The 55,797-nt window shown below is 71.0% G+C and carries 56 protein-coding genes and 1 tRNA gene (1 of these 57 only partly in view); 28 read left to right on the forward strand and 29 right to left on the reverse strand.

The genetic code is table 11. The annotated features are described in order from the left end of the window. Positions 1–461 precede the first annotated feature (461 nt). From nadB to CKY28_RS07220, 3 genes are all read left to right on the forward strand, one after another. Positions 462–2,060, forward strand: coding sequence for an L-aspartate oxidase (gene nadB, locus CKY28_RS07210; protein ID WP_095997693.1), 1,599 nt, complete (start codon positions 462–464; stop codon positions 2,058–2,060). A gap of 112 nt (positions 2,061–2,172) precedes the next feature. After that, positions 2,173–3,351, forward strand: a complete 1,179-nt coding sequence (locus tag CKY28_RS07215) for a serine hydrolase (RefSeq protein ID WP_245841704.1) — start codon at positions 2,173–2,175, stop codon at positions 3,349–3,351. A 66-nt stretch (positions 3,352–3,417) separates the two neighbouring features. Then, entirely contained in the window at positions 3,418–3,939 is a 522-nt protein-coding gene (locus tag CKY28_RS07220) for a DUF1993 domain-containing protein (protein WP_095997694.1), read from the forward strand. Between the two features lie 16 nt (positions 3,940–3,955). On the opposite strand, the gene CKY28_RS07225 is transcribed toward CKY28_RS07220, so the two are convergent. After that, positions 3,956–6,004, reverse strand: coding sequence for a M13 family metallopeptidase (locus CKY28_RS07225; RefSeq protein ID WP_095998538.1), 2,049 nt, complete (start codon positions 6,002–6,004; stop codon positions 3,956–3,958). Positions 6,005–6,136: 132 nt separating this feature from the next. Here CKY28_RS07225 and polA point away from each other — a divergent pair, with 132 nt between their 5' ends. Further along, positions 6,137–8,917 (forward strand): DNA polymerase I, encoded by a 2,781-nt coding sequence (gene polA / locus CKY28_RS07230; RefSeq protein ID WP_095997695.1) that lies wholly within the window; start codon positions 6,137–6,139, stop codon positions 8,915–8,917. 123 nt (positions 8,918–9,040) lie between these two features. Then, positions 9,041–10,588: a lipopolysaccharide biosynthesis protein gene (locus CKY28_RS07235; RefSeq protein WP_095997696.1), complete on the forward strand. Its 1,548-nt coding sequence runs from the start codon at positions 9,041–9,043 to the stop codon at positions 10,586–10,588. A gap of 250 nt (positions 10,589–10,838) precedes the next feature. Here CKY28_RS07235 and purH read toward each other — a convergent pair whose 3' ends face one another. The 4 genes from purH to CKY28_RS07255 form a co-directional block, all read right to left on the reverse strand. Further along, on the reverse strand, positions 10,839–12,410 hold the full coding sequence (purH, locus tag CKY28_RS07240; protein ID WP_095997697.1) for a bifunctional phosphoribosylaminoimidazolecarboxamide formyltransferase/IMP cyclohydrolase: 1,572 nt from the start codon (positions 12,408–12,410) through the stop codon (positions 10,839–10,841). A 132-nt stretch (positions 12,411–12,542) separates the two neighbouring features. Continuing rightward, positions 12,543–14,300, reverse strand: coding sequence for a heparinase II/III family protein (locus CKY28_RS07245; RefSeq protein WP_095997698.1), 1,758 nt, complete (start codon positions 14,298–14,300; stop codon positions 12,543–12,545). Then, positions 14,297–14,956: a ribulose-phosphate 3-epimerase gene (gene rpe, locus CKY28_RS07250; protein WP_095997699.1), complete on the reverse strand. Its 660-nt coding sequence runs from the start codon at positions 14,954–14,956 to the stop codon at positions 14,297–14,299. Before rpe ends, CKY28_RS07245 begins: the two co-directional genes overlap by 4 nt. 36 nt (positions 14,957–14,992) lie before the next feature. Beyond that, positions 14,993–16,231, reverse strand: coding sequence for an RsmB/NOP family class I SAM-dependent RNA methyltransferase (locus CKY28_RS07255; protein WP_095997700.1), 1,239 nt, complete (start codon positions 16,229–16,231; stop codon positions 14,993–14,995). Between the two features lie 50 nt (positions 16,232–16,281). Here CKY28_RS07255 and CKY28_RS07260 point away from each other — a divergent pair, with 50 nt between their 5' ends. Next, entirely contained in the window at positions 16,282–16,446 is a 165-nt protein-coding gene (locus tag CKY28_RS07260) for a DUF1674 domain-containing protein (RefSeq protein ID WP_095997701.1), read from the forward strand. Positions 16,447–16,659: 213 nt separating this feature from the next. On the opposite strand, the gene CKY28_RS07265 is transcribed toward CKY28_RS07260, so the two are convergent. Together CKY28_RS07265 and tsaD are read right to left on the reverse strand one after the other, a co-directional pair. Beyond that, on the reverse strand, positions 16,660–17,640 hold the full coding sequence (locus CKY28_RS07265) for an NAD(P)H-dependent glycerol-3-phosphate dehydrogenase (protein WP_095997702.1): 981 nt from the start codon (positions 17,638–17,640) through the stop codon (positions 16,660–16,662). Then, positions 17,637–18,662 carry a tRNA (adenosine(37)-N6)-threonylcarbamoyltransferase complex transferase subunit TsaD gene (gene tsaD, locus CKY28_RS07270; protein WP_095997703.1) on the reverse strand — a complete coding sequence of 342 codons (1,026 nt, stop codon included), beginning with the start codon at positions 18,660–18,662 and terminating at the stop codon, positions 17,637–17,639. The genes CKY28_RS07265 and tsaD overlap by 4 nt, the downstream gene beginning before the upstream one ends. 65 nt (positions 18,663–18,727) lie before the next feature. Here tsaD and hemC point away from each other — a divergent pair, with 65 nt between their 5' ends. Genes hemC through CKY28_RS18625 form a run of 3 tightly spaced genes read left to right on the forward strand, consistent with a single transcriptional unit; the run spans position 18,728 to position 21,167 of the window. Beyond that, positions 18,728–19,636 (forward strand): hydroxymethylbilane synthase, encoded by a 909-nt coding sequence (gene hemC, locus CKY28_RS07275; RefSeq protein ID WP_095997704.1) that lies wholly within the window; start codon positions 18,728–18,730, stop codon positions 19,634–19,636. After that, a complete protein-coding gene (locus CKY28_RS07280; RefSeq protein ID WP_095997705.1) occupies positions 19,633–20,292 on the forward strand; it encodes a uroporphyrinogen-III synthase in 660 nt (219 codons plus the stop codon). The genes hemC and CKY28_RS07280 overlap by 4 nt, the downstream gene beginning before the upstream one ends. Before the next feature lie 32 nt (positions 20,293–20,324). Then, positions 20,325–21,167, forward strand: coding sequence for a hypothetical protein (locus tag CKY28_RS18625; protein WP_095997706.1), 843 nt, complete (start codon positions 20,325–20,327; stop codon positions 21,165–21,167). A 235-nt stretch (positions 21,168–21,402) separates the two neighbouring features. Here CKY28_RS18625 and CKY28_RS07290 read toward each other — a convergent pair. Beyond that, a tRNA-Gly gene (locus CKY28_RS07290) sits at positions 21,403–21,477 on the reverse strand. A gap of 153 nt (positions 21,478–21,630) precedes the next feature. On the opposite strand from CKY28_RS07290, the gene CKY28_RS07295 reads away from it, so the two are divergent. The 4 genes from CKY28_RS07295 to CKY28_RS07310 all read left to right on the forward strand — a co-directional run bounded on the left by CKY28_RS07295 (position 21,631) and on the right by CKY28_RS07310 (position 23,828). Further along, positions 21,631–22,527 (forward strand): tetratricopeptide repeat protein, encoded by an 897-nt coding sequence (locus CKY28_RS07295; RefSeq protein WP_095997707.1) that lies wholly within the window; start codon positions 21,631–21,633, stop codon positions 22,525–22,527. Next, positions 22,524–23,162, forward strand: coding sequence for an LON peptidase substrate-binding domain-containing protein (locus CKY28_RS07300; protein WP_095997708.1), 639 nt, complete (start codon positions 22,524–22,526; stop codon positions 23,160–23,162). The genes CKY28_RS07295 and CKY28_RS07300 overlap by 4 nt, the downstream gene beginning before the upstream one ends. A 106-nt stretch (positions 23,163–23,268) precedes the next feature. Further along, positions 23,269–23,439 carry a Trm112 family protein gene (locus CKY28_RS07305; RefSeq protein ID WP_095997709.1) on the forward strand — a complete coding sequence of 57 codons (171 nt, stop codon included), beginning with the start codon at positions 23,269–23,271 and terminating at the stop codon, positions 23,437–23,439. Next, positions 23,436–23,828 (forward strand): hypothetical protein, encoded by a 393-nt coding sequence (locus tag CKY28_RS07310; protein ID WP_095997710.1) that lies wholly within the window; start codon positions 23,436–23,438, stop codon positions 23,826–23,828. The genes CKY28_RS07305 and CKY28_RS07310 overlap by 4 nt, the downstream gene beginning before the upstream one ends. Positions 23,829–23,936: 108 nt before the next feature. Here CKY28_RS07310 and CKY28_RS18210 read toward each other — a convergent pair whose 3' ends face one another. Then, the gene (locus CKY28_RS18210; RefSeq protein ID WP_141243876.1) at positions 23,937–24,437 is read right to left on the reverse strand and encodes a hypothetical protein; all 501 of its coding nucleotides are present in this window, start codon (positions 24,435–24,437) and stop codon (positions 23,937–23,939) included. A 170-nt stretch (positions 24,438–24,607) separates the two neighbouring features. Beyond that, the gene (locus CKY28_RS07315; RefSeq protein WP_095997711.1) at positions 24,608–25,843 is read right to left on the reverse strand and encodes a UbiH/UbiF/VisC/COQ6 family ubiquinone biosynthesis hydroxylase; all 1,236 of its coding nucleotides are present in this window, start codon (positions 25,841–25,843) and stop codon (positions 24,608–24,610) included. Between the two features lie 106 nt (positions 25,844–25,949). Between CKY28_RS07315 and CKY28_RS07320 the strand changes: the two genes are divergently transcribed. After that, complete coding sequence (locus tag CKY28_RS07320) at positions 25,950–28,256, forward strand: FtsK/SpoIIIE family DNA translocase (RefSeq protein ID WP_095997712.1); 2,307 nt, start codon at positions 25,950–25,952, stop codon at positions 28,254–28,256. Positions 28,257–28,286: 30 nt separating this feature from the next. Here the strand turns inward: CKY28_RS07320 and CKY28_RS07325 are convergent, their stop codons facing one another. Next, the gene (locus CKY28_RS07325; protein WP_095997713.1) at positions 28,287–28,778 is read right to left on the reverse strand and encodes a hypothetical protein; all 492 of its coding nucleotides are present in this window, start codon (positions 28,776–28,778) and stop codon (positions 28,287–28,289) included. Positions 28,779–28,791: 13 nt separating this feature from the next. Next, a complete protein-coding gene (locus tag CKY28_RS07330; protein WP_176473006.1) occupies positions 28,792–30,129 on the reverse strand; it encodes a LysM peptidoglycan-binding domain-containing protein in 1,338 nt (445 codons plus the stop codon). Positions 30,130–30,393: 264 nt separating this feature from the next. Between CKY28_RS07330 and CKY28_RS07335 the strand changes: the two genes are divergently transcribed. The 5 genes from CKY28_RS07335 to ribA all read left to right on the forward strand — a co-directional run bounded on the left by CKY28_RS07335 (position 30,394) and on the right by ribA (position 35,159). Beyond that, on the forward strand, positions 30,394–31,878 hold the full coding sequence (locus tag CKY28_RS07335; protein WP_176473007.1) for a L,D-transpeptidase family protein: 1,485 nt from the start codon (positions 30,394–30,396) through the stop codon (positions 31,876–31,878). An 11-nt stretch (positions 31,879–31,889) separates the two neighbouring features. After that, entirely contained in the window at positions 31,890–32,219 is a 330-nt protein-coding gene (locus CKY28_RS07340) for a hypothetical protein (protein WP_095997715.1), read from the forward strand. 265 nt (positions 32,220–32,484) lie between these two features. Then, positions 32,485–32,982, forward strand: coding sequence for a LolA family protein (locus CKY28_RS07345; RefSeq protein ID WP_095998540.1), 498 nt, complete (start codon positions 32,485–32,487; stop codon positions 32,980–32,982). Between the two features lie 288 nt (positions 32,983–33,270). Continuing rightward, positions 33,271–34,053 (forward strand): exodeoxyribonuclease III, encoded by a 783-nt coding sequence (locus tag CKY28_RS07350; RefSeq protein WP_095997716.1) that lies wholly within the window; start codon positions 33,271–33,273, stop codon positions 34,051–34,053. 98 nt (positions 34,054–34,151) lie between these two features. Beyond that, positions 34,152–35,159: a GTP cyclohydrolase II gene (gene ribA / locus CKY28_RS07355; protein ID WP_245841808.1), complete on the forward strand. Its 1,008-nt coding sequence runs from the start codon at positions 34,152–34,154 to the stop codon at positions 35,157–35,159. On the opposite strand, the gene CKY28_RS07360 is transcribed toward ribA, so the two are convergent. Together CKY28_RS07360 and CKY28_RS07365 are read right to left on the reverse strand one after the other, a co-directional pair. Continuing rightward, positions 35,156–35,818, reverse strand: coding sequence for an HAD family hydrolase (locus CKY28_RS07360; protein ID WP_095997718.1), 663 nt, complete (start codon positions 35,816–35,818; stop codon positions 35,156–35,158). The two genes, ribA and CKY28_RS07360, sit on opposite strands and share 4 nt — an antisense overlap. Beyond that, positions 35,815–36,471 carry a YggS family pyridoxal phosphate-dependent enzyme gene (locus CKY28_RS07365; RefSeq protein WP_095997719.1) on the reverse strand — a complete coding sequence of 219 codons (657 nt, stop codon included), beginning with the start codon at positions 36,469–36,471 and terminating at the stop codon, positions 35,815–35,817. The genes CKY28_RS07360 and CKY28_RS07365 overlap by 4 nt, the downstream gene beginning before the upstream one ends. Before the next feature lie 22 nt (positions 36,472–36,493). On the opposite strand from CKY28_RS07365, the gene CKY28_RS07370 reads away from it, so the two are divergent. Beyond that, entirely contained in the window at positions 36,494–37,006 is a 513-nt protein-coding gene (locus CKY28_RS07370) for a thiamine phosphate synthase (RefSeq protein WP_342747151.1), read from the forward strand. On the opposite strand, the gene CKY28_RS07375 is transcribed toward CKY28_RS07370, so the two are convergent. Together CKY28_RS07375 and CKY28_RS07380 are read right to left on the reverse strand one after the other, a co-directional pair. Next, entirely contained in the window at positions 36,999–37,385 is a 387-nt protein-coding gene (locus CKY28_RS07375; protein ID WP_095997721.1) for a VOC family protein, read from the reverse strand. The genes CKY28_RS07370 and CKY28_RS07375 overlap by 8 nt on opposite strands. A 180-nt stretch (positions 37,386–37,565) precedes the next feature. After that, positions 37,566–38,282 carry a porin gene (locus tag CKY28_RS07380; protein WP_245841706.1) on the reverse strand — a complete coding sequence of 239 codons (717 nt, stop codon included), beginning with the start codon at positions 38,280–38,282 and terminating at the stop codon, positions 37,566–37,568. A gap of 300 nt (positions 38,283–38,582) precedes the next feature. Between CKY28_RS07380 and CKY28_RS07385 the strand changes: the two genes are divergently transcribed. The 5 genes from CKY28_RS07385 to CKY28_RS07405 are packed head-to-tail and all read left to right on the forward strand — an operon-like array spanning position 38,583 to position 43,848. After that, a complete protein-coding gene (locus CKY28_RS07385) occupies positions 38,583–39,014 on the forward strand; it encodes a DUF3576 domain-containing protein (protein ID WP_095997722.1) in 432 nt (143 codons plus the stop codon). Between the two features lie 10 nt (positions 39,015–39,024). Beyond that, positions 39,025–41,763, forward strand: coding sequence for a leucine--tRNA ligase (leuS, locus tag CKY28_RS07390; protein WP_095997723.1), 2,739 nt, complete (start codon positions 39,025–39,027; stop codon positions 41,761–41,763). After that, positions 41,760–42,242 carry an LPS assembly lipoprotein LptE gene (gene lptE, locus CKY28_RS07395; RefSeq protein WP_095997724.1) on the forward strand — a complete coding sequence of 161 codons (483 nt, stop codon included), beginning with the start codon at positions 41,760–41,762 and terminating at the stop codon, positions 42,240–42,242. Before leuS ends, lptE begins: the two co-directional genes overlap by 4 nt. Continuing rightward, positions 42,239–43,252, forward strand: a complete 1,014-nt coding sequence (gene holA, locus CKY28_RS07400; protein WP_095997725.1) for a DNA polymerase III subunit delta — start codon at positions 42,239–42,241, stop codon at positions 43,250–43,252. The genes lptE and holA overlap by 4 nt, the downstream gene beginning before the upstream one ends. 8 nt (positions 43,253–43,260) lie before the next feature. Further along, positions 43,261–43,848: an SOS response-associated peptidase gene (locus CKY28_RS07405; protein WP_095997726.1), complete on the forward strand. Its 588-nt coding sequence runs from the start codon at positions 43,261–43,263 to the stop codon at positions 43,846–43,848. Here the strand turns inward: CKY28_RS07405 and CKY28_RS07410 are convergent. Next, complete coding sequence (locus CKY28_RS07410; protein ID WP_141243877.1) at positions 43,845–44,144, reverse strand: putative quinol monooxygenase; 300 nt, start codon at positions 44,142–44,144, stop codon at positions 43,845–43,847. The two genes, CKY28_RS07405 and CKY28_RS07410, sit on opposite strands and share 4 nt — an antisense overlap. A gap of 69 nt (positions 44,145–44,213) precedes the next feature. On the opposite strand from CKY28_RS07410, the gene CKY28_RS07415 reads away from it, so the two are divergent. Beyond that, on the forward strand, positions 44,214–44,573 hold the full coding sequence (locus tag CKY28_RS07415) for a winged helix-turn-helix transcriptional regulator (RefSeq protein WP_217989570.1): 360 nt from the start codon (positions 44,214–44,216) through the stop codon (positions 44,571–44,573). Here the strand turns inward: CKY28_RS07415 and CKY28_RS07420 are convergent. From CKY28_RS07420 to CKY28_RS07450, 7 genes are all read right to left on the reverse strand, one after another. Further along, a complete protein-coding gene (locus tag CKY28_RS07420) occupies positions 44,570–45,163 on the reverse strand; it encodes an HD domain-containing protein (protein WP_095997729.1) in 594 nt (197 codons plus the stop codon). The two genes, CKY28_RS07415 and CKY28_RS07420, sit on opposite strands and share 4 nt — an antisense overlap. Positions 45,164–45,171: 8 nt before the next feature. Further along, the gene (locus tag CKY28_RS07425) at positions 45,172–46,071 is read right to left on the reverse strand and encodes a ParB/RepB/Spo0J family partition protein (RefSeq protein WP_095997730.1); all 900 of its coding nucleotides are present in this window, start codon (positions 46,069–46,071) and stop codon (positions 45,172–45,174) included. Further along, positions 46,068–46,853, reverse strand: coding sequence for a ParA family protein (locus CKY28_RS07430; protein ID WP_141243878.1), 786 nt, complete (start codon positions 46,851–46,853; stop codon positions 46,068–46,070). Before CKY28_RS07430 ends, CKY28_RS07425 begins: the two co-directional genes overlap by 4 nt. Further along, positions 46,850–47,455 (reverse strand): 16S rRNA (guanine(527)-N(7))-methyltransferase RsmG, encoded by a 606-nt coding sequence (gene rsmG / locus CKY28_RS07435; RefSeq protein WP_095997731.1) that lies wholly within the window; start codon positions 47,453–47,455, stop codon positions 46,850–46,852. Before rsmG ends, CKY28_RS07430 begins: the two co-directional genes overlap by 4 nt. Next, positions 47,452–49,287: a tRNA uridine-5-carboxymethylaminomethyl(34) synthesis enzyme MnmG gene (gene mnmG / locus CKY28_RS07440; protein WP_095997732.1), complete on the reverse strand. Its 1,836-nt coding sequence runs from the start codon at positions 49,285–49,287 to the stop codon at positions 47,452–47,454. The genes rsmG and mnmG overlap by 4 nt, the downstream gene beginning before the upstream one ends. A gap of 169 nt (positions 49,288–49,456) precedes the next feature. Further along, the gene (gene mnmE / locus CKY28_RS07445; protein WP_095997733.1) at positions 49,457–50,722 is read right to left on the reverse strand and encodes a tRNA uridine-5-carboxymethylaminomethyl(34) synthesis GTPase MnmE; all 1,266 of its coding nucleotides are present in this window, start codon (positions 50,720–50,722) and stop codon (positions 49,457–49,459) included. After that, positions 50,719–50,952, reverse strand: a complete 234-nt coding sequence (locus tag CKY28_RS07450) for a DUF6489 family protein (protein ID WP_095997734.1) — start codon at positions 50,950–50,952, stop codon at positions 50,719–50,721. Before CKY28_RS07450 ends, mnmE begins: the two co-directional genes overlap by 4 nt. A gap of 49 nt (positions 50,953–51,001) precedes the next feature. On the opposite strand from CKY28_RS07450, the gene CKY28_RS07455 reads away from it, so the two are divergent. After that, positions 51,002–51,469, forward strand: coding sequence for a methylated-DNA--[protein]-cysteine S-methyltransferase (locus CKY28_RS07455; RefSeq protein ID WP_095997735.1), 468 nt, complete (start codon positions 51,002–51,004; stop codon positions 51,467–51,469). Beyond that, entirely contained in the window at positions 51,470–52,162 is a 693-nt protein-coding gene (locus CKY28_RS07460) for a dienelactone hydrolase family protein (RefSeq protein ID WP_095997736.1), read from the forward strand. A 97-nt stretch (positions 52,163–52,259) separates the two neighbouring features. Here the strand turns inward: CKY28_RS07460 and CKY28_RS07465 are convergent, their stop codons facing one another. From CKY28_RS07465 to hemE, 5 genes are all read right to left on the reverse strand, one after another. Then, on the reverse strand, positions 52,260–52,928 hold the full coding sequence (locus CKY28_RS07465; RefSeq protein WP_095997737.1) for a TerC family protein: 669 nt from the start codon (positions 52,926–52,928) through the stop codon (positions 52,260–52,262). Between the two features lie 248 nt (positions 52,929–53,176). Beyond that, entirely contained in the window at positions 53,177–54,433 is a 1,257-nt protein-coding gene (gene rho, locus CKY28_RS07470) for a transcription termination factor Rho (RefSeq protein ID WP_095997738.1), read from the reverse strand. Between the two features lie 164 nt (positions 54,434–54,597). Next, positions 54,598–54,957: a G protein-coupled receptor family protein gene (locus tag CKY28_RS07475; RefSeq protein WP_095997739.1), complete on the reverse strand. Its 360-nt coding sequence runs from the start codon at positions 54,955–54,957 to the stop codon at positions 54,598–54,600. Positions 54,958–54,972: 15 nt separating this feature from the next. Beyond that, entirely contained in the window at positions 54,973–55,416 is a 444-nt protein-coding gene (locus CKY28_RS07480; protein WP_095997740.1) for a CopD family protein, read from the reverse strand. A gap of 1 nt (position 55,417) precedes the next feature. Beyond that, positions 55,418–55,797 carry the final stretch of a uroporphyrinogen decarboxylase gene (hemE, locus tag CKY28_RS07485; protein ID WP_095997741.1) on the reverse strand. 646 nt of this gene lie beyond the right edge of the window, so only the last 380 of its 1,026 coding nucleotides appear in the window; its start codon lies beyond the right edge, outside the window; it ends in the stop codon at positions 55,418–55,420.

Here is a 55,797-nt window from a genome sequence, read left to right on the forward strand (position 1 = left end):
TCGTAAAGGTATATAGCTGCTGCGAGGCAGGCGACGCCGCCCAGCACCACCGCAAGGTTTCGCCGTCCGAAGACTTGCCACGCGCTCATTGGCCCCAGATGATCACAACGAGCGTCCGCTTTCCACCTATCGCCAATATTCGCGTCTAGGTGCCATGACCGAGCGGTTGTGACACTAGGAACGGCGTCCTTGAATTGGGCCGCAGGCGATAGCTGACCTGCTGCCTCCCCACCGGCCGCCGATCTCCTCCCTCGCCCGCGACCGATCACGCCCTCTGTCCTACAGCCGAACGATCGGGCAGAAGCCGGAGCCATGTCGCCGTCGTTCCAGTCCTTCCCCGCCCGCTTCCGCTCCGTGCGGACCTCGACCGAAACCACGGTTGGGCGAACAGGACGTGTGCGTAGGCTGAAGTTCATGAACTTTGGAAAGTTCGGTATGCTCCCGCCGCCGAGCATCGCCGCGTGACCGAATCGGCCCGCATCTCCGACGTCCTCGTCATCGGCTCCGGCGCGGCAGGCCTGACCGCCGCGCTCAACCTCGCCGAGCGGTTCCGGGTGACGGTGCTCGCGAAAGGGGCGCTGGACGAAGGGTCGACCGCCTGGGCGCAGGGTGGGATCGCCGCGGTGCTCGAGCCGGGCGACACGTTCGAGAACCACGTCGAGGACACCATGGTCGCGGGCGCGGGGCTGAACGACCGCGACGTGGTGGAGTTCGTCGTCGAACGCGCGCCCGCTGCGATCGAGCGGCTGCGCCGGCTGGGCGTGCCGTTCGCGATGGAGGGCGACGCGCTGCACCTCACGCGCGAGGGCGGCCACTCGCACCGGCGGATCGTCCACGTGGCGGATGCGACGGGCTGGGCGGTGCAGGAGGCGCTGCTCCGCGCGGCGCGGGCGCACCCCAACATCACGCTCGTGCCCGACCAGGTCGCGATCGACCTCGCAACCTCGCGGCACGAGCAGCGCTATTCGGGCGCGGGGCGGGTGTGGGGCGTGTACGCGGTCGACCGCAACACGGGCGTGGTCAACCTATACACCGCGCGCGCGACGGTGCTGGCGACGGGCGGGGCCGGCCGGACCTACCTCTTCTCCACCGCGCCGCGCGGGGCGACGGGGGACGGCATCGCCATGGCGTGGCGCGCGGGCGCGCGCGTCTCGAACATGGAGTTCATGCAGTTCCACCCCACCTGCCTCTACAATCTGGAGGTCAAGAATTTCCTGATCACGGAGGCGGTGCGCGGCGAGGGCGGGCGGCTGATCAACCCGTCCACGGGCCGGCGTTTCATGCCCGACTATGACGAGCGGCTGGAGCTCGCGCCGCGCGACGTGGTGGCGCGCGCGATCGACGCGGAGATCAAGCGCTACGGCCTCGACTATGTCCATCTCGACATCAGCCACCAGCCGGCCGAGTTCGTCCGGAGCCACTTCCCCAACATCCACGACAAGCTCGCGCAGCTCGGCATCGACATGACGCGCGAGCCGATCCCCGTCGTGCCCGCGCAGCACTACACCTGCGGCGGCGTCGTCGTGGACCGGGACGGGCGCACCGACCTGCCCGGCCTCTACGCCGCGGGCGAGTGCACCGAATCGGGGCTGCACGGCGCGAACCGGCTGGCGTCCAACTCGCTCCTCGAATGCTTCGTCTTCGGCGAGGCGGCGGCGGCGCACATCGCGCGGTGCTGGGACGAGCTCGCCCCGCCCCCGCCCGTGCGTCCCTGGGACGAGAGCCGCGTCACCGATTCGGACGAGGAGGTCGTCATCAAGCAGAACTGGACGGAGATCCGCCGGTTCATGTGGAACTATGTCGGCATCGTGCGCACCACCAAGCGCCTGGAGCGCGCGCGCCGCCGCATCGAGATGATGAAGGAGGAGGTGGCCGAGCATTACGGCCATTTCCGCGTCACGCCCGACCTGATCGAGCTCCGCAACCTGCTCCAGACCGCCGACCTGATCGTGCGCTCGGCGCTCCACCGGCAGGAGAGCCGCGGGCTCCACTACACGCTCGACCATCCGGAGACGCTGCCGGACGCGGTCGACACGGTGCTCACCCCTTCGCACTTCTGATCTCGGTCCGCCGCGCGGGGGCCGCGTTTCGTCGCTTGAAGGGGCAAGCGCCTGTTCCGCGTTGAGATTTCCTGAAGCACAACCCATCTACAGGGGTAGGGTGAGGTTTAGCGTGACGTATCCGAGCGGCGGGGGCCGCCTTTCCATCATTGCCGCGTGCGCGGCGCTGGCTTCCTGCGTACCGGAGGCGCGGCCGAGCGGCACCGCCAACGCGCAGCCGGGCCCGCGGCCCACGGCGACCGCCGCGGTGCCGGCCGTCGTGCCGGTGATGCCGCCGGCGGTCGTGTCCATGCCCGTGCCGCCGCCCACGCCGCGCGCGATCCGCCCGGCCCCGCAAGCGCTGATCGCCGCGGTGGAGGAGGCGGTGCGCGGCTTCGACGGGCTGGCGGGCGCGGCCGTGCGCGCGGTCGACGACGGCTGGACCGTAGAGGCAAACGGCCGCCGGCCCATGCCGCAGCAGTCCGTCTCCAAGCTGTGGGTCGCGCTGACCCTGATGGAGCAGCGCGACCAGGGCCGCGTGCGCCTCGACGATCCGATTACGATCACGCGCGGCGACCTGACGCTGTTTCACCAGCCCATCGCCTATCTCGTGGCGAAGAACGGCGCCTACACGACCACGGTCGGCGACCTCCTGAACCGCGCGCTGACGCAGAGCGACAACACCGCCAACGACCGCCTGCTGACGCTGGTCGGGGGTCCCGGCGCGGTGCGCGACTTCATCGCCAACAAGCGGCTGGGCGAGATCCGCTTCGGACCCGGCGAGCGCCTGCTCCAGGCGGGCACCGCGGGGCTGACCTGGCGGCAGGAATATTCACTGGGCGGCTTCTCGGCGGCGCGCGCCAAGCTCGACCCGGCGGTGCGCAAGGCCGCGCTCGACCGCTACGTCGACAACCCGCCCGACGGCGCGGCCCCGCTCGCCATCGCCGACGCGCTGGCGCGGCTGGCGCGCGGCGAGCTCCTGTCGGAGAGCTCCACGCGCATCATGCTGGACACGATGGGCCGCACGGTCACCGGCCGCGCCCGCCTGCGCGCCGCCATGCCCGTCGGCTGGAAGCTTGCGCACAAGACGGGCACGGGCCAGGACCTGGGCGGCCGTAACGCGGGGTTCAACGACGTCGGGCTGCTGACCGCGCCCGACGGTCGCCGCTATGCGATCGCGGTGATGATCGGCGATACGCGTGCGTCCACGACCGCCCGCCAGCAGCTGATCCAGACGGTCGCGCGCGCGGTGACGCTGTACGGCCCGACATCGCCCGCCACGGCCGGCGGCCTGGGCATCGCCGCCAACTAGGCGGGGTTCCCCGGCGACGGACGGGCCGGTAGGAGGGCGCGGTCCCTCCACGGTCGGAGTTCCGCCATGCCGCTCTCGCTACACCAAGCGCTGATCCCCTCCTTCCGCCAGGTCGTCGGCGCGATGGAGGGGCTGGTCGACAAGGCGGAGGCCTTCGCCGCCGAGCGGGGCCGCGACCCGGCCGAGCTCGCGGGCGCGCGGCTCGCGCCCGACATGCTGCCCTTCTCCTGGCAGATTAAATTCGTCCACGGCCACTCGCTGGGCGCGATCGAGGGCGTGCGCCGGGGCACGTTCAGCCCCGACCGCTCGCCGCCGCCCGCCGACCTCCAGGCCTTGCGCGCGCTGATGCGCGACACCGCCGCCGGCCTGGACGCGCTCGACCCCGCGGAGCTGGACGCGCTGGCCGACCGGCCGATGCGCTTCGAAATGGGCGAGATGCGGCTGCCCTTCACCGGGGAGGGCTTCCTCCTCTCCTTCTCGCAACCGAACTTCTATTTCCACGCCGCCACCGCCTACGACATCCTGCGCGCGGAGGGCGTGAAGCTGGAGAAGCGCGATTTCCTGGGGAGGCTCAGGCTGGCGGCCTGAGCCTTCCGGGCTGCGCCTACCAGATGCGGACGCGCTGCTCGGGCGGCAGGTAGAGCGCGTCGCCCGGCTTGACGTCGAACGCCTTGTACCAGGCGTCGATGTTGCGGACGACGCCGTTGACCCGATACTTGGGCGGGCTGTGCGGGTCGGTGAGCAGCGCCTGCCGCTCCAGGCCCTCGCGCCGCTTCGACTGCCACGCCTGTCCCCAGGCCATGAAGAAGCGCTGATCGCCAGTCAGCCCGCCGATCACGGGCGCCGGCCCGTGCTTCTTCTGGTAACGCTGATAGGCGGCGTAAGCCATTTCGAGCCCGCCCAGGTCGCCGATATTCTCGCCCAGCGTGAGCTGGCCGTTGATCTTGGTGCCCGGGATCGCCTCGTACGCGCCGTACTGCTCGACGAGCTTCTTGCCGCGCTCCTCGAACGCGGCGCGGGCGGCGGGCGTCCACCAATTTTCGAATTTGCCGCTCGCGCCGAACTTCGACCCCTGGTCGTCGAAGCCGTGGCCGATCTCGTGCCCGATCACCGCGCCGATCGCGCCGTAGTTCACCGCCGGGTCGGCCGACGCGTCGAACATCGGGGGCTGGAGGATCGCCGCCGGGAAGGTGATCTGGTTCATGAGCGGGTTGTAGTAGGCGTTCACCGTCTGCGGCGTCATCGCCCACAGCGACCGGTCGACCGGCTTGCCCAGGCGCGAGAGCTGGAGGTCGTACTCGAACTGCGCCGCGCGTTGCGCGTTGCCGAGCAGGTCCGCCCGGTCCACGCGCATGGACGAATAGTCGATATACTTGTCCGGATGGCCGATCCGCGGCTCGAAGGCGGCGAGCTTGGCCAGCGCCTTCTCCTTGGTGGCGGCGTCCATCCAGCTGTTCGCCTTGAGACGCTCGTCGAGCGCGGCGCGCAGGTCTGCGATCAGCTCGCCCATCTCCGCCTTGCTCTGGGCCGGGAAGTGGCGCTGGACGTAGATGTCGCCCACCGCCTCGCCCAGCGAGTTGTTGACGAGCTGCACGCCGCGCTTCCAGCGGTCGCGCTGCTGTTGCGTGCCGCTGAGCGTACGCGAGTAGAAGTCGAACTTGGCGTCGTCGAACGCCTTGGGCAGATACTGCGCGTTGTCGCTGACGAAATGGAAGGCCAGATAGTCCTTCCAGGTGTCGACCGGCGTGGCGGCGAACAGCTTGCCCATCGCCTGGATCGCGGTGTCGCCCGCCATGATGACCGTCGGCATGCGGTCGAGCTTGGCGGTGCGCAGCATCAGCCCCCAGTCGAACTCGGGGGCCAGCGCTTCCATCTGGGCGGGCGTCATCGGCTTGTTGAGCGCGGCGACGTCGCGCATCTTCGCGGGCTCCCAATGTCCCTTGGCCATCTCCGTCTCGAGCGCGACGATGCGGTCGGCCTTGGCGGCCGCGTCCGGGATGCCGGCCAGCTCCTGCACCCGCTGCACATAGGCGCGGTACGCCTTGCGGAACGCGTCGTACTTCTCGCCGGGCAGCAGGTAATAGTCGCGCGGCATGCCGAGGCCGGACTGGCCGGCGATCGCGGTGTAGCGCGTCGGGTCGGCGAGGTCGGGCAGGATGCCGATCGACACCGGCGTTTGATAGCCGACGCTGGCGAACAGCGTCTGCAGCCCCGCCTGGTCCTTCACCGCGGCGATGCGCGAAAGGTAGGGCTTGAGCGGCGCGGTCCCGCGCGCCTCGACTCCCGCCTCGTCCATCCAGCTCGCGTAGAAGTCGCCGACCTGGCGGCCGGTCGCGCCGTAGCGGGCGGGATCGGCGGCCATGTCGTCGAGGATGCGGCGCACGTCGAGCTCGGCTTGATCGGACAGCTTCACGCCCAGCCCGGCCGAGCTGCGGTCCGGCGCGATCGGCGTGCGCCGGTCCCAGCCGCCGTTGACGTAGGTCCAGAAATCGTCGCCCGGCTTCACGCCCGTGTCGCGCGCCGACAGGTCGACGCCCCACTCGCCGTAAGCCGCCTTGCCGCCCGCCGGAGCGCCCGCCGTCTGGGCCACGCCCGCTGCCGCCAGGGCCAGCGCGGCCGCGCCGAACGCATACTTCATCCCGTTGAAACGCATGGTCATCTCCCTCCCGTGTCTTGCGACCATAACACGGTTGGGCGGGCAGGAAAGGCGTAAAACGACGCGCGGCGCCGGCCGGGGAGCTTGGCTGTTGGTGGCGTCACACGGTTACGCTAAGCCGGGCGCGACATGCCCCATCTCTACCTCGTCGACGGCTCCGGCTACATCTTCCGCGCCTATCATCGCCTGCCGCCGCTCACCAACAAGCATGGCGAGCCGGTGGGCGCGGTATACGGCTATACCGCCATGCTGTGGAAGCTCGCGGACGCGCTCCACAAGGCGGACGGGCCGACGCATATGGCGGTCGTGCTCGACAAGGCGTCGCACACGTTCCGGAACGAGCTGTACGGCGACTACAAGGCGCACCGGCCGCCGCCGCCGGAGGACCTGGTCCCGCAGTTCCCCATGATCCGCGACGCCACGCGCGCTTTCTCCTTGCCGTGCATCGAGGAGGAGGGGCTGGAGGCGGACGACATCATCGCCTCCTACGCCAAGGCGGCGTGCGCGCTGGGATGGGAGGTGACGATCGTCTCGTCCGACAAGGATTTGATGCAGCTCTTCACCGAGGGCTGCGTCGACATGCTCGACACGATGAACAACCGGCGGCTGGGGCCCGACTACGTCGTCGAGAAGTTCGGCGTCGGGCCGGACAAGCTGGGCGACGTGCTCGCGCTGATGGGCGACGCGGTGGACAATGTGCCGGGCGTGCCGAACGTCGGGCCCAAGACCGCGGCCAAGCTGATTCAGGAGCATGGCGACCTGGAAGGCGTGCTCGCCGCGGCGCCGGGGATGAAGCCGGGGCGGTTGCGCGACAACCTGATCGCGCACGCGGACGACGCGCGCATGAGCCGGGTGCTCGTCACCCTCAAGGACGACGCGCCGCTCGCCGAGCCGCTGGACGCGCTGGCGCTGCCCGCCGACGGCATACCGCCCGAGCCGCTACGCGCGTTCCTGGAGCATCACGGGTTCAAGTCGCTTCTCGCGAAGCTGGGCGAGGTCGCCTCGTCCGGCGAAGCGACGGCCGGCGGCTCGCCCGAAGCCGAGCCGTCCGACGACGCGGAGGCCGATCCCCCCTGCAACCTCGACGCCTACGAGACGATCGTCGACGAAGCCGCGCTCGACCGCTGGATCGAGGCGGCGCGGCACCAGGGCCATCTCGCGATCGACACGGAGACGACCGGCCTCGACGCGACGCGCGCCGAGCTGGTGGGCGTCAGCCTCGCGCTCGAGCCGAACCGCGCGGCGTACGTGCCCGTCGCGCACAAGGGCTCTGACCTGCTGACCGAGACGCCAATCCAGCTCGACCGCGACCTCGTGCTCGCCAAGCTCAAGCCGCTGCTCGAGGACGAATCCGTCCTGAAGATCGGGCACAACCTGAAGTACGACATGATCGTGCTGGGGCGGCTCGGCATCGACGTGGCGCCCTTCGACGACACGATCCTGATGAGCTTCGACCTCGACGCAGGCCTTCGCGGCCACGGCATGGACGAGCTCGCGACCGTGCACCTCCAGCACACGTGCGTCGCGTTCAAGGAGGTGGTCGGCACGGGCCGCAACCAGCGCACCTTCGACCAGATCGACCTGCCCACCGCCACGCGCTACGCCGCCGAGGACGCGGATGTGACGCTCCGGCTGTGGCGCAAGTTCAAGGCGCGGCTGCCGCGCGAAGCCGCGACGCGCGTCTACGAGATGGTCGACCGCCCGCTCGTGCCCGTGGTGGCGCGCATGGAGCAGCGCGGCGTGTTCGTCGACCGCGCGCAGCTGGCGCGACTGTCGACCGAGTTCGAAGGCCAGATCGCCGCCGCCGAGAAGCGCGTGCACGAGATGGCGGGCGGCCCCTTCGCGATCGGCTCGCCGAAGCAGCTGGGCGAGGTGCTGTTCGAGCGGCTCAAGCTGAAGGGCGGGCGCAAGGGCAAGTCGGGCGTCTATTCGACCGACGTGATCGAGCTCGAACGCATCGCGCGCGAGCAGGGCGAGGGCGCGGAGGTCGTGCGCGGCGTGCTGGAATGGCGTCAGCTCACCAAGCTCAAGAACACCTATACCGACGCGCTGCAGGAGCAGATCAACCCGGCCACCAACCGCGTCCATACCAGCTACTCGCTCACCGGCGCGCAAACGGGGCGGTTGTCGTCGACCGACCCCAACCTCCAGAACATCCCCATCCGCACGGAGATCGGCCGCCAGCTCCGCGAGGCGTTCGTGGCCGAGCCGGGCAACGTGCTGCTCGCGGCCGACTATTCGCAGATCGAGCTCCGCTTGGCGGCGCACATGGCGGACGTGCCGGAGCTGAAGGAGGCCTACGCGACCGGCCAAGACATTCACGCCATCACCGCCGAGCAGCTCTACGGCGAGGTGAACCGCGACACGCGCAGCCGCGCTAAGACGATCAACTTCGCCATCCTCTACGGCATCTCGCGCTGGGGCCTGGCGGGGCGGCTCGACATCTCGGCGGACGAGGCGCAGGACCTGATCAACCGCTATTTCGAGCGCTTCCCGGGCGTGAACCGCTATATGGCGGAAACGCTGACCCGCGCGCGCGACCTGGGCTACACGGAAACGCTTTTCGGCCGGAAATGCTGGTTTCCGCGGCTCAAGTCCAAGCAGATGAACGAGCGCCAGGGCGCCGAGCGCGCCGCGGTCAACGCACCCATCCAGGGCACCAGCGCCGACATCATCAAGCGTGCCATGATCCGCATGGAGCCCGCACTGGCCGAAGCCGGGCTGCCCGACGTCCGCATGCTGCTCCAGGTGCACGACGAGCTCGTCTTCGAGCTGCCCGAAGGCCAGGTCGAGGCGGCGAGCGCCGTCATCAAGCGCGTCATGGAGGGTGCTGCGGAGCCGGCGGTGAAACTGTCGGTGCCGCTGGGCGTGGAGATCGGCACCGGCCACAGCTGGGGCTCGGCGCACTAGGCCCGTGCGCCACCATCCGCTTCCCGTCACCCCGGGCTTGACCCGGGGTCCATGCGCGGCACTCTTGTGCGCGATGGCCGTCTGCGATCAGCGTACGCGCGTGGATGCCGGGTCGAGCCCGGCATGACGAACGCGGGGGTAACGGGTCGGCACGGGGAGTCCGACTCCGAGGACATAGCCCAGCTCGCCAAGGGCGGGCGCACCAACGTCGCCGGCTTCGTGCTCCGGCTCGCGGCGCGCATCCCGTTCCTGTTCATCGCGGGGCGCATCTACGGGCCGGAGCTGGTCGGGCGCTTCGCGATCGCGGTGGTCGCCGTCGAACTCGCGGCGCTGCTCGCGACGCTCGGACTGAAGCGCGGGCTGGCGCAGGCGCTGTCGGCGACCGACCGGCCGCACGCGCATGTCGTATGGGATGCGATGCTCGTCGCCGCGGTCGTGTCGCTGGCGGCGAGCGCGGTGCTGATCGCCTTTCCGCAGCTCATGTACCCGAACACGGCGATCAGCGGGCTCGACCGGTTCCTGCCGCTGATCATCGCCGCCATCGCCTGGTCGGACGTGAGCCTTTCCGCGCTCGCCTACCGCCGCAACGTTCAGGCGGCGGTGACCGCGCGCGCGATCGTGGAGCCTTGGACGATCTCGATCGCCGCCTGGGTGTTCTCCTTCTTCACGATCCGCGACGGGCTCGTGCTGTCCTATGTCGTGTCGATGATCGCCGCGCTCGTCGCCAGCGTCGTGCCGTTCGTGCGCTCCTATGGTTGGCCGCGGGGGTGGAGCCCGCAGCTTCGCCCGATCCTGGCGCTCGCCCGCGCCAACGCGCCGCTCGCCGGCGCGGACGCGCTGGAATGGGGGACGAGGAACGTCGACCGCTTCATCCTGGGCCTGCTGTTCCCGCCCAGCGCGGTCGGCATCTACTATATGGCGCAGCAGGTCGCCTCCATCCCCGCCAAGCTCAAGACGAGCTTCGACCCGATCCTCGGCCCCGTCGTCACCGACGCGCTCCGCCGCGGCGACAAGGCGGCGGTGGCGCGGCAGGTGTGCCAGGTCGCCTTCTGGATTATGGCGGCGCAGGGCGGGCTCGCGCTGATGGGCTCCATCCCCGGCGAGGCGGTGATGGGCGTGGTCGGCCCCGAGTTCGTCGCCGGCACCGCCGCGCTCGGCTTCCTGCTCACCGCCGAGTTCGCCGCGTCCGCGGGCGCGGTGGCGGAGTCGGCGATGGTCTATATCGACCGGCGGCGGAACCTCCTCATCTCGGTGGCGATGCTGGGCTTCCAAATCGCGCTGAGCTTCGCGCTCGTGGCGGCGATGCGCCGGCTGGGTTGGCCCGAGACCTGGGCCGCGGCGGGCGTCGCGGTGGCGCTGTGCGCGAGCTTAGGGCTGACCAGCGTCATCAAGGTGCGCGTGTTGGAACGGCTGCTCGGCCACCGCGTCGCGCCCTGGCGCTGGACGCTGCTATGGGCGGGGCTGGCGGCGATCCTGGCGGGTACGGTCTTCACGGCGCTACCGCAGGAATATGAGTGGGCGGAGCTGGTGATCGGCGTGCCGGTGATTGCCGCCGTGTATATGTACGTGCTGTGGCGCTGGTCGTTCGGCGAGGGCGACCGGGCGTTGTTCCGGCGCATGCCGCAGGCGGAGGAGGCGACCTTGCCGCGGCAGGGAGCCATTACGCGGTAGCCACACGCGAGCAGCGTGAGCTGGTCGCGAGACGGCGAACGCCGGCCGGGCCCTGCACCGCAGGGCTTCGACGTCACGGGATTTACTCCCGTGACGGCTCCACCGGATGCGAGCAGCAGGCTGCGCCGACGGCAAAGCCGCCGGCGTGACGTCGGACGGGCTCGGCCGCTTGCGTCGGCCGACCCGCCGGCCGGAGCGGGCCTTGCGCCTAATGGCGCAGCGGCGCGGTCGTAGCCGCGCCTAGCCCCGCTCAGTGCCGAAAGTGCCGCATGCCCGTAAACACCATCGCCAGCCCCGCCTCGTCCGCCGCAGCGATGACCTCCTCGTCGCGGATGCTGCCGCCCGGCTGGATCACCGCCGTCGCGCCCGCCTCGACCGCCGCCAGCAACCCGTCGGCGAAGGGGAAGAACGCGTCGGAGGCCACCGCCGAGCCGATCGTGCGCGGGCTCCCCCAGGCCGCTTTCTCCGCCGCGTCGCGCGCCTTCCAGGCGGCGATGCGGGCGCTCTCCAGCCGGTTCATCTGCCCGGCACCCACGCCCGCCGTCGCACCGTCCTTGGCGTAAACGATCGCGTTCGATTTCACGTGCTTCGCCACCGTCCAGGCGAACAGGCAGTCGGCCAGCTCCCGATCCGTCGGCTGACGCTTGGTGACGACCTTCAGCGCGTCGCGCCCGACCGCGCCGGCGTCGCGCGACTGCAGGAGGATGCCGCCCGCGATCGACTTCATCGTCAGTCCCGGCCGCCGCGGATCGGGCAAGCCGTCCGTCAGCAGCAACCGCAGATTCTTCTTGCGCGCGAATGCCGCCCGCGCCGCGTCGTCGGCGCCTGGTGCCACCACCACCTCCGTGAAGATCTCGGCGATCGCCTCCGCGGTCGGGCCGTCGAGCGGGCGGTTGCAGGCGATGATGCCCCCGAACGCGGACACGGTGTCGCAGGCGAAGGCCGCCTTGTACGCGTCGAGCAGCGTGTCGGCGGTGGCGACGCCGCACGGGTTGGCGTGCTTGACGATCACCACGGTCGGCGGGCCGTCGCGGAACTCGGAGACGAGCTCCAGCGCGGCGTCCGCATCGTTATAGTTGTTGTAGCTCAGCTCCTTGCCCTGCACTTGACTAGCCTGCGCGACGCCGGGCGTAGCGGGGCCGGCGGGGATGTAGAGCGCCGCCTGCTGATGCGGGTTCTCGCCGTAGCGCAGCGCCTGACCCATGCGGACGGGGATGCTGACCTTCTCGGGGAATATCTCCCCCTGGTCGGCGAAGGCGAACCACGCCGCGATCGTCGCGTCGTACTGCGCCGTCAGCGCGTACGCCTTGGCCGCGAGCCGCTTGCGCTCCTCCAACGTGGTCTCGCCCTTGGCGACGATCGCGTAGTCGGCGGGATCGGTGACGATTGCGACATGCGCGTGGTTCTTGGCGGCCGAGCGGACCATCGACGGGCCGCCGATGTCGATGTTCTCGATCACCTCGTCGCGCGCGGCGCCGCGCGTGACGGTCTGGGCGAAGGGGTAGAGGTTGACCACGACGAGGTCGATCGCACCGATGCCGTGCTCGGTCATCGCGGCGGCGTGGCCGGGGTCGTCGCGCACCGCGAGCAGTCCGCCATGGACCATCGGGTGCAGCGTCTTCACCCGCCCGTCCATCATCTCGGGGAAGCCGGTCAGCTCGGAGACGTCGCGCACCGCGAGCCCCGCGTCGCGCAGCGCCCTGGCGGTGCCGCCCGTCGAGACGAGCTCCACGCCGCGCTCGGCCAGCGCCCGGCCCAGCTCCACCACCCCCGTCTTGTCGGACACGGACAGCAGGGCGCGGCGGATCGGGACGAGGGTCATGAACGATTCTCCTCTTCCGTTCGTGCTGAGCTTGTCGAAGCACCGTCCTTCTCGAGGCCGTCGAAAGAAGAACAGCCCTTCAACAAGCTCAGGGCGAACGGGAGTGTGGGTGCTGGGCGAGCCCCTGCCCGCCTAGCGCGCGCGCTTCAAGAGCCAGCTCACGCTCGCGCCGCCCGCCTCCGCCTCGCCGGTCACCGCCAGCTGGCGCGTCGCGATCGGACGGCCCTCGCCGTCGATCCAGACCGAATCCTCGATCTCCAGCGCGCCGCCGCGGCAGCGGAACTGCCAGAGCCCGCCCTCCGCCGTGCGCAGGATCGCGGCCTGGCCATCGGCGGTCGGCTCCGCGTCGACGCCCGCGCCCAAGTGGAAGCGGACCGCGAAGGGTGTGGCCCCGCTCCGCCGCTTGCGCCCGCGCGGCAGGAGCGCGTCCTCGCCGCGCAGCTCGCGCCCGTCCGCGGTCAGCAGCAGCTGGCGGCGGTGCACGAAGCCGAAGCGGCGGACGTAACCGTCATGGCTCGCCTCGATGCGGCTGCCCGCCTCGCTCTCCTGGCGCGACAGCTCCACCTCGCCGATGCCGCGGCCCAGCGTCCCGTCGGCGTGGATCGCGGTCGAGTTGGTGTCGGCCAAGGTCAGCGTCGAATGCGCCGCCGTAGTGCGCAGCCCCTCCGCCAGCGCGTCCGGCAGTCCCGCCAGCGCGGCGCGCGCGCCGCCGCAGTTGACGACGAGGCGCGACGCCCCGTCCGAGAACTCGAACGCCAGCGTGGACGCACACCCACCCTCGACGACGCGCGCCACGGGCGGGGGCGCCGCGTCGACGACGAGCACCGCGCCCGCCGCCGCGAGCCGCTGGTAACCCCAGTCGCGCGACTGGCGTAGAGGCCGGGTGCGCACGCCGCTCGCCTCGACCACCGCCGCGACGCGCTCGGCCGGCGCGGGCCCGCCGCCCTGCCAGCTCGACAGCCCGCGGTCGGCGTGCGTCACGCCGAGCAGCGCAGGCACCATCTTGGCGAGCGCCCGCGCGAGCGCGTCCGGCGGCTCGCGCCGGCGCACGTCGTAGCACTGGCGCAGCATAGTGAGCAGGCCGATCGCGTCGAGCAGCCGCTGCGGCGAGCGCGAGGGCACGCCGCCGTCGTCGAACAAGCCGACGCCAAGCGCGCGCTCCAGCCCCGCCTCGCCGAAATGCAGCCGCGCCTCGCTCTCGGGCATCAGGAGGCCGCAGGCGACGACGCCGCACCAGCCGGCGATCCGCTGCACGCCCGGCCGGCCCTTGTCGGCGTAGCGGTCGAGGTGGCGGCCGCCGCGCGCCAGCGTGTTGAGCACTTTGGACCGGTAGATCAGGTCGGTCGACGACAGGATCAGCGGCGCGTGCGCGGTCCAGAACAGGACGCGCCTGCCCCACAGCTCGGGCGCCCAGGCGGTCGCGTCCGCCGTATCGGCGTGCGCGTGGAGCCAGCGCGCCATCAGGTCCTCGGCGATCGGCGCGGCGCGCGCGCGCGTCGCCACGGTGGACAGGTCGCGCAGCCAGGCGAAGCTCTGGAGGTGCTCGCCGAACGCGCGGCTCCAGTCGGGCCGGCGGAAATCGATCGCGGCGATGTCGCGCCCCTCGCCCCGGAAGGTGACGCGGCCGTCGAGCAGCGCGTTGCCGCGCGCCACGTCGCCGATGATGGGATCGTCGGGCACCGCGAGTAATTTCAGCGGGTGCCGCCCCTTCAGCCGCATCCCGTGGAGCGGCGTGCGCCAGGTCAGTCGGTGGAGCCGCTCGGCCAGGCGGTCGGCGAGCGACAGCCCGCTGGCGCCACCGACGCGGATGAGGCGCTTGCCCTCGTCGATCCCGTCCTGCGGCGCGTCCGCGTCGGCCTCGAACGGGGGCTCGGGATCGTCGCGGCTCATGCGCCCCTGAGCTCCCGGATGGCGGCGGCGTAGTCGGGCCGGCGGCCGAACACGGCGGTGCCGGCGACGAGCGCGTCGGCGCCCGCGGCGACCGCGCGCGGCGCGGTCTCGGCGTCGATGCCGCCGTCCACCTCCAGGTCGATCGCCCGGCCGGTCGCGTCGATCATCTTGCGCACCGCCGCGATCTTCTTGAGCTGCGACTCGATGAAGCGCTGGCCGCCGAAGCCGGGATTGACCGTCATCACCAGCACCAGGTCGACCGTGTCGATGAGGTAATCGAGCATCTTGGCCGGCGTGCCCGGGTTGAGCGCCACGCCCGCGCGCAGGCCCCGCGACTTCACGCGCTGGACCGATCGGTGGACGTGCGGCCCGGCTTCCGCATGGACGATGATGCAGTCCGCGCCCGCGTCCGCGAACGCGTCGATGTACGGGTCGACGGGCGCGATCATCAGGTGGACGTCGAACGGCTTGGTCGTGGTCGCGCGCACCGACTTCATCACCGCGGGGCCGAAGGAGATGTTGGGCACGAAATGTCCGTCCATCACGTCGACATGGATCCAGTCCGCGCCCGCCTCGTCCACGCTACGCACCTCCTCGCCCAGCCGCGCGAAGTCGGCGGACAGGATGGAGGGCGCGATACGGACGGCGTTGGGCATGAACGGCCTCTAAGCACGCCCCAACGCCCGGACAAGCTACGCGTTGCGGCGGAAGCGCGCGACGAAGAAGCCGTCGCAGCCTTGGGCGAAGCCGGAGGGCAGGATGCGCCCGTCATGCGCCGCCGGTTCGGGTGCGAAGCGCGCGTCGTCGTTGAGGAACCGCTCCGCCTGGCGCTCCCCCTCCTCCGGCTCGAGCGAGCAGGTGGCGTAGACGAGGATGCCGCCCGGCTTCACCCACTCGGCGGCACGCGAGAGGATGCGCGCCTGGAGCTCCGCCATCTCGGCGATGAAGGCGGGGTGCGCGCGATGGAGCACGTCCGGATGGCGGCGGAAGATGCCCGTGGCGCTGCACGGCGCGTCGATCAGCACCGCGTCGGTGGGGGCGTCGGGCGCCCAGCGTAGCACGTCGGCGCACACCACCTGGGCGGCGAGCTTCGTCCGCGTGAGGTTGTCGCGAAGTCGCGCGAGACGACTTTCCGACTGGTCCACCGCGACCACGTCCCAGCCCTGCGCCGCCAGCTGGAGCGTCTTGCCGCCCGGCGCGGCGCACAGGTCGAGCACCCGGCCCCCTCCCGACCCCATGGCGCGGGCGGGCAAGCTCGCCGCCACGTCCTGCACCCACCAGGCGCCCTCGTGATAGCCGGGCAGCTCGGCGACCGGCATGCGGGCGGGCAGGCGCAGGTGGCCGGGCAGGAAGCTCGTCGCGCCCAGCCGCTCGGCCCACCTCTCCGTCTCGGCCGGATCGCGCAGCGTCAGGTCGAGCGGCGGCGGCTCGGCGACCGCGCGCCGCGCCGCCTCGACCGCCTCCCCGCCCCAGTTCGCCAGCCAGCGCTCCGCGATCGCCGCGGGCAGGTTCGGCGGCTCGGGCAGGCGCGCTTGCCTACGCATCAGCGTCCCGAACACGCCATGCACCAGCTTGCGCGGGCCGCCGTCGACGAGCGGCAGCACCGTCGCGATCGCCGCGTGGCCCGGCGTGCCCAGCACCAGCGCCCCCGCCAGCGCGATCCGCAACACCGCGCGTGCCTTGGCGTCAGGGGGCAGCGGCCGCGCGGTCACCGAGTCGATCAGCGCGTCGAGGTCGGGCAGGCGTCGCAGGACGGCGCTCGCCAGCGCGTGCGCCAGCGCGCGGTCGGGCGGGGGCAGCCCCGCGCCAGCACCCGCCAGCGCCGCCTCCAACGGGCTCCCGCGCCGGAGCACGGCGTCGAGCACCTTCAGCGCCGCGCGCCGGGCGGGAACGCCGGGCGGCTCGGGGACATGGGGTTGCGGATGCGGCATCGCGGCCCGATCTGGCGTGGGACGCACGCGCACGCAACCGGAGCCGCATCATGGGCAAGCGCCCCGACCATTTGAAGCCCCCCGCCTACCTCTCCCCCAACACGCCCGTGCCCGCGCCCGAGCGCAAGGAGCCGTCGGACAAGGACCCGCTCGGCAAGAACCCGACGCGCTACGGCGACTGGGAGCACAAAGGCATCGCGATCGACTTTTCATAATTCCTCCCCCGCTTACAGCGGGGGAGGGGGACCGCGCCGCTTGCGGCGTGGTGGAGGGGGGCGTCGCGCGACGAGCGACATGCCGGGGGCATGTCGCCGCGCGGAGCCGGCCTGCGGGACGCAGGCCGTGGGCGATGCCGCATCCCGCAGCTCCCCCTCCACCAGCTGCGCTGGTCCTCCTCCCCCGCTATGGGCGGGGGAGGAATGTGCAGCTCAGTGTCCCTCGTCCCTCAGCGGCCTCGCCAGCAGATCGGCGATCACCGCCCCCGGCTCCGCGCCCTCCAGCAGCCGCACCACCGCGTCCGTCACCGGCATCTCGACGCCCGCGTCGCGCGCCGCTTCGGCGAGCACCGGCGCGGTGAACGCGCCCTCGGCCACCGTGCGCCGGTCGGCGAGCAGCTCCGCCGCCGCCCGGCCCTGCCCCAGCCCGACGCCCAGCGAGAAGTTGCGCGAGCTCGTCGACGAGCAGGTCAGCACCAGGTCGCCCAGCCCCGACAACCCCGCCAGCGTCTCCGCCCGTGCTCCCCTCGCCCGCCCGAACCGCGTCATCTCCGCGAAACCCCTGGCAATCAGCGCCGCGCGCGCGTTCTGGCCGAGCCCCGCGCCCTCCACTACGCCGCACGCTACCGCCAGCACGTTCTTGACCGCCCCGCCGATCTCCGCGCCCGCGACGTCGTCGGACGCGTAGGGGCGGAAGCTCCGCGACGCGAGCCGCGCGCCCAACCGCGCCCGCAGGCCCGCATCCTCGCACGCCAGCGTCACCGCCGTCGGCAGCCCCGCCGCGACCTCGTGCGCGAAGGTCGGCCCCGACAGCACCGCTACGGGCGCTTGCCCGCACACCGCGCGCGCGACCTCGCCGACGAGCATCTTGCTTCCCGCCTCGATCCCCTTGGCGCAGAGCACGAGCGGCGTGGACCCGACCGCCGCCTGCGTCAGGACGCTGCGCACATGCTGCGCGGGGGCCACCACCAGCAGTGCGTCGCACGCCCGCAGCTCGCTCAGTTCACCCGTCGCCCGGATTGACTGAGCCAACTCCACGCGCGGCAGAAAGGCGTGGTTGACGCGTTCCGCGTTGATCGACGCCACCACCTCCAGCTCGCGCGCCCAGAGCGTGACCGGCTCCGCCCCGCCCCGGGCGGCGACCTGCGCGAGCGCCGTGCCCCAGGCTCCGCCACCGATGACGCCGATCCTCACGCCTTCACCCCCGCCCCGCGCACCGCCTCCGCCGAGGGGTCGAGCGGCCAGCGCGCCTTTGCTGGCGTGTCGAGCGGGTCGACCAGCCCGGCCGCGAACCGCTCCGCGCCCGCCCAGGCGATCATCGCCGCGTTGTCGGTGCATAGCCAGAGCGGCGGCGCGACGAAGGGCAGGTCGTACTCGGCCGCCAGCGCCTCCAGCCGCGCGCGGATCGCCTTGTTCGCCGCCACGCCGCCCGCGACTACCAGCGCCGTCACGCCGTCCGATGACGCCAGCGCGCGCTCGGTGCGGTCGAGCAGGCACTCGACCACCGCCTGCTGGAACGACGCCGCCAGGTCCTCCGTCCGATGCTGCCCCGCCGCGCGCACCACCGCGCTCTTCAGCCCCGCGAACGAAAAATGTGGCTCGGCCGCACCTTTGAGCGGCCGGGGCAGCGGCACCGCGAACGGGTCGCCCGCTTCCGCCGCACGCTCCACCGCCGGCCCGCCGGGAAAGCCGAGGCCCAGCACCTTGGCCGTCTTGTCGAACGCCTCCCCCGCCGCGTCGTCGATCGTGGTCGCGAGCCGCCGATAGCGCCCGACGCCGTCGACGCGCAGCAGCTGGCAATGCCCGCCCGACACGAGTAGCAGCAGATACGGAAATCGGAGCTCCGGGTTGGACAGCCGCGGGGAGAGCGCGTGCCCTTCCAGATGGTTCACCGCCACCAGGGGCTTGCCCGCCGCGTGCGCCAGCGCCTTGCCCGTGACGAGCCCCACCATCACCCCGCCGATCAGCCCCGGCCCCGCCGTGGCCGCGACCGCATCGACCTGCGCCAGCTTCACGCCGGCCTCGTCCAACGCCGCCCGCACCAGCGGCTCCAGCATCTCCACATGCGCCCTGGCCGCGATCTCCGGCACCACGCCGCCGTAGGGCGCGTGTGCCGCCTCCTGCCCCGCCAGCTTGTGCGCGAGCACCCGGCGGTCGCCGGTGACGAGCGCGGCGGCGGTCTCGTCGCAGGAGGACTCCAAACCCAAAACGATCATGAAGCCGCCCTATCCGTTCGCGCCGAGCTTGTCGAAGCGCCGTCCTTTTCTCTACCGCGGCCCCGATGACGCCCTTCAGACTAGGCACCCGCGGCTCCCCTCTCGCGCTTACCCAGGCGCGCATGGTCGCCGACGCGCTCCGCGCCGCGCATGACTGGCCTGCCGACGCGATCGAGACGGTGGTGATCCGCACCACCGGCGACCGCGTCCAGGATCGCCCCCTGGCCGAGATCGGCGGCAAGGCGCTGTGGACCAAGGAGCTCGATCGCGCGCTGCTGACGCAAGAGGTCGACGCCTGCGTTCATTCCATGAAGGACGTGGAGACGATCCGCCCCGCCGCCATCGCGGTCGCCGCGATGCTGCCCCGCGCCGACGTGCGCGACCGCCTGCTGGGCGCGGAGTCGATCGAGGCGATCCCGCACCGCGCGGTCGTCGGCACCAGCTCGCCCCGCCGCCGCGCGCAGCTCCTCCACCTCCGCCCCGACCTCCGCGTCGTGCCGATCCGCGGCAACGTCGACACGCGCCTCGCCAAGCTCGCGGCGGGCGAGGTCGACGCGACGTTGCTCGCCGCCGCCGGGCTCGACCGACTTGACCGGCCGACGGTCGGCGCGGCCATCCCGACCGACGTCATGCTGCCGGCCCCGGCGCAGGGCGCGGTCGGCGTCGAGGTCCGCGCCGACGACGCGCACGCGCTGGCGCTGGTCGCCGCGATCGATCACGCCGACACGCACCGCTGCGTCGCCGCCGAGCGCGCGCTGCTCGCGGGGCTGGGTGCTACCTGCCACTCGCCCGTCGCGGCGCTCGCGAGCCTGGCGGGCGAGACGCTCCGCCTGCGCGCGAGCCTGCTCGACGAGGACGGGGCGGACGAGGTCTGCGCCGCGCTCGAAGGCACGGGCCCGGAGGTCGGGACCGAGCTCGCCGCCGAGCTGCTCGACCGCGCGCCGCCCGCGATCCGGCAATTGTTCCAGGCGTGAAGGTTGTCGTCCTCCGCCCCGAACCGGGCGCGTCGAGGACGGCGGAGCGCGCCCGCGTGCGCGGGTTCGACGTGCTCCTCCGCCCGCTGTTCGAGACGCGCCCGCTCGCCTGGGAGCCACCCGACCCGGCGCGCTACGACGCGCTGCTCCTGACCAGCGCCGCCGCCCTCCGCCACGCCGGGCCAGGGCTCGACGCGCTTCGACGCTTTCCCGTCGTCGCGGTCGGCCCGGAAACGGCGCGAACCGCGCGTGACGCCGGATTGGAGGTCATCCTGACCGGCGACGCCGGTGCAGCTACCGCGGTCGCGCGCGCCCGCACACACGGCCTCACCCGCCTGCTCCACCTCGCCGGCCGCGAGCGCATGCCCGACCTGCCCGGCATCGAGCCGGTCACGGTCTACACGAGCGAAGCGCTACCCGTGGAGCCCGGCTGGACGGCGCGGCTGGGCGGCCGCACCGCGCTCCTGCACTCACCCCGCGCCGCCGCCCGTCTCGCCGAGCTCGTCGACCGCGACGGCACGCCCCGCGCCGCGATCCGCCTCGCCGCGATCAGCCCCGCCGCCCTCGCCGCCGCGGGCGGGGGTTGGGCGTCCGGACGCGCCGCGAACCGTCCGGACGACGAGGCGCTGCTCGCCCTCGTTCCGCGCGCGGATTGACCTCCCCCGACGCGGCGGGGATAAGCGTCCCCATGAGTTCGCTCCCGCCGGTCGACCCGCGCTCGCGCCCGCGATACGCGCTGATCGGCCTGGCGCTGGTCCTCACCTTCCTCGCCGGCCTCGCGGTCGCCGCCTGGACCGGCCGCCGCTTCGGCTGGTTCGCGCCGCCCGCCGCGCCCGTCGTCGCACCCCAGCCTTCCGCCGCGCCCGCGCCGCCGCGACCCGCCCTGCCGCAGGCCGACCTCGCCACGCTCACCGCGCGCGAGGCCGCGCTCGCTTCCCAACTCGCGGCTCTCGAAGCGAGGCTCCCCGTCATCGCCGCCGACGTGGCCCAAGCCGGGTCGCAGGCCGGCCGCGCCGAGGCCGTGCTCGTCGCCGGCGCCGTCCGCCGCGCGCTCGACCGCGGCGTGCCGCTCGGCCGATTGGAGGAGCAGCTCCGTCTGCGCTTCCCCAACGACGCGCCCACCGTCGAGACGATCGTCCAGGCCGCCGGCGAGCCCGTGACGCTCGAAGACCTGCGCCTCGGCTTCGACGCGATCGCGCCCGAGCTCCAGTCGGGCGCGCGCGACGGCGTATTTCCCGCACTCCGCCGCGAACTGGGTACGCTGATCGTGCTGCGCCGCGCGGGGTCCCCCTCGCCGCTCCCCGCCGAACGCGTCGCCCGCGCGCGACGGTTGCTCGACTCGGGCCAGGTGGAGGCGGCGCTCGCCGAGACGCAGACGCTGCCCGGCGCGGGCCGAGCGCTGAACTGGACGGCGGCGGCGCGGCGCTACGTGGCGGCGCGGCGGGCGCTGGACTCGTTGGAAGAGGCGGCGCTGGCGGTGCCGGCGGTTCAGGCACCGGTGACGCCGGGGAATGCTCCGGCCGCGATGTGAGGCGGGTCGGCCACTACTCTCAACCGTCACCCCGGACTTGTTCCGGGGTCCATCGTCGTCCAGGCGGCCCGCTCGCGCTGAAGGGGCTGCCGTCGCTGCAAACTTGGAGATAGTGGCACGGTGAAGTGTCCGGACAGCGCCGCGGCGAAGCCGCGTCGTCGGTCGTAGCTCGCGCTACGCCGGCCGGGGTCGCTGCTCTTTGCTGATTTAGCTGCGCTAAATCAGCGCAGCGACCTGGAGCGGGCGAAGGGATTCGAACCCTCGACCCCGACCTTGGCAAGGTCGTGCTCTACCCCTGAGCTACGCCCGCTCTGGCGTCTGCCCGGTGGGACCGGGCGGGTGAGGCGCGGCCACTAGCAGCGCCCGCGGGGCTCCGCAAGCCCCTTCACTTCACGACGCTTCCGGCCCACATGATGCGCCAGCAAGCGATACGGAGAACACCCCCTTGGCCACGACCCTGGGCATGAGCGCCGCCGACAAGCAGGCCGTCGAAGAATTCCGCCGCGACGTCGTCGAGCCGTCGATGACCAAGCTCGTCGTGATCGACTTCTGGGCGGAATGGTGCGGGCCGTGCAAGCAGCTCACCCCCGTGCTGGAGAAGGTGACGGCGGCGTACGCCGACAAGGGCGTGGTGCTCGCCAAGATCGACACGGACAAGAACCGCTTCATCGCGTCGCAATTCCAGATCCGCTCCATCCCGACCGTTTACGCGATGTTCCAGGGCCAGCTCGTCGCCGACCTGACCAACGCGCGCACCGAATCGCAGATCAGGACCTATCTCGACCAGCTGCTCCGCCAGCTGCCGATCGAGGCCGACGGCGCGGAGGCCGAGGCCGAGCTCGAACCGCTGATCGCGATGGGCGAGCAGGTGCTGGCCGAGGGCGACGCAACCCGCGCGCTGTCCATCTTCGACCAGCTTCTCGAGATGGCGCCCGACCACCCCGCGGTCGTCTCGGGCCGCTTGCGCGCGCTCGTCGCCGCGGGCGAGCATGACGAGGCTGAGGCCGCCATCGCCGCGCTCCCGCCCGAGCTCGCCAAGGATCCGGGCGTCCAGCGCGCCCAGTCGGCGCTGCAGCTCGCGCGGACCGCGCCGCCCGTCGACGACCTCGCCCCGCTGGTGGCAGCCGTGAACGCCGATCCGGACGACCTCCAGGCTCGCTTCGACCTCGCCAACGCGCAGATGGCGGCCGGAGACCGCGACGCCGCCGCCGACGGCCTGCTCCACATCGTCAAGACCGACCGCGAGTGGATGGAGGGCGCCGCGCGCCAGCAGCTGCTGAAGCTGTTCGAGGTCGTCGGCATCGAGGACCCCTGGGTCTCGCAGCAGCGCCGCCGCTTGTCGGCGATCCTGTTCGGATGACCGCGCCCACGCGCCTCTCGATCTTCCCGCTGCCGGGGGCGATCCTGTTTCCCGGCCTCTTTCTGCCGCTCCACATCTTCGAGCCGCGCTACCGGGCGCTGGTCTCCGATGCGATGGCGCGCGACCGGCGCATCGGCATGATCCAGCCGCGCGAGCAGCCCTCGATCGCCGCCGAAGGCCGCGGCGACCGGCCCGCGCTCTATGATATCGGCTGCGTCGGTCGCATCGCCGAGGTCGAGGCGCTCGACGACGGTCGCTACAACGTCATCCTGGAAGGCGCGTCGCTGTTCCGCCTCACCCGCGAGCTGGAGGTGTCGACGCTCTTCCGCCAGGTCGAGGCCGAGCTGCTGCCCAGCCCCGACGACGAGATGCTGCCGCTGGCCCACCGCGCCGCGCTCGAGATGGAGGCGCGCCGCTTCGCCGACGCCGCGGGCTACGCGGTCGACTGGGACCAGGTCGGCAAGCTCGACGACCAGACGCTCGTCAACGGCATCGCCCAGATCGCCCCCTTCGATCCCGCCGCCAAGCAGGCGCTGCTCGAAGCGTCCGGCATCGACGAGCGCACCGACCTGCTCATCCAGCTCATGCAGTTCTTCGGCCGCCACGACGGCGAGGACCGGGTGACGCTGCAGTGACGTCGATGCACCCCCACCCGTTTGTTTCGAGCCCAGTCGAGAAACGGACGCGAGCGACGCCGCCCGAAACGTGTCTCGACCAAGCTCGACACGAACGGAGGGAGGCGTGAGCCTCGACCCCTGGCTCCTCGAACGCCTCTGCTGCCCGCTCACGCGCACGGCCCTGCGCTACGACGAGGACGCCCAGGAGCTCGTCTCCGAAGCCGCGGGCCTCGCCTATCCCGTCCGCGACGGCGTCCCCGTGATGCTCGCCGAAGAAGCGCGGCCGCTGCGATGAGCCGCGCGGCCGACGACCTCAGCGGCGACTGGCGCGGCATCTTCAACTATCCGGGCGCGGGCGGCCCGCCGACCGAGTTCACCGCCGCGCTCACCGACAGCGGCGGCCTCCTCACCGGCTCGACGGAGGAGCCCAGCCGCACGGGCGCGGTCATCGCCGCGCGCATCGACGGCCGCCGAACCGGGTCCGCGGTCAGCTTCATGAAGCTCTACGACGAGAACCAGGGCGACTACGACGCCGTCGCCTATGAAGGCGCGGTTGACGCGGAAGGGCTGGAGATCACCGGCCGCTGGTCGATCCCGGGCGACTGGTCCGGCACCTTCATCATGGTACGCGAGTCGGGCGTGGAGGAGGAAGCGTCCGCCGAGGCCGAGCAAGAGCTGCCTTAGAAGCAGCGATCAGGTCATTTGCGGAGGTTGACCCAGAGAGAAACATAGTTTTACCTGTCATGCACGACATGTAAGCGGCAACAATTGTCCTAGGATGGGCTCGTGCGGTCAGAGTCCCTCACTCTCAACTGCTCGGATATTTTGCTGACATGTGGCGAAGTTCTCGAACTCGTAAGTCAAATTTAAATATGCAGAGCTGGAGGAAGTTGCTTTCACCTGCAGCATGATGGCGGTGAGTCCATCAGGGAGCGCTAGGCCGTTCTTCCGTGTCCAATAGGCAACTACCGTTCGCTCACCCTGCTTGATTGACATAGTCCACTCCCGCTCTGCATCCCAAAGAGCTTTAGCTCTGAGAAACGAGATCTCGTCGGACTGGCCGTACTTCCCGTCCAGAATCGCGCGAAGGCGATTGAAGGCATCCCGGACACTCGTGCCGTAATTATCGCTCTCGTGATCTCGACCTGTGCCCCACACTTTGCAAACGCCTCCGCTTGCAGTTGCTACCGCACCATAAGACTCGAATTCGGAGTTTGGCTGAGGAACGGTGATCGAATATGCGCCCTTCACGCTAGTAGATTTACCGGAGTAGATGCTGACGGGCTTACCCATGGATACCCCGAACGGGCCCGCTAACGCCGGCCACGCTGAGCACAGTAACATCAGCGCGATCGTAAGTTTTGAACCGCTACAGACCGACATCGTGACCCTCCACCCCGCTTGAGATCACAGAATGCCGACTGTTGAAGCGATCGACTAGTCCATTACTGATCCGCTTCGGGTTAGACCACCGCGCCCGTCAGTAGCCGCGGCAGATCGCCCGATTGGCCCCGCGCCTCCGCCATGAAGGCGCGCTTCAGCGGATCGACCGCGTTCACCGCCGAAATGCCGAGCCGCCGGACCGCGCTCGCCGCCCGGCCGGGGATGCCGAACAGCCGCGCCAGGCTGTCCGTGGCAGCCGCGATCGCGAAAGTATCGAGCGCGCGCCAGCGCTGGTAGCGCTCCAGCAGCGCCGCGTCGCCCAGGTCGAGGCCGACGCGCTTGCCCTCGACCAGCACCTCCGTCAGCGCCGCCACGTCGCGGAGCCCCAGGTTCAGCCCCTGCCCCGCGATCGGGTGGATGCCGTGCCCGGCATCGCCGACCAGCGCCAGCCGCTCCGCCGTAATCCGGGCGGCGTGATGGAAGCCGAGCGGGTAGCTCGCGCGCGGGCTCGCCTCGTAGAGCTTGCCCAAGAACCCGCCCATGCGCTTCTCCGCCTCGGCCAGGAACGCGCGGTCGAACAGCTTGAGCATGCCGGCCGCGTCGCCGGCCGCCACCGTCCACACGATCGCCGAGCGGTGCCCCACCTCGTCGTCGACCAGCGGCAGCAGCGCAAACGGGCCCGACGGATAGAAGATCTCGTAGGCGACCTGCTCGTGCGGCCGCTCGTGGTGGAACGCGCCGATGATCGCGGCGTGGTCATAGCGCCAGCGCGCCACCTGGATACCCGCAGCGTCCCGCGTCGGCGAATTGCGCCCTTCCGCCGCGATCAGCAGCGGCGCGCGCACCTCCGAGCCGTCGCTCAGCGTCGCGGTGACGCCGTGCGGCCCGCGCTCCACGGCGAGCGCCCGCGTCTTCATGCGCAGGTCGACCTCGCCCACCTCCTCGACCGCGGCGTGGATCGCCCGGCGGAGCGCGCGGTTCTCGTACATCGTCCCCAGCGCGCCGTCATTCTCGTCGGGCGTGAAGTCGAGCCGACCGGGCGCCAGCCCGTCCGACACGCGGATCGCCGCGATCGGGCAGCCCTGGCCGGCGAGCCGCTCCGACAGGCCGATCGCGTCGAACATGCGACCCGACGCGCTCGCGATCGCCGAAGCGCGCCCGTCGAACTCGGGCGCCAGCGTCACCGCCGGGTCCGCCGGGTCGACCACCACCGAGGTCAGGCCATGCCGCGCCAAGGCCAGCGCCTGCGTCGCGCCGACCAGCCCGCCGCCCAGGATCAGGACATCCGCCCCGACGCGCTTTGACGTGATGCTCATCGGCAACGCTCTACCGCTTGGCGACGCTCGTGCCAACGCGCCCGCCTTGACGGCGTTAACCTTTCCGCGCGATGCGTGATCTCCTTGAGTTCGGGGGAAAACGGGGATGGCGAGTCGGGCGAACGTCCAGCCGGGGCTGTGGCGTGAGACGGTGAAGGCGGGCGCGGTACGTTCGGGCGCGATGCTCGCCGCGATCGCGCTCTGGGTGCTGACCGCACTCCTCGCGCTCGCGCTCGCCACCTACAAGACGGGCGACCCGTCCCTGAACACCGCCGCGGGCGGCGCGGTGCGCAACCTAGCGGGGCTTCCCGGCGCCTACGCCGCCGACTTCCTGCTCACGCTGTTCGGTCCGGCGGCCGCGCTGCTGCTCCCCGTGCCCGCCATCATCGGCTTGCGCCTGTGGAAGGGCCTCCCCGCCGGCCGCTGGGGCCGCATGGCGCGCGGCGCCGCGATCGGCGTCGCGCTGATGGCGACCGCCTTCGCCAGCATCTCCAACGCCTCCGTCCTGGCGCTGCCCGCAGGCTGGGGCGGCCTGGTCGGCCTGGCGGTCACCGCCGTCGCGGGCTGGGCGATCGCCTTCATCGGCGACGCGCAGGCCGAGCTCTGGGCCGCGCGCGGCCTTGGCCTCGCCGCGGGCCTCGCCGGCGTCGTCATCTGGGCGCGCGCGGTCGAGATCGACTGGGCCGAGTTCGCGCGCCGCCGCTCTCCCAAGCTCCTCCGTCTCACCGCGGCCTATGCCGACGGGGAGGAGCTCGAGGACGAGCCCCTCGAGCTCACCCGCAAGCCCGTCGTCCCGCGCCCCGAGCCCGAGGTGGAGCGCCGCCAGGCCCCCGTCATCGCCGACCGCGCGCCGCCGAGCGCCCAACCCGCGGTCGCGAAGCGCCCCCAGGAGCCGCGCGACACCGCCTATACGCTCCCCGGCCTCGACCTCCTCACCCCCGCCCCGCCCGCCCCCAAGGGCGCGGTCGACAAGGCGGCGCTGGAGAGGAACGCCCGCCTGCTCGAGAACGTGCTCGACGATTTCCACGTCAAGGGCCAGATCGTCGAGGTCCGCCCCGGCCCCGTCGTCACCATGTACGAGCTGGAGCCCGCCTCCGGCATCAAGGCGAGCCGCGTGATCCAGCTCGCCGACGACATCGCCCGCAACATGAGCGCGGTGTCCGCGCGCGTCGCGACCATCCCCGGCCGCACCGTGATCGGCATCGAGCTCCCCAACGCCAAGCGCGAGACGGTCAGCTTCCACGAGCTGGCTAGCAGCCAGGCGTTCGAGGACCAGGGCGCGTCGCTCCCCATCATTCTCGGCAAGAACATCGCGGGCGACCCCGTCATCGCCGATTTGGCCCCCATGCCGCACTTGCTGGTGGCCGGCACCACCGGCTCGGGCAAGTCGGTGGGCCTGAACGGCATGATCCTGTCGCTGCTCTACCGGCTCACGCCCGAGCAGTGCCGCATGATCATGATTGACCCCAAGATGCTGGAGCTGTCGGCCTATGACGACATCCCGCACCTGCTCTCGCCCGTCGTCACCGACCCCGCTAAGGCCGTCCGCGCGCTGAAATGGGCGGTTGAGACGATGGAGGACCGCTACCGCCAGATGTCGTCGGTCGGCGTGCGCAGCCTCGCGTCGTTCAACGACAAGGTCCGCGCCGCGAAGAGCAAAGGCCAGCCGCTCGGCCGCCGCGTCCAGACCGGCTACCACCCCGACACAGGCCAGCCGATCTACGAGGAGGAGAAGCTCGAATACGAGGTGCTCCCTCAGATCGTCGTGGTCGTCGACGAGCTCGCCGACCTGATGATGACCGCCGGCAAGGAGGTCGAGTTCCTGATCCAGCGTCTAGCCCAAAAGGCGCGCGCCGCGGGCATCCACCTCATCATGGCCACCCAGCGCCCCTCGGTCGACGTCATCACCGGCGTTATCAAGGCGAACCTGCCCACCCGCATCTCCTTCCACGTCACGTCCAAGATCGACTCGCGCACCATCCTGGGCGAGCAGGGCGCGGAGCAGCTCTTGGGCAAGGGCGACATGCTCTACATGCCCGGCGGCCGCGGCATCGTGCGCGTCCACGGCCCCTTCGTCTCCGACGACGAGGTCCACCGCGTCGCCGAGCATTGGCGCGGCCAAGGCTCGCCCGACTACGTCACCGCCGTCACCGAGGAGCCGGAGGAGAGCTACGCTTTGGAGGGCGCCCCCACCGGCGAGGACTCGGCGGAGGACCAGCAGTATCGCGCTGCCGTCCAGCTCGTCTGCGAGTCGCGCAAGGCGTCCACCTCCTGGCTCCAGCGCCAGCTCCGCATCGGCTACAACTCGGCCGCGCGGCTGATCGAGCGGATGGAGAAGGAGGGGATCGTCGGACGGCCCGACCATGTCGGGCGGCGCGAGGTGCTGCGCGACGCGGAGGGCCACGCGATCTGACGCGCGCGAGCGCCGGTCGGAACGGCCCCGCTAATCCGCGACCGGCACCTCATAGGTCGAGCCGGTGGTCCCGACCGGGTACACGGACGCGCTGAAGCCGCCTTCGACGTACAGGACCCTGCCGCCCGGCAGCGCTTGGACGAACTTCTTGGCGAAGTCGTCGAGCCGGCCCCATTTGCCGAGCGCCTCCAGTTCCTGCCGCGTCATCATCTTGGCGGTCACGGCCGCGCAGGGCTCCTCCCAGAACAGGTTCTCGGCTTCGCGTCCCGCATAGGCGAAGCGGATCTCGCAGGCCGGCTCGCCGCGCAGCGTGAAGTCCTTCTCGCCCAGGACCCGCGATCCCGCCCGGTCGCCGGCCGGCCGCGGCGTGCTCCGGCTCTTGGGGCGGGGCTCGGCGGCGACCGCAGGCGCGGAGGTCGCCGCCGCTTCGGCGTTCCGTTCCGCCGGTTGCTCCGCCCGCGAACAGCCCGGCGTCGAGCCGAGGCAGATCGCGGCGAGCGTCGCGATCGCGGCCGGCTTCATCCGTTTCCCGTCATCAGTTCGGGTCGAACTCCACATGGAGGTGATTGTTGCTCTGGTTGGCGAAGGTTTCGAACGCCACGTCGTACCGGTCGCCCAGGACCCGGCGCACCTCGGCCTCCAGCGCGCGCCCCTGCGCGACGCTGATGTTGTTGCCGCGGAAGTCGAGCGCCCGGTCGGCATAGTGCAGCGAGCCGTTCATGTGCCGGCTGTCGTTGCCCGACGTGATCACGGGCGTCGGCAGGCCCAGCCGCCGCGCCGCGTCCGCGACGGCGCGGATCGCCGGCTCCATCGAGGCATGGAGGCGGTCGATCCGCACGCTCGAACTCTTGACCTCCACGCCGTTCGCGGCGGCGACCGCGTCGCCGTCGATGCGGCCGCCCGGCGTCGTCCCGGTCCCGCCGGCGGGGGCGGGAGCCGGGGCCGCGCCCGGCAGGACCACCGCGAACGCGCCCGGACGGTGGCGCTCGAGTTCGGGCACGGTGCCGTGGCGGTGGATCGCGTCGCCGCGGCCCAGCACGGGGCCGTCCAGCGCCATGATCCAGTCGAGGTTGCCGCGGCTGGAATAATGGGGGTTGGCGTAGTTGAGGTGCGATCCGATCGATGACGGCCGCCCGGCCGCGCGTTCCGCCAGATAGCCGTCGACCAGCCGGTCGACGCGGTCGCTGATGCGGCTCGCGGGGATGTCCTCGACCGAGTTGCGGCCGACGCGCCGGGAGATCGGGCCATTGACGTCGGAGAACTGGTTATGGCTGTTGACCACGTCGGCGACGCTGTCGCCCCAGCGGCCCGACGCGGTCCGGTTGAGGATGGTGTCGATGACGCCGTGCGCCTGCGCCTCGCCCGCGGACTGCACCCACTCGGTCTGCAGCGTCTTCTTGATGTTGAGCACGTCCGCCCGGCTGAGCGACAGCGCGCCGTCCATCGCCCGCCTGGTCTCGCCGACCTCGGCCACGGTCGGCGGGGAGTCCGTGCGGGCCGCTCCGTCGCGCGCGGGGACCGTCAGCCGGTCGCCGGGGTAGATGCGGTTCGGGTCGATGATGCGCGGGTTGGCCGACAGGACGGCGCGGAGGCTCACGCCGTGGTCGGCCGCGATGCCGCTCAGCGTGTCGCCATATTCGATCGTGTAGCTCTGCGTCGCGCCCTCCGGCAGCGCGAGGCGCTGCCCGGGGTGGATGAGGTCGGGGTTGCGGACGTCATTGAGGCGCACGAGCGTCGCCACGTCGGTTCCGTAACGCTGGGCGATGCCGGACAGCGTCTCGCCGCGTTCGACGGTGTGGACACCGCCAGGGCCAGGCGGCGGGGCCGCGGCGCGTACCGCCCCGTAAGCGCCGACGCCGCTTGCGCCGTTCACGGCTGAGACTCCACCGACCATCGAACGAACCTCCGCGTCGCTGAACGGACGCGCTTGTACCGGGAAGCGGGCCAACGGTATCTAAGCGGATCGACTAGGCTGAACGGGCGTCCGGCGAACGGGGGCGCACCGTCATATCGCTACGCCCGTCCCGCCCGACGAACCGGTCCCTCCTCGCGCCGGTTTCAGCGAAAAGCCGTTCATCCTGGCGCAGGATCGGGTAGAAGATAACGCTGCACCGCGTTTCAACAGGACTCTAGAGAAATGAACCACTTGGACGGATCGCCTCGCCGGATCGCGCCGCTCGCAGGTGCTCGGCGGATCGCGTCCGTGGCGGCGCTGGCCGTCGCCGCTTCGGCCGCGACCGCGCAGGAGGTCCCCGCGCCCGCCGCCGCACCGGTCCCGCAGGCGGTGCCCGTGCCGGTCGCCCCCGTCGCGCTGCCCCGCCTGTCGCCCGCACAGGCGAAGCAGCTGGCGCAGCTGCTCGCCAAGGACGCGGTCGCGCAGGGGCTGCAGGTCGAGGCGACCGATCGGTTCGCGAGCTTGCAGGGCGACGCGCTCGTGCGCGCTGCGCTCGACCATGCGCGCGCGGTCCATGCGGGCCGGCTCGACGCCGCCGACTTCCAGCGCGACTGGGGCGTGAAGCCGCAGCCCTACGACCCGCTCCCCGCCTTCGCCGACGCGGTCGCGCGCGACCGCATAGCGCAGTGGGTCCAGTCGCTGCCGCCGCCCTACGCCGGCTACGACGCGCTCGTCGCGGGGCTCGCGCGCTACCGCTCGATCGCGGCCGCGGGCGGCTGGCCGCAGGTCTCCGGGCCCGAGCTGAAGTTCGGCGCGAGCGGCCCCGCGGTGGCGCGCCTGCGCGAGCGGCTCGCGATCGAGGACCCGCAGGTCGCGGGCTCCGGCGACAAGTTCGACCAGGCGCTGCTTGACGCCGTTCGCCGCGCCCAGCGCCGCTACGGCCTCAACCCCACGGGCAACGTCGCCGCGCAAACGCAGGCGGCGCTCAACGTCCCCGTGGAGGGCCGCATCCGCCAGATCATGGCGAACATGGAGCGCTGGCGCTGGCTCCCCACCAAGTTCGAGGAGCGCCGCGTCCAGGTGAACATCGCCGCCGCGGTGCTGACGGTGTTCGAGGGCGACAAGCCCGTCATGTCGATGAAGGCGGTCACCGGCCGACCCGGCAACGAGACGCCCATGCTCGTCTCGTCCATCCACTCGGTCGTGTTGAACCCGCCCTGGAACGTGCCGAGCTCGATCGCGACCAAGGAGCTCTGGCCCAAGGAGCGCGCCAACCCCGGCTACTTGAAGCGCAACGGCTTCAGGGTGCTGGAGGGCGGGCGGCTCCAACAGTCCTCGGAGCGGAGCGCGCTCGGCAAGTACAAGTTCGATTTCGCCAACGATTTCGCCGTGTTCCTGCACGACACGCCCGCCCAGGCCGGCTTCTCGCGCTACGGCCGGCTGGAGAGCCACGGCTGCGTCCGGCTGGAGAAGCCCGCGGACCTCGCCAAGCTGCTGGCCCGGACGACGCCCGAATGGACGCCCGACAAGATCGAGGAGACGGTGGCGGCGGGCAAGACGGTGCGCGCCAGACTCGCCGATCCGGTCGCGGTTTACCTGCTATACTGGACGGCGTTCGGCGGCGCGAACGGCCAGGTCGGGTTCCGCGACGACCCCTATTCCTGGGACGCGACGCTCGCTAGCAAGGTGGAGGCGCGGTCGGCCAAGCAGATGCTCGCCGCGAAATAGGGGTTCCACTCATGAAGACGCTTCTCCGCCCGATGCTCGTCCTGGCCTTCGCCGGACTCGCCGCCTGCTCGAACTCGGGCGAGGAGGCCGAGGCGCCCAAGAACACCGCCGAGGTCGTCCAGGAGGTTCCCGCGCCCGTCGAGGAGCCGACTCCGGTCGAGACGACCGCGCCGCCGCCCGCCGAGACGACCGCGGAGGCGAACGTCGCCGTGCCCGACACCGCGGAGCCGTCGGCGGACGAGCAGATGCTCGACGACGCGTCCGCGACCGGCATGACGTCGCGCTCGGCGCGCGACGAGCAGGCGGAGGAACTCAGCACGGCGAATAGCGAGGCGAACTAGCGCGCCCGCATCGGGCGGGGTCGGCGAAGGGAACCGTTGCGCCGCGGCCACGGTTCACGGCGCATTCAAGCCACAGGCGCTATCCGCCGCCCCAACCTATCGGGAGAGTCCAGTTTTGCGTTTTCCCCTACTCGCCGCGACCGCGGCGGTGATCGCTAGCGCGCCGGCGACCGGGTCCCCGCAAAGTATCACTTTGCGGGGTGCCCCGTCCGCTCAGTCCAACGATCTGGCCGCGGTGCAGCAGCACCTGCGCAGCCTGTCGACGATGACCGCCGATTTCAGCCAGACCGACCGCAACGGCAAGGTGCTGACGGGCAAGCTGTCGCTCAAGCAGCCGGGCAAGGTCCGCTTCCAATACGCCCCCGGCGTGCCGCTGCTCATCGTCGCCGAGGGCGGCGCGCTGACCTTCGTCGATTACTCGGTACGCCAGGTGCAGCGCTGGCCGATCCGCAACTCGCCCTTGGGCGTGCTGCTCGACCCGCGCCGGGACCTCACCCGCTACGCCAAGATCGTGCCCGGCACGGACCCGCGCGTCGTCTCCGTCGAGGCGCGCGACCCGCGCCATCCCGAGTACGGCCGCATCACGCTCGTCCTCGCCCGCCAGCCCAGCGCGCCGGCGGGGCTCACGCTCCAGGGCTGGGTCGCGCTCGACAGCCAGGGCAACCGCACCACCGTCCGGCTCTCGAACCAGCAGTACGGCGTGCCCGTCGGCGACGAGACGTTCCGCTGGAGCGACCCGCGGAAGGGCGCGCGGCGAAGCTGACCGCCCATTCATCACAGCGACAGGTTTCATTCCCTATACGGGTTCCTGCGGATGCGGGGCGCTTGCTGCCGGGATTTTCCCCCTGTTGCCCGGACTTGATGCCCCGTTTCCCGCCTGCGTGACGAACGCCAGGTCGGCCCCCCGTTCCATGCCCCCGGAGCGGGGGGTCTTTCGTTTTGAGGCGCTACGCGCCAAAACGAATGACCCCCCGCTCGGCCGGCCTAGCCTCAGCTAGGTCCGACGACGCGGGACTTGCTCCCGCGTCGCGCCACGGCCTAGACCGCCCCCGTGAAGATCGCCTCCTGGAACATCAACTCCGTCCGCTTCCGGCTGCCCATCGTCGAGCGCTTCCTGCGCGAGATGGAGCCCGACATCCTCTGCCTTCAGGAGACCAAGGCGCAGGACAGCGAGTTTCCCGCCCAGTTCTTCCGTGACTTAGGCTTCGAGCACGTCGTCCTGCACGGCCAGCGCATGCACCACGGCGTCGCGATCGTCAGCCGCGTGCCCATCGTGGAGGATGACCGCCTCGACTGGCAGGCCAACAAGGAAGCCCGCCACGTCGGCGTCCGCCTCCCCAACGGAGTCCGCCTCGAGAACGTCTACGTCCCCGCCGGCGGCGACATCCCCGACCGCGAGGTCAACCCGAAGTTCGGCCAGAAGCTCGACTTCGTCGACCGCATGATCGCCTGGTCCGATAAGCTCGACGTGCCGACGCTCCTCGTCGGCGACTTCAACATCGCGCCGCTCGAGTGCGACGTGTGGAGCCACAAGCAGCTGCTCGACGTCGTCAGCCACACGCCCATCGAGGTGGAGGCGCTGAACCGCCTGCAGGGTTCGAACAGCTGGGTCGATCTCGGCCGCCATTTCCAGCCGCCGCCCGAGCCCGTCTTCACCTGGTGGAGCTACCGCGCCAAAGACTGGGCCGCCTCGAACCGCGGCCGCCGCCTCGACCACCAATGGGCCACCGCCGAGGTGGCGGGCGCGGCCAAGGCGCACCGCGTGTTCAAGGACTGCCGCGACTGGCTCAAGCCGTCCGACCACGTGCCGCTGATGACCGAGTTCGACTTTTGAGCGCAGCGCGGCCGGCGGGCGATGCCGGCGCGTCAGCGCCGGTTCGCCCGTCCGACGCGCGAGCTGATCCGCGCGCGGCGGCCAGGGCCGTCGACGCGCTGCGCCGCGGCTGGCCGATCGCGATCGACGGGCTGTCGCTGCTCGCCGTCGAGACCGCCGACCCGGAACGCCTCGCCGCGTTCGACGGGGAGGGCCGCGCCGACATCCTCATCTCCTCCGGCCGCGCCGCCACGCTCAAGCTCGCGAACCAGCTCGCCGCGGCCGACCCGGATTCGCCCGTGCTCGTTGAGCGTGCACCCTGGATCGATCTCCCCGCCGCGACCGCGCTCGCCGACCCGCAACTCGACCTCGCGACGCCGCTCAAGGGCCCATACCGCGCGCTCCCGCTAGGCGATCCGACTTCCGCCGGCGCGGCACTCCGCTTGGCGCGCATCGCCGGCCTGCTCCCCGCCTTCTTCGTTAACGAAGGCGCGGTGGAGGTCGCGCTCACCCCTGCCGATGTCGACGCGCACGAGGATCCCGACCGCCTGACGCTCTCCGTCCGCGCCCGCCTGCCGGTGGACGGCGCGGAGGACGCGGAGATCGCCGCCTTCCGCAGCCCCGAGTCCGCCGACGAGCACATAGCCCTACTGATCGGCACCCCGAACGGCCAGCCGCCGCTCGTGCGCCTCCACTCCGAATGCCTGACCGGCGACGTGCTAGGCTCGCTGAAGTGCGACTGCGGTCCCCAGCTCCAGGCCGCGGTCCGCGCCATCGCGGAGTCGGGCTGGGGCGTGCTCCTCTATCTCCGCCAGGAGGGCCGCGGCATCGGCCTCGTCAACAAGCTGCGCGCCTACGCGCTCCAAGACCAGGGCTTCGACACGGTCGACGCCAACACGCGGCTCGGCTTCGCGGTAGACGCGCGCGACTTCGGCGTGGCCGCGCGCATGCTCAAGCTGCTCGGCCAGGACCGGGTGCGGCTGCTCACCAACAACCCCGCCAAGGTCGCCGGGTTGGAGACCAAAGGCGTGACGGTTATCGAACGCGTGCCCCACCACCTCCCGCCGAACCCGCATAATGAGCGGTATCTGGCGACCAAGCGGGACCGGACGGGCCACCAGTTCTAGGCCAGCAAGCCGGCCACCTCGCCCCAGCTCGCCGCCACCGCGTGTACGCCGAGCTCGCGCAGTCGGTCGCCGTGATCCGCGGCGCAGTGCATCCCCGCGCACAGCCCGACCACATACGCCCCGCTCGCGACCGCGCCCTTGGCCCCCACCGGCGAGTCCTCGATCACGGCGCAGTCCGCGATCGGCACGCCCAGCCGCTCGGCCGCATGGAGGTACAGGTCCGGCGCCGGCTTGCCGCGCGTCACATGCTCGCGGCCCGAATAGATGTGCGGCTCGAACGCGCCGTCCAGCCCGATATGCTCGAGGTGCCGCCTGATCCACGCGCTCGAGCTCGACGAAACGATCGCCTTCGGCAGCTCGGCCGGCAGCGCCCGCACGAACGCCACCGCGCCCTCCACCGCGTCGACGCCCGCCTCCATCACGCGCGCATCCTCCTCGGCGCGCGCGGCGTGGAACGCATCCGGCAGCGGCCCGCCGATCCACCGCTCGACCGCGGCGTGGAAGTCGCGCGCGGCCAGCCCCATGAAGTTGGCCATCGAGTCCTCGACGCTCGTCGGATACCCGTTCGCCGTCAGCCACTCGGCGAGCTGCTTGTTGCCGGCATACTCGCTCTCAATCAGCACGCCGTCGAAGTCGAAGAGCAGCGCCCGGAACTTCACGCCCGCGCTCCGAACAGCGCGGAGCCCACGCGGACATGGGTCGCCCCCAGCATCACCGCCGTCTCGAAATCCTCCGACATGCCCATGCTCAAGCCCGCCAGCCCCTCTTCACGCGCCATCTTGGCGAGCAGCGCGAAATAGGGTGCCGCCTCCACGCCCGCGGGCGGGATGCACATCAGCCCCGCCACCGGCAGCCCCGCCCCGCGCGCCTCTGCCAGCAAGCCGGGCACGTCGCCGATCGCGCAGCCGCCCTTCTGTGCCTCCTCGCCGATACCGACCTGCACGAAGCAGTCCGGCCGCTTGCCCGCCCTGTCCATCGCACGGCCGAGCGCCCCCACCAAGGACGGCCGATCGACCGAGTGGATCGCGTCGAACAGCGCCACCGCCTCGTCCGCCTTGTTCGATTGCAGCTGCCCCACCAGATGCAGCCGGACGTCTGGGTACGCCTCGCGCAGCGCCGGCCATTTCGCCGCCGTCTCCTGCACGCGGTTCTCGCCGAACGCGCGGTGGCCCGCGTCGAGCAGCGGCCGGATCGCGTCGGCCCCGTGCGTCTTCGATACGGCCACTAGCGTTACCTGGTCTGCGCGTCTGCCCGCGAGCTTCGCCGCCCTCGCGATCCGTTCCTCGATGTCGTGTAGGCTGTCCGTCGTCATGCGCCGCCCTATAGGAAGGCCGGTGCGCGCCCGATACCCCAGGCTCTGGCTCATGACCGACGAGCGCATGGGCGACGCGCTCGTCCCCGCGCTTCTCAGGCTCCCGCCCGGGTCCGGCGTGGTGTTCCGGCATTACTCGTTCGGGGCTCGCGAGCGCCGCGCGCTATTCGCCCAGGTCCGCCGCATCGCGCGCGCGCGCGGGCTGGTGCTGGTCATCGCCCGCCCTGCCCATATCGGCCGCGGCCACGGCGTTCACGGTACGGTGAAGGGCCACGGCCTGCGCACCTGGCCCGCGCACGACCGCCGCGAGGCCGTCGCAGGTGCGCGCGCTGGTGCGGCGCTGCTGTTCGTCTCACCCGTCCACCCTACCCGCTCCCATCCCAGCGCGCCCGCGCTGGGGATCGCCCGTGCCGCCGCGATCGGGCAGGGGCTGGGAGTGAGGCTGATCGCGCTCGGCGGCATGACGCCGCAGCGGTTCAGGGCGGCGCGGGCGCTAGGCTTTTACGGTTGGGCCGCGATCGACGCGCTTACTTGACCGGAGGCTCCCACAGTTCGATCGCGTTCCCCTCCGGATCATGGACCCGCGCGAAGCGGCCCACGTCCGGATGGTCCCACTCCGCCTTGGTGATCACCTCGACCCCCGCCCCGCGCAGCCGCTCCAGCATCGCGTCGAGCCCGCTAACCCGCAGGTTGATCATGAACTGCTTATCCGCGGCGAAATAGTCCGTGTCCGCCTTGAACGGCTGGAACACGACGGGCCCGCCCGTTGTCAGCCAGAGCCACTGGTTCAGCTCGCCCGGCGCGCCCTCGGCCGCGCACCCTCCGCCCACGCCCAGATGCTCCTTGTACCAGGCCGAGAGCGCGTCCGGGTCGCGCGCCCGGAAGAACAGGCCGCCGATGCCGAGTACGCCCATGCCGTGCCTCCCCGCCCTACCCCGGCGAAGGCCGGGGCCCAGTTGCGATGACCGTTGTAGGCTAGACGCCGCCGTCGGGCCAGCGCCGCGGCGGAGCCGCGTCGTCGAACCTAGCTGCACTAGGCCGGCCGGGCTGGGGCGTCTCGCTTCGAGCTGCGCTCGGCGCGTGCGCCCTGGCGCCTAGAACCGGAAAGCCGTCCCGACGTACACCGCCTGACTATCCCGCCGATCGTCGATCCGCGGCAGGCGATCCCGGTCCGAGCGGTACCGCACGCCCGCGGTCACATCCAGGTTGCGCGTCAGCGAATAGGATCCGCCCACGTCGAGCGAATAGCTCCGCTCGCCGTCGGCCAAGCGCGGGCCGACGCCCGTCGCGCGGTCCGCGCCCGCCTTTACGCGCGTGGTGAGCCGCGGCAGCGAGTAGCTCACGCCCACCTCCGCGCGCTCGCGGCCGCCGTCCGCCTGGCCCGGCGTGTCGACCTTCGCCACGTCGCCCGTCATCGCGAACCGGCGCCAGCCGACCGCTACGCCCAAATTATACGCGATCGGCGCCAAGCCCACGGCGGCGGGCGTCGCCGGCGCGGTGCGGTCGGCCGCGGCCGCCACGGCCGGACGATTCGTCCGCGCGCGCACCGCCACGGTGACCGCGCGCGTGTTCTTCGCCTCGGACGGCGTGAAGCGGAAACCGCGCGTCTCCAGCCCGCCGCGCGCGAACAGCGCCGCGAGCCGGGGGTCGGCGGCGGCCGGGGTGAACGAACCCGCCCCGCGCGCCGGCGTCGCGCGCTTGGGCGCGGTCGCCACGCGCCGCTGCTCCGCCGCGCCCGCGGGCACGACGGCGACCCCGGCGGCGACGAGCGCCCCGGCGATCAGCCCGGCGAAGAGACGGCCCTGGTTCACGATGCGACCCTGTTACCCCGCTTCAGCTATTCCTAGCATGAATCGATCCAGTGCGAGACCTGTTTGCCGCTTTTTCGCCGTAGTGTTGCTCAGGCGCTACAGGCAGGCCCGGCCACGCCCGGGCCGGTGCGCGGCGCCTCCGCGCAGCGTAGCGCCCGGCCGGCGGGTCGTCGGCCCCGCCGACGACCCGTTCGACGTCACGCGGCGGCTACGCCGTCGCGCACTCCCTCACGCTTGCGACCCCGCACCCGCCCAGGTAGAGCTTCGGCCCGAAATCCCCCGCTTTCCAGGATAAAGCCCATGCTTCGCCCGTCGCGTCTCCTTCTCGCCCTGAGCCTGTTGCCGCTCGCCGCCTGCGGGGGCGGCCGCGATCGGCTGGGCGGCGATCTTGCCGCGTCGCGCGTCACCACCATCGGCGTGAACTCCTATCTGTGGCGCGCCAGCCTCGACACGCTGTCGTTCATGCCGCTCGTCCAGACGGACTCGAACGGCGGCGTCATCGTCACCGACTGGTACGTTAACCCGGCCACGCCGACCGAGCGCATCAAGGTGACGGTCACGATCCTTGATCAGGACCTCCGCGCCGACGCGCTCCGCGTCGCGGCGCTGCGCGAGATCGCGCGGGGCGGCCAGTGGATCGCCGCGCCCGTCCAGGCGGGCACGGTGCAGAAGCTGGAGGACATCATCCTCACCCGCGCTCGCGACCTGCGCCGCGCCTCGCTCGCGGGCTGAGCCACCGCCCATGGCTACGCGGTTCAACGCGCTGAAGTCGGACGCGCACTGGCAGCGCGTCTGGGAGGACGCCCGCACCTTCGCCGCCGACGACCACTCCCCCAAGCCGCGGTCCTACGTCCTCGAGATGTTCCCCTATCCGTCGGGGCGCATCCACATGGGCCATGTGCGCAACTACACCATGGGCGACGTGCTCGCGCGCTACCGGCGGATGACGGGTCACGAGGTGCTTCATCCCATGGGCTGGGACGCGTTCGGCATGCCCGCCGAGAACGCCGCCATGGAGAAGGGCGTCCACCCCGGCGGCTGGACGCGCGACAACATCGCGACGATGAAGGCGCAGCTGAAGCGCCTGGGCTTCGCGCTCGACTGGACGCGCGAGCTCGCCACCTGCGAGCCCGACTATTACGGCCACGAGCAGGCGCTGTTCCTCGACCTGTACGAGGCGGGGCTCGTCTATCGCAAGGAGTCGGCGGTCAACTGGGACCCCGTCGACATGACCGTTCTGGCGAACGAGCAGGTCATCGATGGCCGCGGCTGGCGCTCGGGCGCGGTGGTCGAGAAGCGCAAGCTCTCGCAGTGGTTCCTCAAGATTACCGACTTCGCCGACGAGCTCCTGGACGGCCTGGCCGACCTCAAGGACTGGCCCGACAAGGTCCGCCTGATGCAGGAGAACTGGATCGGGCGCTCACGCGGTTTGCGCTTCCGCTTCATCCTTAGCGGCTTCTCGACTTCGCTCGAAGCGAACGGAGAAGACGGTGCCTCCCCTCCTCCGTTCGTGTTGAGCGTAGTCGAGACACTTGGTCCTGACGCCAGCATCGAAGTCTTCACCACCCGCCCCGACACGATCTTCGGCTCCAGCTTCGTCGCGGTCGCCGCCGACCACCCGCTCGCGCAAGCCGTAGCCGAGTCGAATCCGGAAGCGGCGGCCTTCATCGAGCGCTGCCGTCAAGGCGGCACCACCGCCGCGGAACTGGAGACGCAGGAGAAGCTGGGCTTCGACACTGGCCTTACCGCCCGGCATCCGTTCGACCCCGAATGGAACCTTCCGGTCTACATCGCGAACTTCGTGCTGATGGAATACGGCACGGGCGCGGTGTTCGGCGTCCCTGCGCACGACCAGCGCGACCTCGACTTCGCGCGCAAGTACGACCTGCCCGTCCGCCGCGTCGTCTCCGAGGGCGAGCAAACCGACCCGGTATTCGAGGGCGACACCGCCTATACCGGCCCCGGTACGATCGTGAACTCACGCTTCCTCGACGGCATGGACGTCGAGTCCGCCAAGCGCGCCGTCATCGACCGCGCCGAGGCGGAAGGCTGGGGTCAGGGCACCACCGTCTACCGCCTGCGCGATTGGGGCGTCAGCCGCCAGCGCTACTGGGGCACGCCCATCCCCATCATCCACTGCGACGCGTGCGGGCCGGTCGGCGTGCCGAAGGACCAGCTGCCGGTCGTGCTGCCCGAGGACGTCAGCTTCGACGTCCCCGGCAACCCGCTCGACCGCCACCCGAGCTGGAAGCACGTTTCCTGCCCGTCCTGCGGCGCGCCCGCCCGGCGGGAGACCGACACGCTCGACACCTTCGTCGACTCCAGCTGGTACTTCATCCGCTTCGCCAGCCAGCCCAAGGACCAGCCCTTCGACCGCGCGGTCGCCGAGCGCTGGCTCCCTGTCGGCCAGTATATCGGGGGCGTCGAGCACGCGATCCTGCACCTGCTCTACGCCCGCTTCTGGACCCGCGCCCTCGCGCATATCGGCCGCCTGGACGTGGCCGAACCCTTCGCCGGCCTGTTCACGCAAGGTATGGTGACGCACGAAAGCTTCTACGCGCGATTGTTATCTGTGGACAGCGTCGAGAAACTGCCAGACATCGTCAATGTAATGTTTGAGCAAGAGCTCACAAAGCGCGAGGCGTACGACAAGTTCGGCGAGCACTACGTTTCATCAACACGTTGGCTTCCTCCTGAGCAAGTTATAATCAACTCAGATGGTAGTCTTAGTTGTCCTACTATCGAGCAGGAGTTTGCGGGCTCGGATGATGTGATAGTGGATGGCATCTTCCGAGGCCGCGTCGAGAAGATGTCGAAATCCAAGAAGAACACCGTCGACCCGGAGCCCATCGTCGACCAGTACGGCGCGGACGCGGTGCGGTGGTTCATGCTTTCCGACAGCCCGCCCGAGCGCGACCTGCCCTGGTCGGAGGCCGGCATCGAAGGCGCGTGGCGCTTCGTGCAGCGTATCTGGCGCTTGTTCTCCGAAACGCGCGAGGGTGAAGGAGAAGACAAGGCGCTCGCCCGCAAGCTCCACCAGACGATCGCCGGCGTCGCCGCCGACGTGGAAGCGCTCGCCTTCAACAAGGCCGTCGCCAAGCTCTACGAGCTGGTCAATGCGATCGAGAAGGCGCAGCCTTCCGCCACCCGCGCCGAGGCGGTGCGCACCGCCATGCTCCTCGTCGCCCCCATGACGCCACACCTGGCCGAAGAGGCCTGGGCCGCGGCCGGCAACGAGGGCCTGATCGCCGACGCCCCCTGGCCCGCGGTCGACCCCGCGCTCCTCGTCGAAGACGAGGTAACGATCGCTATCCAGGTCAACGGCAAGCTCCGCGACACGATCACGCTGCCAAAAGGCGCACCCAAGGAGGACGCCGAGGCCGCCGCGCTCGCTTCCGACAAGATCGTAGCTTTTCTCGGCGACAAGCAGCCGAAAAAGGTCATCGTCGTCCCCGACCGCCTCGTGAACCTCGTCGCGTGAAGCGCCTGCTCGCCCTGGCGTTGCTGCTGCCCGGCTGCGGCCTCCAGCCGCTTTATGCCGGTGGCGGCTCAGGCGCGGTGGCCTCGACACTCGGCCAGGTCGAGGTCGCGCCGATCGAGGGCCGCGCCGGCTGGCTGATGGCGAGCGCGCTCCGCGACCGGCTGGGCGATACGGGCAGCCCCCGCTACCGCCTCGACATCCGCCTCGACGACCAGATTCAGGGTTTCGGCGTCCGCCGCGACGACGCCGTGACGCGCGAGCGGCGCACGCTGCGCGCCCGCTACCAGCTCGTCGACCTGTCGAACGGCTCGGTCGTCCTCGACGCGACCGCGGGATCGGACGCCGGCATCGACGTGGTGCAGTCCGAATACGCCACCATCGCCGCCGAGAACACCGCGCTCGAGCGCCTGTCGGGTATCGTCGCCGACGAGATCGTCGCCCGCGTGGCGCTCTACGCCCGCCGTCAGCCTACCCCGTGAAGGCCAACGCCGGCCAGATCCGGGCCGCGCTCGACAAGCCTCAGGCCCGCCTATTCCTGCTCCACGGCCCCGACGCAGGACTGGCGGCCGAGCTCGCCGCCCGCCTCGGCCGCGCGATGGGCGAAAACGCCGAGCGCGTCGACCTGGACGGCGCGGCGCTCAAGTCCGACCCCGCCCGCCTCGCCGACGAGGCCGCCTCGCTCTCGCTGTTCGGCGACAAGCGCTGGATCCGCGTGACGGGCGTCGGCGAGGAGTCCGTCCCCGCCCTCACCGCGCTCCTCGAAGCGCCCAGCGCGTCCAACCCTGTCGTCGCCATCGCCCCCACCGCTAAAGCGACCTCCAAGCTCGTCAAACTAGCGGACGCCAGCCGCGACGCGCTCCACTTCGCCTGCTACCCGCCCAGCGCCGCCGACCTGGAACGCCAGCTCGCCCAGACCGCGCGCGACCTGGGCGTGCAGGCCGCCCCGCCCCTCATCCGCCGCCTCGTCGACGCCAGCGGCGGCGAGTCCGCCATCGCCACCCGCGAGCTGGAGAAGCTGGCGCTCTACCTCGACGCCGCCCCCGACCGCCCCGCCGAGCTCACCGCGCAGGCGCTCGACGAGCTCGCCGCCGACCTGGGCGAAGCCGAAGCCGGCCGCGTCGTGGACAGCATCCTCGCCGGCGATCCCGCCGCGCTCGGCCAGGAGCTCGTCCGCCTACGCGAAGCGGGCGTCTCGCCCATCCCCTGGCTCCGCCAACTCCAGCGCCGCCTCCTGTCGCTGGCCGCCATGCGCGCCGACATCGACCGCGGCGAGCCCGTCGACAGCGTCATGAAGAAGCACCGCGTCTTCTTCCGCGAGGAGGCGAGCACCGCCCGCGCGCTCCGCCAATGGCCCGCTGCCCAGCTAGCGCGCGCCCTCCACCACGTCCGTGCCGCCGAGCTCGCCGTCATGGCTCCCGCCAACGCCGGCACCGTGCTCGCCGAGGAAGCCGTCGAGACGCTCGCCCGCGCGCAAGCCCGGCGGCGCTGAGGCCGGCCATGTGCAACCGCTACCGCCTGACCATCGACCAGGCCGAGCTGGCCGGCCGCTACGGCGTCCCCGTCCCTAAGAACGTGACGATCCCACCACCGGAGCTCTTCCCAGAAAAGCCTGCCTGGATCGTCCGGCGACAAGGACCCGACCGCGCGCTCGCCGTCATGAGCTGGGGCTTCCCGCTCCTCACCCGCGGCAAGACCAAGATGATCGAGAAGCGCGTCACCAACGTCCGCAACCTCGACAGCCCCTTCTGGCGTTCCGCGCTCGCCAGCCCCGAGCAACGCTGCCTCGTCCCTTTCACCAGCTTCAGCGAGTACGGACAGACGCGCGGGAACGACGGCAAGCTCCCGCTCCACTGGTTCGACATACCCTCTAGACCCGTCAGCAGCTTCGCCGGCATCTGGCGGCCGCAGGAGGACGGCGCGGTCTTCGCCTTCCTCACCTGCGAACCGAACAGCCTCGTCGCCCCCATTCACCCTAAGGCAATGCCGCTCATCCTCCACGAGGAGGACGAGCAGCGGTGGCTCGACGGCGCGCTGGACGACCTCGTCGCCCCCTTCCCGGCGCAACTGATGCGGGTGGACGGCTAAGTAGCGACGCCGGTCGGCCGATAGCGCCGCATCTCCGCAATTTCGGGGATGAAGGGGCGGATCTCGGCCAGGAAAGGCGGGAAGTGCGGCCCGCCCCGGAACCCCTCCATATGATCCTCCGCCGACGTCCAGCTTATGCGCAGGATCAAACTGGTCGGCTCTTCAACGCACTGCGCGAGGTCGAACCCCAAGCACTCCGGCGCGGCGTCCAGATGCGTCCCCGCTCGCTCATAGGTCGCGATCAACTCCTCTGGCGCGTGCGTCGTCAGCACGTAGCGGATATACTCCACGATCATGCCGCTCTCCTTCGCCTACGATCCTGTCCGTGCCGCGATCGCCGATCAACGCACCATCGGGTGCGCGGCGTGAACAGGCTCGGCGCCCGCTACCGCTGCCCCGTCGAGCTCGCGGTCGACCTTGTCGGTGGCAAGTGGAAGACGGTGCTCCTCGCCCGGCTCAAGGAGCGCCCGCACCGCTACGGCGAGCTGCGCAAGCTCGCACCCGGGCTGTCGGATAAGATGCTCACCAGCCGCTTGGCCGAGTTGCAGGAGTTAGGCTTCGTCGCCCGCGTTCCCGCCACCGAACCGGGCCGGGACGCCTACGCGCTGACCAAGGCCGGAGAGCGGCTGCGCCCCGTGCTCGACGCGCTCTACCGATACGGTCTGGAGGCGGCGGCGGATCGCGCCGTCGTCATCGAGGAAGCGGGGTCTCCGCTGACGCGCTAGGGCGCGCTCAGCCGCGCGATCGACCGCGCCAAGTTCGCCCGCGCCGCTGCCTCGAACGTCGCCCGGCCCCAATCCGACAGGAACAGCGCCGGCCGGCTCAGGAAGTTCTCCAGGATCCTGCGCCGCCCCGCCCCGAACGCGGGCTCGGGCACATGCGAATACTCGGCGCGGACGTCCGCCTCATACCTGTCGAACACCGCCGCCGGGGCGCCCAGGATCGACAGGTCCATGTCCAGGAACAACGCCATGTCGTTCGCTTCATGGGCGGGCAAACCGTCCGGGATCGCGTGGCCGGCGGTCGCCCGCACCAGCCTTGCTGCGCGCGCCAGCGTCGTGGGGTCGAGTAGGCCGGCGGCCTTCTCTTCCAGCAGCGCCGCGCTGCGTTCCTCATTACCGCCGCGCGTCGGGTCGTACACCGCGTCGTGGAACAGGATCGCCCAGCGGACCGCGTCCGCATCGGCAAGACGCGGCTCGACCTCGTCGAACCAGCGCAGCAGCGCCTCGATATGCGCCCAGCTATGGTAATGCCGCCCCGGCTCCCCGTGTCGCTCCCGCAGTTCGTCCAGCAGCGCGGGCGGGACCGACTCCATGCGGCTCCTCAGATTCCCTCGCCCGTCAGTCGCTGGCACAGCATGTCGAGCTGGTCGAGCGTAGCGTAACCCAAGGTCACCGTGCCGCCTTTCTCGCCGTGCGCAATCCGGACGGACACGCCGAGCAGGTCGGACAGCTGGTTCTCAAGCGCGGCGACGTCCGCGTCGATGCCGGCCGGCGCAGGCCTGCTTCCCGACGGCGCACGACGCTCGCGTTCCGTACCCTTGACGCCGCGGGCGAGCTTCTCCGTCTCGCGCACGGAGAGCCCACGCTCGACCACCTGCCGCGCGAGCCCCTCGACGTCGTCCGCGCCGAGCAGCGCGCGCGCGTGGCCCATCGACAGCGCACCCTCGACCACCATCTGCTGGACGGCGTCCGGCAGCTCGAGCAACCGCAGCAGGTTGGCGACGTGGCTGCGCGATTTATGGACGATGCGCGCCAGCTCCTCCTGCGTGTGGCCATACTCGCCCGATAGCCGCTGGTACGCCTGCGCCTCTTCGATCGCGTTCAGGTCCTGGCGCTGGATGTTCTCGACCAGCGCGATCTCCAGCGTCTCCGACTCGTCGAACTCGCGCACGACGACCGGCACCTCGGTTAGCCTGGCCCGCTGCGCCGCCCGCCAGCGGCGCTCGCCGGCGACGATCTGATACTCGCGCCCATGGGGCCGCACGACGATCGGCTGGATGACGCCGCGCGCCGCGATCGACGCCGCCAGTTCCTCCAGCGCCGCATCGTCGAAGCGGCGGCGCGGCTGCTGCGGGTGCGGCACCATCGCGCTCACCGGCAGCATGCGCACGCCAGGCGACGTATCGCGCCCGCCCGCCGCGATCGGCTCCTCGCGCGCGATCTCGCCGAGAAGCGCGTTTAACCCGCGCCCCAATCCGCCCTTGCGTGACGCCGCGCTCAAGCCGCGACCTCCGCCGGCTGCGGCATCCGCGCGATCAGCTCGCGGGCGAGCGCGATGTATGCCTGGCTGCCCGAGCAGCGGTGGTCGTAGATCAACGCCGGCAGCCCGTGGCTCGGCGCCTCCGACAGCCGCACGTTGCGCGGGATCACCGTGTCGAACACGACCCGCCCCAGCACCGCGCGCACGTCCTGCGCCACTTGGTCGGTCAGCCGGTTGCGCTTGTCGTACATCGTCAGCGCCACGCCCAGGATCGACAGGCCGGGATTGAATCGCGTCCGGATCCGCTCGACGGTGCTGAGCAGCTGCGACAGCCCTTCGAGCGCGAAGAACTCGCATTGCAGCGGCACGAACAGCGAGTCCGCCGCCACCATCGCGTTGATCGTCAGCAGGCCCAAGGACGGCGGGCAGTCGATCAGCACGATGTCGTACGGCTCGCGCGCGCGTTTCATTGCCTGGGCCAGCCGGTGCGTGCGCTCCGCCATCTCGACCAGCTCGATCTCCGCACCCGACAGGTCCACCGTCGCCGGGATCACGTCGAGCCGCGGCACGGGCGATCCCACCGCCGCGTCGTCGACCGATGCCTGGCCGAGCAACACATCGTAGCTCGACCGCGCGCGCTGGTTCTGGCCGATGCCGAGCCCCGTCGACGCATTACCCTGCGGATCGAGGTCGATCAGCAGCGTGTACTTGCCCGTCGCCGCGAGCGCGGTGGCGAGGTTGATGGCACTCGTCGTCTTGCCGACGCCGCCCTTCTGATTGGCGATCGCGATCGTCGTGGTCACCGGCCCCGCACTCCGCGAAGGACAACGATCTTCGAGTCTGGGTCGGTGAGGCTCTGTTCCACGTGAAACACTCGCGCGAGTTGGTCGGTGCCGGCCAGGTCGTCCGAGCTGATACGCCCGCGCGGAAGAAGCCAGATCGTGTCGCGTGATGCCACGTGCCGGGCCGCTTCGACAAGCGCCGGGATGCCTGCCACCGCCCGCGCGCTCACCACTTTGGCACGGGCCTGCACTGCTTCGACTTTGCTCGCATGCACGACGACGTGCGGCAGCCCTAGCAGGTCCGCCGCCTGCGCCAGAAACGCCGCCCGCTTCTTGCGCGGCTCGACCAGGTGCACCGCCGTATCGCGCACGCACGCGACGACGAGTCCGGGGAAGCCCCCGCCGGTGCCGATGTCGAGCCACGCCCCGTCCGCGGGTGCCAAGTCGACCAGCTGTAGCGAGTCCACCATGTGCCGCGACCAGATGGTGGCGAGCGTCGAAGGCGCGATCAGATTCTGCCGCTCCGTCCCCTCCGCCACCATGACGGCGAACCGCTCCAACCGCGCCCGCTCGGCCGCGTCGAACCGTTCCGCGACCCAGGCACCTGCTTCCTCTTCGGTCACGCGGCCTGACGCTTCTTCGTATGCAGTAGGATTGCAGTGAGGGCGGCGGGCGTAATGCCGCGTACCCGCCCCGCAGCGGCGAGCGATTCCGGCCGCGCCGCCGACAGCCGCTCGATCATCTCATTCGACAGCCCCGGCACCGCCGCATAGTCGAGCCCGACCGGCAGCGGCTGATCCTCTCGCGCCGCCTGCGCAATCTCGGCCGCCTGCCGTTCGAGGTACGGAGCATAGCGGGCGTCCTCGACCACCTCGGCCAACACGTCCGCGTCGATTCCCTCGCTCGCCCCGGGCGCGACGTCGTCGAGCCCGATCGTCTGGATACGCAGCCACTCCCAAGCCGAGCGCCGCGCCCCATCGCGCGCGACGCCGAGGTCGTTGGCCGCCAGCTCCGACGCCGTGCGCGTTACCTCTAGCCGCTGACGGAAGGTGGCGCGCTGCTCCTCGCGCGCATTCAGATACCGCAGCCGCTCAGCCGACAAGCACCCCAGCCGCCGCCCGATTAGTCCTAGCCGGGTCTCGGCGTTGTCGGCGCGCAGGCTTAACCGATACTCCGCCCGCGCCGTCAGCATCCGATACGGCTCGGTAACGCCGTGCAGCGTCAGGTCGTCGATCATCACGCCGAGGTAGCAGCTGCTCCGCTCCGGCGCCCACGCCTCCAGCCCACGCGCGTGCGCGGCCGCGTTGATCCCCGCCACGAGCCCCTGCCCCGCGGCCTCTTCATACCCCGTCGTCCCGTTCACCTGCCCCGCCAGGAACAGCCCGGGCAGTTCGCGCACCTGCAGGTCGCGCCCCAGCGCGCGCGGGTCGATATGGTCATACTCGACCGCGTAGCCCGGCATCGTGATCACCGCCCGTTCGAGTCCAGCGATCGAATGGACGGCTGCTTCCTGAACGTCGGTCGGCAGCGAGGTCGAGATGCCGTTCGGATAAATGATCGCGTCGTCCAGCCCTTCCGGCTCCAAGAAGATCTGGTGCCCGTCGCGGTCGCCGAAGCGGTGCACCTTGTCCTCGATCGACGGGCAGTAACGCGGCCCCTGCCCCTGTATGTCGCCGCCGAACAATGGCGAGCGGTCGAGCCCCGCCCGGATGATCTCGTGCGTCCGCGCGTTCGTCCGCGTCACCCCGCACGCGACCTGCGGCAGCCGCTCGCCCCGCGATAGCGGCGACAGCGTCCACACCTCTTGGTCGCTCGGCTGCTCGTCCACTCGCGCCCAGTCGATCGTGCGCCCGTCCAGCCGCGGCGGCGTCCCCGTCTTCAGCCGCGCCATCGGCAGCCCTGCAGCCCGCAGCTGATCCGCCAGCGGCCCCGCCGGTCGCTCGCCGATGCGCCCGCCGCTCATCCGTTCGTCGCCGCGGAACATGCGCGCTGCCAGGAACGTCCCCGCCGCGATCACCACCGCACGCGCCCGCATCTCCGACCCGTCCGCGAGCACCAGGCCGCCGACGCGCCCGTGCTCCAGGATCAGCGACGCCGCCTCGCCCTCGATCACCTCGAGCCCGGGCTGGGCCGCCACCATCGCCTGCACCGCGGCCGCGAACCGCTTTCGGTCCGCCTGCACGCGCGGTCCCCTGACCGCCATGCCCTTGGACCGGTTGAGCATCCGGTGGTGGATCGCCGCCGCGTCGCCCGCGCGCGCGATCGCACCGTCGAGTGCGTCCACCTCGCGGACGATGTGCCCCTTGCCCAACCCGCCGATCGCCGGGTTGCACGACATCGCCCCGATCGTTCCACGCGAGAAGGTGACGAGCACCGTCGCGGCACCTCGCCGCGCACTTGCCAGCGCTGCCTCGATGCCGGCATGGCCCCCACCGATCACGATCACATCGAACATGCGCGCCCACTTAGTGGATCGGCACGTAAACTGCACCCCTTGGCGGACGAGGTATGTTCCACGTGGAACATGCGCAGGGCGGCTTGCACCGAATCGGTGCAAGACACGCCCAAGCACGGCCGGCACAGCTAAGCTGTGACCGACGACGCGGCTTGGCCGCGTCGCTGACTCACTTCCCGATGCAGAACCGCCCGAATAATGCGTCCAGCATCGCCTTCGTCGCGTCCTCCCCCGTAACTCGCGCCAGCGTCACCCGCGCGGCGCGCAGCTCCTCCGCCAGGATCAGCGGGTCCGCGCTCCCCTCCAGCGCCGCCACCGCGTCCGCCACATGCCCCCGCGCCCGCGCGTTCAGCGCCGGCCGGTCCGGCGCGGGCCGCAGCACCTTCGCCCGCTCCGCGATCACGCGCCACAACTGCGCGATAGTGTCCGGACGATGCCGGCTGGTGACGACATCTACCCTTTCCGGAACGCCCGCCCGTTCTGGTTCGTCCGCCCGCGCCCACACCCAGAGGGCGTCTCGCGTCGGCGCCTCGTCACCCAACCACAGAACGATATCAGCGACTTGCTGGACCACCCGCGCCCGCTCCACCCCGATCGCCTCGATCCGGTCCGCTGTCGCGTCCACCAGCCCCGCCGTGTCAAACAGCAGATACGCGGCACCTTCATAAACAACCGGCGCTTCGATGACGTCGCGTGTCGTCCCCGCGATCGGCGACACGATCGCCGCCTCGCGCTGGACGAGCAGGTTGAGCAGCGTCGATTTGCCCGCATTGGGCGGTCCCGCCAGCGCCACGCGCACCCCGTCGCGCAACCGCTCCACCGGCGGCTGGTCGAGCACCGCTGCCATCTCGCCCCGGAGCGCGCCCACGCCGTCGCGCACGCTGCCCAGATCGACCGCGACGTCGTCCTCGTCCGAGAAGTCGAGCACCGCCTCCACCTGCGCCGAGAGTCCGAGCAGCCGATCGCTCCACCCCCGCACCATGCGGCTGACCAGCCCTTCCGCCGCACCCACCGCGGCGACGCGCTGCGCCTCCGTCTCCGCCGCGAGCAGGTCGGCAAGTCCCTCCGCCTGCGCCAGATCGATGCGCCCGTTGGCGAGCGCCCGCCGCGTAAACTCCCCTGGCTCGGCGCGCCGCAGCCCTTGCTCCTCCAGCGCTGCCTCAACCGCCGCTACGACCGCGCGACCGCCATGCAGGTGCAGCTCGACCAGGTCCTCGCCCGTCGCGCTATCCGGCCCGGGGAACGCCAACACGAGCCCCCGGTCGAGCACCCTGTCCTCCCGGTCCCTGAGCGCCTTCAGCCCCGCCCTGCGCGGTTCCGGCAGATTCCCCGCCAGCGCCCGTGCCGCCTCCAGCGCTCGCGGCCCGCTCACCCGAACTACGCCGATCGCCGCGGGCGGCCGCCCGCTGGACAGCGCGAAGATCGTGTCCGTCACTGGTTCGGCTTGGCCCCCGCCTCGAACAGCCGCCGCCAGAAGGTCAGCCCCGCCTCGCCCATCGGCGCCCAGCTCTTCAGCATGCCCTCGATCATCTCCGGCTTGATCCCGCCCTCGACCATCTCGCCCAGGCGCGCGACGTAGCGCTCGTGGAGCGGCGTCAGGTCCGGCAGCCCCACCGCGCGTCGCGCCTCCTCGGGGGTCAGGTCGATGTCGATGGTGACTTTCATGGGGCGTGCCTCTTGAGCCGCGCCGGCCCGCCCGGCTACGTCAGGCGGCATGTATGCCCGCGACACCGCCCGGATCGCAACGCCCATCGGCTGGGTGGAGGTGACCGGCGACGAGACGCGGGTCGAGCGCGTCGCGATCCTGACCGAGGGCGCGCCCGCCCACGCCACCGCCGCCGCGGTCACCGAAGCCGCAGAGCAGCTCCAGGCCTTCTTCGCCGGCGAGCGCCGCACCTTCGACCTGTCGCTCGCCCCCGCAGCCACCCCGCGCGGCCAAGCGCTGCGCGAGGCGATCGTCGCTGTCGGCTATGGCGAGACGCTCAGCTATGGCCAGATCGCCGCCCGCGCCCTGTCCAGCGCCCGCGCCGTTGGCCAGGCCTGCGCGCGCAATCCCCTGCCCCTCATCGTCCCCTGCCATCGCGTGCTCGCGACCGGCGGACTGGGCCACTATTCCGCGGGCGCGGGCCTCACCACCAAGGAATGGCTGCTCGCCCATGAGCGCCGCAACGGGAGCGACTAGATGCCGCAACTGACCATCCCCACCCTCGACGGCTCCGGCGAGTTCACCGCCTACATGGCCGAGCCGCAGGGCACGCCCCGCGCCGCGATCGTCGTGATCCAGGAAATCTTCGGCGTGAACCGGGGCATCCGCCGCAAGTGCGACAGCTGGGCCGAACAGGGCTATCTGGCGCTCGCCCCCGACCTGTTCTGGCGGCTGGAGCCCGGCGTCGAGCTCGACCCGGACGTCGAGCCCGAGTTCCAGCGCGCGCTCGGCCTCATGAACCGCTTCGACCAGGACCAGGGCGTGGCCGATATCGAGGCCACCATCCGCGCCGCCCGCGCCCGCGGTGTGCACAAGGTCGGTGCGGTCGGCTACTGCCTGGGCGGTCGTCTTGCCTTCATGGTTGCATCCCGCACCGACGTGGACGCCAGCGTCGGCTATTACGGCGTCGGCCTCGACGACCTGCTCGGCGAGAAGCACGCGATCGCCAACCCGCTCCTGCTCCACATCGCCGGCGAGGATCACTTCGTGCCCAAAGAGGCGCAGGCCACCGTCCATGCGGGGCTGGACGACCATCCCAAGGTCACGATCCACGACTACCCCGGTGAGGACCACGGCTTCGCCGCCGAGATGGGCAAGCGGCGATCAGAGGAGGCGGCGCAGCTCGCAGACCGGCGTACGGCCGAGTTCTTCGCGCAGCATCTGAGCTAGCACCGCGCCGCGGCAAAGCCGCGTCGTCGAACGTAGCTGCGCTACGCCGGCCGAGCTTGGGCGAGTCTTGCGCCAGGGTGGCGCAAGCCGCCCTGCGCTAGGCGAACAGCGACGTCAGCCCCGTTCCCGGCTCCACGATCCCGTCATAGATCATCTTGCCGGCCACATAGAGGATCACCGCCAGGCCCACATAGGCGATCCAGCGGTACCGCTCGATATACCGCGCGATGAAGTTGGCCGCGATGCCCATCAACGCCACAGACAAGAGCAGGCCGACCACCAGGATGCCCGGATGATCGCGCGCCGCGCCGGCGACCGCCAGCACGTTATCCAGGCTCATGCTGACGTCCGCCACCGCGACTGCCCAAGCGGCGCCCGCGAAGCTCTTGGCGGGCCTCAGCGCCTCCGTCTCGTCGCCCTGCACCTCGGGCGAGCCGTGCCCGCCGGGTTGCCGCAGCTCGCGCCACATCTTCCACGACACCCACAGCAGCAGCAGCCCGCCCGCGAACACCAGCCCCACGATCTGCAGCAGCTGCGTGACGATCAGCGCGAAGAAGATGCGCAGCACCAAGGCGGCGATGATGCCGATCAGGATCACCTTCTTACGCTGATCGGCCGGCAGCCCGGCCGCGAGCGCGCCGACGACGATCGCGTTGTCGCCGGCCAGGATCAGGTCGATCCAGAGGATCTGCACGAACGCCCAGAGCGCGGAGGGCGAGGTGATGTTGGAGAAATCGGTGACGATTGATTGCCAGAGCTCAGACATGGCCGGGCTTTAGGCGGGGTAAGCGCATAGCGCTACCCCGACGAAAACCGGCCCGGCCGGCGGGGCTACAGCCCCGTCCGACGACGCGGCTTCGCCGCGGCGCCGATCCACGTGCCCTCACACCTCTGTACAGGAAACCACCCCTCAAGCAGCGCCGCGGCGAAGCCGCGTCGTCGGTCGCGAGCAGGCTCGCGCCGGCCGAGCTTGGGCGTCTCGCGCGCAGCTCCGCTGCGTGCGTGCGCCCGGCGCTACTGATTCATGCTGGCGAAGAAGTCCTCGTTGGTCTTCGAGTCCTTCATCTTGTCGAGCAGGAACTCCATCGCGTCGATCGTGCCCATCTGCATGAGGATGCGCCGGAGCACCCACATTTTGGACAGCTTGGCCTTGTCGACCAGCAGCTCCTCCTTGCGCGTGCCCGACTTACCCACGTCGAGCGCCGGGAAGATGCGCTTGTCCGCCACCTTACGGTCAAGCACAATCTCCGAGTTACCCGTGCCCTTGAACTCTTCGAAGATGACCTCGTCCATGCGGCTGCCCGTGTCGATCAGCGCGGTGGCGATAATCGAGAGCGAGCCGCCCTCCTCGATGTTGCGCGCCGCGCCGAAGAAGCGCTTCGGGCGCTGCAAAGCGTTCGCGTCGACGCCGCCCGTCAGCACCTTGCCCGAGGACGGGACGACCGTGTTGTAGGCGCGTCCGAGGCGCGTGATGCTGTCGAGCAGGATCACGACGTCCTTCTTGTGCTCGACAAGGCGCTTGGCCTTCTCGATCACCATCTCGGCAACTTGCACGTGCCGCGTCGCGGGCTCATCGAAGGTCGACGACACCACCTCGCCGCGCACCGAGCGCTGCATGTCGGTGACCTCCTCCGGCCGCTCGTCGATGAGCAGCACGATCAGGAACACCTCCGGATGATTGTCGGTAATCGCCTTGGCGATGTTCTGGAGCAGCACCGTCTTACCCACGCGCGGCGGCGCGACGATGAGGGCGCGCTGACCCTTGCCCTGGGGACTGACGATGTCGATCACCCGCGCCGACTTGTCCTTGACCGTCGGGTCCTGCGGGTCGAGCGTCAGCTTCTGCTCGGGGTAGAGCGGCGTCAGGTTGTCGAAATTGACGCGGTGGCGTACCACCGACGGATCGTCGAAATTGACGCTTACGAGCCGCGTCAGCGCGAAATAGCGCTCGCCGTCCTTGGGCGCGCGGATCTCGCCCTCGACCGTGTCGCCGGTGCGCAGACCGAACTTCCTGACCTGGTTGGGCGAGATATAGATGTCGTCCGGCCCTGCGAGGTAATTCGCTTCCGGCGAGCGCAGGAAGCCGAAGCCGTCGGGCAGCACCTCGATCGTGCCCACGCCCATGATCTGGTCGCCCTGCTCGGCCTGCTCCTTCAGGATGCCGAACAAGAGATCCTGCTTCCGGAGCGTAGACGCGCCCTCGACGCCGAGCTCCTCGGCCATGCCCACCAGCTCGGCGGGCGTCTTCTTCTTCAGGTCTTTCAGGTGCATGTGGACTGGTCCGACAAGGATCGGGGGAGAGGGCTCGGGCGGGGCGGACGCGACGTCCGGCGGTTGGAGCTTGGGAAGCACGCAGGGCGAGGACCGCCCGCGGTTAGGTGAGTGACGTAAGTTTCAGCGCCGCCTTAGTCAAGCAGCCCCGCATACCACGCGTCTTACTTAGCCTTGGCATCCTGCTGCAGTTGCTGGCCGAGCGCTTGGAGTTCGCCTCCTCGCTTCTCCAAGATGGCACCGCATCGTACGGCTTCGGTCGAAAAGGCCTTGAGGGACGCCTCGTCCGTCAGCAGTCGCCGAAGCGCAGCGCGGTAGTCGAGACCGGGCATGCGCGCGTCAATGCGGCCGAGGAAATACATGGTGCCCGCCACCAGGCCCGCGCGGTCCTGCTCCTTCGTATTCCCTGTCGCAAACGCCATCACCGCCAGGCAGCGCACGTCCTCATTCTTCACCGGATCGGCGGACGCTGCAGGGGCAGCCTGGATCAGCAGGGGCGCGAGCAGGGCTGCGAACATGGTCATGGACGGGTCACTCCCTCAGAACGGCTTCACGATCACCAGCACGACGATGACCGCGATGCCGAGCGCCGGCACCTCGTTCAGCGCGCGGAGCGTCTTGTTGGACAGCGTCGGCTTGCCCGCCGCGAGCTTGCGCGAATAGCCGACCGCCCAGCCGTGATATCCGGCCAGCCCCAGCACGAACAGCAGCTTGGCGTGCAGCCACCCGTCGCTCCACGCGCCCGACATGCTGGCGAGCGCGATCCCCAGCGCGAACGTCACGATCATCGCCGGCGTCAGGATGATGCGCCGCAGCTTGGCCGTGCGATCGACCCAGCGCGCCGCGTCCGCGGCGTCGGACAGGTTCTCCTGGTGGTAGACGAGGTAGCGCGGCAGCGCGAACAGCCCCGCCATCCAGAAGATCACGAAGATCAGGTGCGCCGCCTTCACCCACAGATACGCCACCGCCAACCGCTCCCACATCTCAGCCTCGGACCCACGCGATCAGCCGCTCCACATGCGCGATCGGCGTATGCTGGTCGATCCCGTGGCCCAGGTTGAACACATGCGGCCGATCCCGCAGCGCGAACAGGATGTCGTCCACCGACGCGTCCAGCGCCTCGCCGCCCGCGATCAGCAGCAGCGGGTCGAGATTGCCCTGCACCGGCAGCCCTTCCGGCAGCGACGCGTGCGCCCAGTGCGGGTCCACCGTCTCGTCCAGCCCCACCGCGTCCACGCCCGTCTCGCGCGCGTACGCCGGCAACTTGCCGCCCGCGCCCTTGGGAAAGCCAATCACCGGCACCCCCGGGCAGCGTTCGCGCAAGCGCGCCACGATCGCCGCATTGGGCGCGACCACCCATCGCT

Source organism: Sphingomonas lenta (genome assembly GCF_002288825.1).
Lineage (GTDB): Bacteria > Pseudomonadota > Alphaproteobacteria > Sphingomonadales > Sphingomonadaceae > Sphingomonas > Sphingomonas lenta.

Bases quoted from the DNA above. Each gene is read 5' to 3' on its own strand.
- CKY28_RS07220 (WP_095997694.1), top strand. From the start codon at position 3,418: ATGCCGCTCTCGCTACACCAAGCGCTGATCCCCTCCTTCCGCCAGGTC.
- CKY28_RS07225 (WP_095998538.1), bottom strand. From the start codon at position 6,004: ATGCGTTTCAACGGGATGAAGTATGCGTTCGGCGCGGCCGCGCTGGCC.
- polA (WP_095997695.1), top strand. From the start codon at position 6,137: ATGCCCCATCTCTACCTCGTCGACGGCTCCGGCTACATCTTCCGCGCC.
- CKY28_RS07235 (WP_095997696.1), top strand. From the start codon at position 9,041: ATGACGAACGCGGGGGTAACGGGTCGGCACGGGGAGTCCGACTCCGAG.
- purH (WP_095997697.1), bottom strand. From the start codon at position 12,410: ATGACCCTCGTCCCGATCCGCCGCGCCCTGCTGTCCGTGTCCGACAAG.
- CKY28_RS07245 (WP_095997698.1), bottom strand. From the start codon at position 14,300: ATGAGCCGCGACGATCCCGAGCCCCCGTTCGAGGCCGACGCGGACGCG.
- rpe (WP_095997699.1), bottom strand. From the start codon at position 14,956: ATGCCCAACGCCGTCCGTATCGCGCCCTCCATCCTGTCCGCCGACTTC.
- CKY28_RS07255 (WP_095997700.1), bottom strand. From the start codon at position 16,231: ATGCCGCATCCGCAACCCCATGTCCCCGAGCCGCCCGGCGTTCCCGCC.
- CKY28_RS07260 (WP_095997701.1), top strand. From the start codon at position 16,282: ATGGGCAAGCGCCCCGACCATTTGAAGCCCCCCGCCTACCTCTCCCCC.
- tsaD (WP_095997703.1), bottom strand. From the start codon at position 18,662: ATGATCGTTTTGGGTTTGGAGTCCTCCTGCGACGAGACCGCCGCCGCG.
- hemC (WP_095997704.1), top strand. From the start codon at position 18,728: ATGACGCCCTTCAGACTAGGCACCCGCGGCTCCCCTCTCGCGCTTACC.
- CKY28_RS18625 (WP_095997706.1), top strand. From the start codon at position 20,325: ATGAGTTCGCTCCCGCCGGTCGACCCGCGCTCGCGCCCGCGATACGCG.
- CKY28_RS07295 (WP_095997707.1), top strand. From the start codon at position 21,631: ATGAGCGCCGCCGACAAGCAGGCCGTCGAAGAATTCCGCCGCGACGTC.
- CKY28_RS07300 (WP_095997708.1), top strand. From the start codon at position 22,524: ATGACCGCGCCCACGCGCCTCTCGATCTTCCCGCTGCCGGGGGCGATC.
- CKY28_RS07310 (WP_095997710.1), top strand. From the start codon at position 23,436: ATGAGCCGCGCGGCCGACGACCTCAGCGGCGACTGGCGCGGCATCTTC.
- CKY28_RS18210 (WP_141243876.1), bottom strand. From the start codon at position 24,437: ATGGGTAAGCCCGTCAGCATCTACTCCGGTAAATCTACTAGCGTGAAG.
- CKY28_RS07315 (WP_095997711.1), bottom strand. From the start codon at position 25,843: ATGAGCATCACGTCAAAGCGCGTCGGGGCGGATGTCCTGATCCTGGGC.
- CKY28_RS07320 (WP_095997712.1), top strand. From the start codon at position 25,950: ATGGCGAGTCGGGCGAACGTCCAGCCGGGGCTGTGGCGTGAGACGGTG.
- CKY28_RS07325 (WP_095997713.1), bottom strand. From the start codon at position 28,778: ATGAAGCCGGCCGCGATCGCGACGCTCGCCGCGATCTGCCTCGGCTCG.
- CKY28_RS07335 (WP_176473007.1), top strand. From the start codon at position 30,394: ATGAACCACTTGGACGGATCGCCTCGCCGGATCGCGCCGCTCGCAGGT.
- CKY28_RS07340 (WP_095997715.1), top strand. From the start codon at position 31,890: ATGAAGACGCTTCTCCGCCCGATGCTCGTCCTGGCCTTCGCCGGACTC.
- CKY28_RS07345 (WP_095998540.1), top strand. From the start codon at position 32,485: ATGACCGCCGATTTCAGCCAGACCGACCGCAACGGCAAGGTGCTGACG.
- CKY28_RS07365 (WP_095997719.1), bottom strand. From the start codon at position 36,471: ATGACGACGGACAGCCTACACGACATCGAGGAACGGATCGCGAGGGCG.
- CKY28_RS07375 (WP_095997721.1), bottom strand. From the start codon at position 37,385: ATGGGCGTACTCGGCATCGGCGGCCTGTTCTTCCGGGCGCGCGACCCG.
- CKY28_RS07385 (WP_095997722.1), top strand. From the start codon at position 38,583: ATGCTTCGCCCGTCGCGTCTCCTTCTCGCCCTGAGCCTGTTGCCGCTC.
- leuS (WP_095997723.1), top strand. From the start codon at position 39,025: ATGGCTACGCGGTTCAACGCGCTGAAGTCGGACGCGCACTGGCAGCGC.
- CKY28_RS07405 (WP_095997726.1), top strand. From the start codon at position 43,261: ATGTGCAACCGCTACCGCCTGACCATCGACCAGGCCGAGCTGGCCGGC.
- CKY28_RS07410 (WP_141243877.1), bottom strand. From the start codon at position 44,144: ATGATCGTGGAGTATATCCGCTACGTGCTGACGACGCACGCGCCAGAG.
- CKY28_RS07420 (WP_095997729.1), bottom strand. From the start codon at position 45,163: ATGGAGTCGGTCCCGCCCGCGCTGCTGGACGAACTGCGGGAGCGACAC.
- mnmG (WP_095997732.1), bottom strand. From the start codon at position 49,287: ATGTTCGATGTGATCGTGATCGGTGGGGGCCATGCCGGCATCGAGGCA.
- CKY28_RS07450 (WP_095997734.1), bottom strand. From the start codon at position 50,952: ATGAAAGTCACCATCGACATCGACCTGACCCCCGAGGAGGCGCGACGC.
- CKY28_RS07455 (WP_095997735.1), top strand. From the start codon at position 51,002: ATGTATGCCCGCGACACCGCCCGGATCGCAACGCCCATCGGCTGGGTG.
- CKY28_RS07460 (WP_095997736.1), top strand. From the start codon at position 51,470: ATGCCGCAACTGACCATCCCCACCCTCGACGGCTCCGGCGAGTTCACC.
- CKY28_RS07465 (WP_095997737.1), bottom strand. From the start codon at position 52,928: ATGTCTGAGCTCTGGCAATCAATCGTCACCGATTTCTCCAACATCACC.
- rho (WP_095997738.1), bottom strand. From the start codon at position 54,433: ATGCACCTGAAAGACCTGAAGAAGAAGACGCCCGCCGAGCTGGTGGGC.
- CKY28_RS07475 (WP_095997739.1), bottom strand. From the start codon at position 54,957: ATGACCATGTTCGCAGCCCTGCTCGCGCCCCTGCTGATCCAGGCTGCC.
- CKY28_RS07480 (WP_095997740.1), bottom strand. From the start codon at position 55,416: ATGTGGGAGCGGTTGGCGGTGGCGTATCTGTGGGTGAAGGCGGCGCAC.